Origin of the sequence: Amycolatopsis sp. (genome assembly GCF_035276945.1) — a bacterium.
GTDB lineage: Bacteria > Actinomycetota > Actinomycetes > Mycobacteriales > Pseudonocardiaceae > Amycolatopsis_E.
On the sequence record NZ_DATELF010000046.1, the window covers coordinates 113,521 to 170,996 of the forward strand.

Annotated in this window: 55 protein-coding genes and 1 pseudogene (1 of these 56 running past the window's edge); 32 read left to right on the plus strand and 24 right to left on the minus strand. The window is 69.2% G+C overall.

Going from position 1 to position 57,476, the window contains the following annotated elements; translation table 11 throughout:
- Positions 1–168: the beginning of an aldo/keto reductase gene (locus tag VJT49_RS07390; RefSeq protein WP_324163958.1), read on the minus strand. 789 nt of this gene lie to the left of the window's left edge; only the first 168 of its 957 coding nucleotides appear in the window; it begins with the start codon at positions 166–168; its stop codon lies off the left edge, out of view.
- A gap of 205 nt (positions 169–373) precedes the next feature.
- Here VJT49_RS07390 and VJT49_RS07395 point away from each other — a divergent pair, with 205 nt between their 5' ends.
- Genes VJT49_RS07395 through VJT49_RS07405 form a run of 3 tightly spaced genes read left to right on the plus strand, consistent with a single transcriptional unit; the run spans position 374 to position 4,002 of the window.
- Entirely contained in the window at positions 374–1,210 is an 837-nt protein-coding gene (locus tag VJT49_RS07395; protein WP_324163959.1) for an undecaprenyl-diphosphate phosphatase, read from the plus strand.
- Between the two features lie 21 nt (positions 1,211–1,231).
- Positions 1,232–1,957, plus strand: a complete 726-nt coding sequence (locus tag VJT49_RS07400; RefSeq protein ID WP_324163960.1) for a histidine phosphatase family protein — start codon at positions 1,232–1,234, stop codon at positions 1,955–1,957.
- On the plus strand, positions 1,954–4,002 hold the full coding sequence (locus VJT49_RS07405; RefSeq protein ID WP_324163961.1) for a M3 family metallopeptidase: 2,049 nt from the start codon (positions 1,954–1,956) through the stop codon (positions 4,000–4,002). The genes VJT49_RS07400 and VJT49_RS07405 overlap by 4 nt, the downstream gene beginning before the upstream one ends.
- A gap of 94 nt (positions 4,003–4,096) precedes the next feature.
- Here the strand turns inward: VJT49_RS07405 and VJT49_RS07410 are convergent, their stop codons facing one another.
- The 8 genes from VJT49_RS07410 to VJT49_RS07445 all read right to left on the minus strand — a co-directional run bounded on the left by VJT49_RS07410 (position 4,097) and on the right by VJT49_RS07445 (position 12,123).
- Positions 4,097–5,086 carry a malate dehydrogenase gene (locus VJT49_RS07410; protein ID WP_324163962.1) on the minus strand — a complete coding sequence of 330 codons (990 nt, stop codon included), beginning with the start codon at positions 5,084–5,086 and terminating at the stop codon, positions 4,097–4,099.
- Positions 5,087–5,129: 43 nt separating this feature from the next.
- Positions 5,130–5,378 carry a hypothetical protein gene (locus VJT49_RS07415; protein WP_324163963.1) on the minus strand — a complete coding sequence of 83 codons (249 nt, stop codon included), beginning with the start codon at positions 5,376–5,378 and terminating at the stop codon, positions 5,130–5,132.
- Positions 5,375–5,587, minus strand: a complete 213-nt coding sequence (locus tag VJT49_RS07420) for a hypothetical protein (protein ID WP_324163964.1) — start codon at positions 5,585–5,587, stop codon at positions 5,375–5,377. The genes VJT49_RS07415 and VJT49_RS07420 overlap by 4 nt, the downstream gene beginning before the upstream one ends.
- Entirely contained in the window at positions 5,584–8,625 is a 3,042-nt protein-coding gene (locus VJT49_RS07425; protein WP_324163965.1) for a GH92 family glycosyl hydrolase, read from the minus strand. The genes VJT49_RS07420 and VJT49_RS07425 overlap by 4 nt, the downstream gene beginning before the upstream one ends.
- Positions 8,626–8,782: 157 nt before the next feature.
- Positions 8,783–10,075, minus strand: a complete 1,293-nt coding sequence (locus VJT49_RS07430) for a M20/M25/M40 family metallo-hydrolase (RefSeq protein WP_324163966.1) — start codon at positions 10,073–10,075, stop codon at positions 8,783–8,785.
- On the minus strand, positions 10,068–10,895 hold the full coding sequence (locus tag VJT49_RS07435) for a M55 family metallopeptidase (protein WP_324163967.1): 828 nt from the start codon (positions 10,893–10,895) through the stop codon (positions 10,068–10,070). The genes VJT49_RS07430 and VJT49_RS07435 overlap by 8 nt, the downstream gene beginning before the upstream one ends.
- Positions 10,896–11,260: 365 nt before the next feature.
- Positions 11,261–11,626: a roadblock/LC7 domain-containing protein gene (locus VJT49_RS07440; RefSeq protein ID WP_324163968.1), complete on the minus strand. Its 366-nt coding sequence runs from the start codon at positions 11,624–11,626 to the stop codon at positions 11,261–11,263.
- Positions 11,627–11,748: 122 nt separating this feature from the next.
- Complete coding sequence (locus VJT49_RS07445; RefSeq protein ID WP_324163969.1) at positions 11,749–12,123, minus strand: hypothetical protein; 375 nt, start codon at positions 12,121–12,123, stop codon at positions 11,749–11,751.
- Positions 12,124–12,696: 573 nt separating this feature from the next.
- On the opposite strand from VJT49_RS07445, the gene VJT49_RS07450 reads away from it, so the two are divergent.
- From VJT49_RS07450 to mptB, 5 genes are all read left to right on the plus strand, one after another.
- A complete protein-coding gene (locus VJT49_RS07450) occupies positions 12,697–14,433 on the plus strand; it encodes a peptide ABC transporter substrate-binding protein (protein ID WP_324164017.1) in 1,737 nt (578 codons plus the stop codon).
- Between the two features lie 217 nt (positions 14,434–14,650).
- Positions 14,651–15,676: an ABC transporter permease gene (locus tag VJT49_RS07455; RefSeq protein ID WP_324163970.1), complete on the plus strand. Its 1,026-nt coding sequence runs from the start codon at positions 14,651–14,653 to the stop codon at positions 15,674–15,676.
- A complete protein-coding gene (locus VJT49_RS07460) occupies positions 15,673–16,563 on the plus strand; it encodes an ABC transporter permease (protein ID WP_324163971.1) in 891 nt (296 codons plus the stop codon). The genes VJT49_RS07455 and VJT49_RS07460 overlap by 4 nt, the downstream gene beginning before the upstream one ends.
- Positions 16,560–18,185, plus strand: coding sequence for an ABC transporter ATP-binding protein (locus tag VJT49_RS07465; RefSeq protein WP_324163972.1), 1,626 nt, complete (start codon positions 16,560–16,562; stop codon positions 18,183–18,185). Before VJT49_RS07460 ends, VJT49_RS07465 begins: the two co-directional genes overlap by 4 nt.
- A 90-nt stretch (positions 18,186–18,275) precedes the next feature.
- Positions 18,276–19,910, plus strand: coding sequence for a polyprenol phosphomannose-dependent alpha 1,6 mannosyltransferase MptB (mptB, locus tag VJT49_RS07470; protein WP_324163973.1), 1,635 nt, complete (start codon positions 18,276–18,278; stop codon positions 19,908–19,910).
- Here mptB and VJT49_RS07475 read toward each other — a convergent pair.
- Complete coding sequence (locus VJT49_RS07475; RefSeq protein ID WP_324163974.1) at positions 19,879–20,295, minus strand: TIGR03668 family PPOX class F420-dependent oxidoreductase; 417 nt, start codon at positions 20,293–20,295, stop codon at positions 19,879–19,881. The two genes, mptB and VJT49_RS07475, sit on opposite strands and share 32 nt — an antisense overlap.
- A 19-nt stretch (positions 20,296–20,314) precedes the next feature.
- Positions 20,315–22,240, minus strand: a complete 1,926-nt coding sequence (locus tag VJT49_RS07480) for a S9 family peptidase (RefSeq protein ID WP_324163975.1) — start codon at positions 22,238–22,240, stop codon at positions 20,315–20,317.
- A gap of 128 nt (positions 22,241–22,368) precedes the next feature.
- On the opposite strand from VJT49_RS07480, the gene VJT49_RS07485 reads away from it, so the two are divergent.
- The 7 genes from VJT49_RS07485 (at position 22,369) to VJT49_RS07515 (ending at position 28,040) form a co-directional block, all read left to right on the plus strand.
- Positions 22,369–22,944: a DUF3090 domain-containing protein gene (locus tag VJT49_RS07485; protein WP_324163976.1), complete on the plus strand. Its 576-nt coding sequence runs from the start codon at positions 22,369–22,371 to the stop codon at positions 22,942–22,944.
- A gap of 6 nt (positions 22,945–22,950) precedes the next feature.
- Positions 22,951–23,745, plus strand: a complete 795-nt coding sequence (locus VJT49_RS07490; RefSeq protein WP_324163977.1) for an SCO1664 family protein — start codon at positions 22,951–22,953, stop codon at positions 23,743–23,745.
- A gap of 217 nt (positions 23,746–23,962) precedes the next feature.
- Entirely contained in the window at positions 23,963–24,493 is a 531-nt protein-coding gene (locus VJT49_RS07495) for a phosphotransferase (RefSeq protein ID WP_324163978.1), read from the plus strand.
- A gap of 201 nt (positions 24,494–24,694) precedes the next feature.
- Positions 24,695–25,252: an MFS transporter gene (locus VJT49_RS07500; protein WP_324163979.1), complete on the plus strand. Its 558-nt coding sequence runs from the start codon at positions 24,695–24,697 to the stop codon at positions 25,250–25,252.
- A 49-nt stretch (positions 25,253–25,301) separates the two neighbouring features.
- Positions 25,302–26,102, plus strand: coding sequence for a DUF3097 domain-containing protein (locus tag VJT49_RS07505; RefSeq protein ID WP_324163980.1), 801 nt, complete (start codon positions 25,302–25,304; stop codon positions 26,100–26,102).
- Positions 26,103–26,170: 68 nt separating this feature from the next.
- Positions 26,171–26,602, plus strand: coding sequence for an NfeD family protein (locus VJT49_RS07510; RefSeq protein ID WP_324163981.1), 432 nt, complete (start codon positions 26,171–26,173; stop codon positions 26,600–26,602).
- A 28-nt stretch (positions 26,603–26,630) separates the two neighbouring features.
- Entirely contained in the window at positions 26,631–28,040 is a 1,410-nt protein-coding gene (locus tag VJT49_RS07515) for an SPFH domain-containing protein (protein ID WP_324163982.1), read from the plus strand.
- A gap of 8 nt (positions 28,041–28,048) precedes the next feature.
- Here VJT49_RS07515 and VJT49_RS07520 read toward each other — a convergent pair whose 3' ends face one another.
- Positions 28,049–29,398: an MFS transporter gene (locus VJT49_RS07520; protein WP_324163983.1), complete on the minus strand. Its 1,350-nt coding sequence runs from the start codon at positions 29,396–29,398 to the stop codon at positions 28,049–28,051.
- 94 nt (positions 29,399–29,492) lie between these two features.
- Between VJT49_RS07520 and VJT49_RS07525 the strand changes: the two genes are divergently transcribed.
- On the plus strand, positions 29,493–30,065 hold the full coding sequence (locus VJT49_RS07525) for a helix-turn-helix domain-containing protein (RefSeq protein WP_324163984.1): 573 nt from the start codon (positions 29,493–29,495) through the stop codon (positions 30,063–30,065).
- On the opposite strand, the gene VJT49_RS07530 is transcribed toward VJT49_RS07525, so the two are convergent.
- The 5 genes from VJT49_RS07530 to VJT49_RS07550 form a co-directional block, all read right to left on the minus strand.
- The gene (locus VJT49_RS07530; protein WP_324163985.1) at positions 30,054–30,809 is read right to left on the minus strand and encodes an SGNH/GDSL hydrolase family protein; all 756 of its coding nucleotides are present in this window, start codon (positions 30,807–30,809) and stop codon (positions 30,054–30,056) included. The genes VJT49_RS07525 and VJT49_RS07530 overlap by 12 nt on opposite strands.
- A 534-nt stretch (positions 30,810–31,343) precedes the next feature.
- Positions 31,344–32,228, minus strand: a complete 885-nt coding sequence (locus VJT49_RS07535; protein WP_324163986.1) for an alpha/beta hydrolase — start codon at positions 32,226–32,228, stop codon at positions 31,344–31,346.
- Positions 32,229–32,958: 730 nt separating this feature from the next.
- Positions 32,959–34,146: a tyrosine-type recombinase/integrase gene (locus VJT49_RS07540; protein WP_324163987.1), complete on the minus strand. Its 1,188-nt coding sequence runs from the start codon at positions 34,144–34,146 to the stop codon at positions 32,959–32,961.
- A gap of 173 nt (positions 34,147–34,319) precedes the next feature.
- Positions 34,320–34,577, minus strand: a complete 258-nt coding sequence (locus VJT49_RS07545; protein WP_324163988.1) for a hypothetical protein — start codon at positions 34,575–34,577, stop codon at positions 34,320–34,322.
- A gap of 182 nt (positions 34,578–34,759) precedes the next feature.
- On the minus strand, positions 34,760–35,134 hold the full coding sequence (locus VJT49_RS07550; protein WP_324163989.1) for a pyridoxamine 5'-phosphate oxidase family protein: 375 nt from the start codon (positions 35,132–35,134) through the stop codon (positions 34,760–34,762).
- Positions 35,135–35,254: 120 nt separating this feature from the next.
- Between VJT49_RS07550 and VJT49_RS07555 the strand changes: the two genes are divergently transcribed.
- The 7 genes from VJT49_RS07555 (at position 35,255) to VJT49_RS07585 (ending at position 41,587) form a co-directional block, all read left to right on the plus strand.
- Complete coding sequence (locus VJT49_RS07555; protein ID WP_324163990.1) at positions 35,255–35,866, plus strand: CBS domain-containing protein; 612 nt, start codon at positions 35,255–35,257, stop codon at positions 35,864–35,866.
- Positions 35,867–36,153: 287 nt separating this feature from the next.
- Positions 36,154–36,744 (plus strand): hypothetical protein, encoded by a 591-nt coding sequence (locus tag VJT49_RS07560; RefSeq protein ID WP_324163991.1) that lies wholly within the window; start codon positions 36,154–36,156, stop codon positions 36,742–36,744.
- Positions 36,745–36,945: 201 nt separating this feature from the next.
- Positions 36,946–37,584, plus strand: coding sequence for a CBS domain-containing protein (locus VJT49_RS07565; RefSeq protein WP_324163992.1), 639 nt, complete (start codon positions 36,946–36,948; stop codon positions 37,582–37,584).
- Positions 37,585–37,761: 177 nt separating this feature from the next.
- A complete protein-coding gene (locus VJT49_RS07570; protein WP_414635864.1) occupies positions 37,762–38,448 on the plus strand; it encodes a HEAT repeat domain-containing protein in 687 nt (228 codons plus the stop codon).
- On the plus strand, positions 38,442–39,455 hold the full coding sequence (locus VJT49_RS07575; RefSeq protein WP_324163994.1) for a HEAT repeat domain-containing protein: 1,014 nt from the start codon (positions 38,442–38,444) through the stop codon (positions 39,453–39,455). Before VJT49_RS07570 ends, VJT49_RS07575 begins: the two co-directional genes overlap by 7 nt.
- 543 nt (positions 39,456–39,998) lie before the next feature.
- Positions 39,999–40,613, plus strand: a complete 615-nt coding sequence (locus VJT49_RS35115; RefSeq protein ID WP_414635860.1) for a hypothetical protein — start codon at positions 39,999–40,001, stop codon at positions 40,611–40,613.
- 542 nt (positions 40,614–41,155) lie between these two features.
- Positions 41,156–41,587 carry a potassium channel family protein gene (locus VJT49_RS07585; protein ID WP_324163995.1) on the plus strand — a complete coding sequence of 144 codons (432 nt, stop codon included), beginning with the start codon at positions 41,156–41,158 and terminating at the stop codon, positions 41,585–41,587.
- Positions 41,588–41,702: 115 nt separating this feature from the next.
- Here VJT49_RS07585 and VJT49_RS07590 read toward each other — a convergent pair whose 3' ends face one another.
- Positions 41,703–42,416, minus strand: a complete 714-nt coding sequence (locus VJT49_RS07590; RefSeq protein WP_324163996.1) for a Clp protease N-terminal domain-containing protein — start codon at positions 42,414–42,416, stop codon at positions 41,703–41,705.
- On the minus strand, positions 42,413–42,634 hold the full coding sequence (locus tag VJT49_RS07595; RefSeq protein ID WP_324163997.1) for a helix-turn-helix domain-containing protein: 222 nt from the start codon (positions 42,632–42,634) through the stop codon (positions 42,413–42,415). The genes VJT49_RS07590 and VJT49_RS07595 overlap by 4 nt, the downstream gene beginning before the upstream one ends.
- Positions 42,635–42,969: 335 nt before the next feature.
- On the opposite strand from VJT49_RS07595, the gene VJT49_RS07600 reads away from it, so the two are divergent.
- On the plus strand, positions 42,970–43,203 hold the full coding sequence (locus VJT49_RS07600) for a hypothetical protein (RefSeq protein WP_324163998.1): 234 nt from the start codon (positions 42,970–42,972) through the stop codon (positions 43,201–43,203).
- Between the two features lie 199 nt (positions 43,204–43,402).
- Here the strand turns inward: VJT49_RS07600 and VJT49_RS07605 are convergent, their stop codons facing one another.
- Positions 43,403–44,449, minus strand: a complete 1,047-nt coding sequence (locus VJT49_RS07605) for a hypothetical protein (RefSeq protein WP_324163999.1) — start codon at positions 44,447–44,449, stop codon at positions 43,403–43,405.
- A gap of 86 nt (positions 44,450–44,535) precedes the next feature.
- Between VJT49_RS07605 and VJT49_RS07610 the strand changes: the two genes are divergently transcribed.
- Positions 44,536–44,733, plus strand: a complete 198-nt coding sequence (locus VJT49_RS07610; protein ID WP_324164000.1) for a hypothetical protein — start codon at positions 44,536–44,538, stop codon at positions 44,731–44,733.
- Positions 44,734–44,788: 55 nt separating this feature from the next.
- Positions 44,789–44,923, plus strand: a complete 135-nt coding sequence (locus VJT49_RS07615) for a hypothetical protein (protein WP_324164001.1) — start codon at positions 44,789–44,791, stop codon at positions 44,921–44,923.
- Here VJT49_RS07615 and VJT49_RS07620 read toward each other — a convergent pair.
- Positions 44,901–45,668 carry a DUF4158 domain-containing protein gene (locus VJT49_RS07620; RefSeq protein WP_324164002.1) on the minus strand — a complete coding sequence of 256 codons (768 nt, stop codon included), beginning with the start codon at positions 45,666–45,668 and terminating at the stop codon, positions 44,901–44,903. The two genes, VJT49_RS07615 and VJT49_RS07620, sit on opposite strands and share 23 nt — an antisense overlap.
- A 529-nt stretch (positions 45,669–46,197) precedes the next feature.
- On the opposite strand from VJT49_RS07620, the gene VJT49_RS07625 reads away from it, so the two are divergent.
- From VJT49_RS07625 to VJT49_RS07655, 5 genes and pseudogenes are all read left to right on the plus strand, one after another.
- Positions 46,198–47,385 (plus strand): hypothetical protein, encoded by a 1,188-nt coding sequence (locus tag VJT49_RS07625; RefSeq protein ID WP_324164003.1) that lies wholly within the window; start codon positions 46,198–46,200, stop codon positions 47,383–47,385.
- A 101-nt stretch (positions 47,386–47,486) separates the two neighbouring features.
- Positions 47,487–50,397, plus strand: a pseudogene (locus VJT49_RS07640) (Tn3 family transposase); the annotation flags it as partial.
- An 87-nt stretch (positions 50,398–50,484) separates the two neighbouring features.
- Complete coding sequence (locus VJT49_RS07645) at positions 50,485–53,490, plus strand: Tn3 family transposase (RefSeq protein WP_324164006.1); 3,006 nt, start codon at positions 50,485–50,487, stop codon at positions 53,488–53,490.
- A gap of 604 nt (positions 53,491–54,094) precedes the next feature.
- Complete coding sequence (locus VJT49_RS07650; protein WP_324164007.1) at positions 54,095–54,850, plus strand: Crp/Fnr family transcriptional regulator; 756 nt, start codon at positions 54,095–54,097, stop codon at positions 54,848–54,850.
- 184 nt (positions 54,851–55,034) lie between these two features.
- A complete protein-coding gene (locus tag VJT49_RS07655) occupies positions 55,035–55,208 on the plus strand; it encodes a hypothetical protein (RefSeq protein ID WP_324164008.1) in 174 nt (57 codons plus the stop codon).
- A gap of 238 nt (positions 55,209–55,446) precedes the next feature.
- Here VJT49_RS07655 and VJT49_RS07660 read toward each other — a convergent pair whose 3' ends face one another.
- Both VJT49_RS07660 and VJT49_RS07665 read right to left on the minus strand, forming a co-directional pair.
- Positions 55,447–55,674: a hypothetical protein gene (locus VJT49_RS07660; protein WP_324164009.1), complete on the minus strand. Its 228-nt coding sequence runs from the start codon at positions 55,672–55,674 to the stop codon at positions 55,447–55,449.
- Between the two features lie 25 nt (positions 55,675–55,699).
- Positions 55,700–56,263, minus strand: coding sequence for a hypothetical protein (locus tag VJT49_RS07665; protein WP_324164010.1), 564 nt, complete (start codon positions 56,261–56,263; stop codon positions 55,700–55,702).
- Between VJT49_RS07665 and VJT49_RS07670 the strand changes: the two genes are divergently transcribed.
- Positions 56,253–56,492, plus strand: a complete 240-nt coding sequence (locus tag VJT49_RS07670) for a hypothetical protein (RefSeq protein ID WP_324164011.1) — start codon at positions 56,253–56,255, stop codon at positions 56,490–56,492. The genes VJT49_RS07665 and VJT49_RS07670 overlap by 11 nt on opposite strands.
- Positions 56,493–56,548: 56 nt before the next feature.
- Here VJT49_RS07670 and VJT49_RS07675 read toward each other — a convergent pair.
- On the minus strand, positions 56,549–57,476 hold a 928-nt coding region (locus VJT49_RS07675; RefSeq protein ID WP_324164012.1), incomplete at its 5' end, for a recombinase family protein.

A 57,476-nucleotide genomic window follows, 5' to 3' on the forward strand; every position in this document is an offset into this window, starting at 1 on the left:
ACCCTCGGCGTAGACGTCGGCCGTGTCCACCAGAGTGCCCCCGGCGTCCACGAACGCGACGAGCTGGCCGGCCGCCTCCTCGGCGTCCGTGGCCTCGCCCCAGGACATCGTGCCGAGAGCCATCCGGGAGACCCGGAGTCCCGACCGGCCCAGGTGTCGCTTCTGCATGGACAGAGAGTAACCGCGCCGCTCCCCGGTTGCGCCGAGGGTGCGGGGCAGTGTCTTCGCGGGTCTTCCGGGGGTCTTCGCGGGTCTGCGGGGCTTTCCGGGGTTGCAACCCCCGGAACCCGTCCGGGTGACCCATGGATACCCTGCGCCCCGTGCAAAACGGAACAACGACCTCAAACCCGACCCTGTCCTGGGCACGGTGATCATGGGCTGGTTCGAAGCGCTCGTGCTGGGCCTCGTGCAGGGCCTGACCGAGTTTCTCCCCATCTCCTCCAGCGCCCACCTGCGCATCACGGCCGCACTGGCCGGCTGGGACGATCCCGGCGCGGCGTTCACCGCGGTGATCCAGATCGGCACCGAACTCGCGGTCATTCTGTACTTCGGCGAGAAGATCGGCCGGATCATCCGGGCCTGGTTCCGCTCGCTGTACTCCAGGAAGTACCGGCACGATCCCGACGCCCGCCTGGGCTGGCTGGTGATCATCGGGTCCATCCCGATCGTGGTGTTCGGGCTGCTCTTCCAGGACGACATCCACCACACCTTCCGCGACCTGCGGATCACCGCGACCGTGCTGATCGTGTTCGGCGTCGTCCTGGCGATCGCCGACCGGGTGGGCGCCCAGACCCGCGACCTGGACCACCTGACCGTGCCGCACGGGCTCGGCTACGGGTTCGCCCAGGCCCTCGCGCTGATCCCGGGCGTTTCCCGCTCGGGCGGCACGGTCAGCGCCGGCCTGTTGCTCGGCTACCGGCGGGCCGAAGCCACGGAGTACGCGTTCCTGCTCGCCGTGCCCGCGGTGTTCGGCTCCGGGCTCTACGAGCTGACCAAGATCGGCGAGGGCACCGGCCCACGGTGGGGCCCGACCATCCTGGCCACGCTCGTCTCGTTCGGGGTCGGTTACGCGGTGATCGCCTGGCTGATGAACTTCATCAAGACCCGCAGCTACCTGCCCTTCGTGGTGTACCGGATCGCACTGGGCGTGCTGCTGTTCGTGCTGATGGCCACCGGGGCGCTCGACCCTGCCGCGGGTCCGCAGTTCTAGGGGAGTCGTAGGGTGGCCGGCGTGGCTACCGTGATTCTTCTCCGGCACGGCCGCTCGACCGCCAACGGCTCGGGCGTGCTGGCCGGCCGCACCCCCAACGTCGGCCTCGACGACACCGGCCGCGAGCAGGCAGGCGCGCTGTGCCAGCGGCTCAAGGACGTGCCGCTGGCCGAGGCGGTCGTTTCGCCGCTGCTGCGCTGCAAGCAGACCGTGGCGCCGCTGGTCGCCGACCGCGGGCTCGTCCGTGCCATCGACCCCCGGCTGTCCGAAGTGGACTATGGCGAGTGGACGGGGCGGGAGCTGAAGACCCTGGTCAAGGAGCCGTTGTGGCGGGTCGTTCAGGCGCATCCGTCCGCGGCGGTGTTCCCGGGCGGCGAGGGCCTCGCGGGCATGCAGGCACGCGCGGTCGCCGCCGTCCGCGAACACGACGCGCGGATCACCGCCGCGCACGGCGAAGAAGCCGTGTGGCTGCTGTGCAGCCACGGGGACGTGCTCAAGGCGCTGCTGGCCGACGCGCTCGGCCAGCACCTGGACTCCTTCCAGCGGATCGTCGTCGACCCGGCGTCGATCTCCGTGGTCCGTTACACCGAAACCCGCCCGTTCGTGCTGCGGATGAACGATCATGGGCCGGACTTCGCCGGAATAGTGCCCCCGAAGCCGAAGCGAGGTAGGAAGAAAGCATCCTCCGACGCCGAGGTCGGCGGCACGACAGGACAGAGTTCGACAGCAAGGGGCAATCTTCGATGACGCCGGATAATCCGTTCGCCACGGTCAGTGATCTGCCCTCTGGGTTGCCGCCGTTCGACCGCATCGCCGACGAGCACTTCGCGCCGGCCTTCGCCGCCGGGCTCGCCGCGCAAACCGTCGAGATCGAGGCGATCGCCGACAACCCCGAACCGGCGTGTTTCGACAACACCATCGTGGCGATGGAGCGGTCCGGACGGCTGTTGCACCGGGTGTCGATGGTGTTCTTCAACCTGACCTCGTCGGACACCAACCCCGCGCTGCAGGAACTGCAGGCCGACATCGCGCCGCGGCTGTCCGCGCACCACGACGCGATCCACCTCAACCCGAAGCTGTTCGGGCGGGTGCGGGAGCTTTACCAGCGGCGCGAGTCGCTGGGCCTGGACGACGAGTCCGCCTGGCTGCTCGAACGCGTCCACACCGACTTCCAGCGCGCCGGTGCCGGGTTGCCGGAGGCCGACCAGCGACGGCTGCGGGTGCTGAACGAGGAGCTGTCGAAGCTCAGCACCCGCTTCCAGGAGAACCTGTTGCGGGACACCAATGATCTCGCGGTGCTCGTGGACGACGTGACGGAGCTGGCCGGGCTGTCCGCCGACACCGTCGCGGCCGCGGCCGAAGCCGCGAACGCGCGTGGCGAGCAGGGCAGGTACCTGCTGAACCTCAGCCTGCCGACATCGCAGCCCCTGCTGGCGTCACTGGAGAACCGGGCACTGCGCGAGCGGCTGTTCGCCGCGTCCGTCTCCCGTGGCAGCCGGGGCAACGAGAACGACAACACCGGGATCCTGACCAGGATCGCGGCGTTGCGGGCCGAGCGGGCGGCGCTGCTGGGCCATCCGCACCATGCCGCGTATGTGATCTCGGACCAGACGGCGCGCACCTCCGAAGCCGCCATCGGGCTACTGGAACGGCTCGCGCCGGCCGCGGTCGCCAACGCACGGCGCGAAGCCGAGGAACTCCAGCGCTACCTCGAACAGGGTCTTCCCGGTGCCACACTCGAGCCCTGGGACTGGGCGTTCTACGCAGAGCGGGTGCGCAAGGCCAGGTTCGACATCGACGAGGCGACCCTGCGGCCGTACTTCGAGCTCGACCGGGTTCTCACCGACGGCGTGTTCTACGCGGCGACCAGGCTGTACGGGCTGAGCTTCACCGAGCGGCACGACCTGCCGAGGTACCACCCCGACGTGCGGGTGTGGGAGGTCTTCGACGCCGACGGCAGCCCGCTCGGGCTGTTCCTGGGCGACTACTACACGCGGGACTCCAAGCGCGGCGGTGCCTGGATGAACACGTTCGTGGATCAGTCGGGGCTGCTGGGTGAACGGCCGGTGGTGGTCAACAACCTCAACCTCGCCAAGCCACCGCGGGGAGAGGCGACCCTGCTCACCTTCGACGAGGTGACCACGGCCTTCCACGAGTTCGGGCACGCGCTGCACGCCCTGCTCTCGGACGTGCGGTACCCGACGTTCTCCGGCACCAGCGTGCCCAGGGACTTCGTCGAATACCCATCCCAGGTCAACGAGATGTGGATGCTGTGGCCGGAGGTGCTGGCGAACTACGCCCGGCACCACCGGACCGGTGAGCCGCTGCCGCAACGGCTGGTCGACCGGCTGGAAGAGTCCGCCCAGTACGGGCAGGGCTTCGCCACCACCGAGTACCTCGCGGCGGCCTTGCTGGACCAGGCGTGGCACGGGCTCACCACCGACGACCAGGTCGAGCACGTCGATCGGTTCGAGGCCGCCGTGCTGGAGAAGGCCGGGGTGGCGCTGGCGACCGTGCCGCCGCGCTACCGCAGCACCTACTTCGCGCACGTGTTCAGCGGCGGCTACTCCGCGGGCTACTACTCCTACATCTGGAGCGAGGTGCTCGACGCGGACACCGTCGAATGGTTCAAGGAAAACGGCGGTCTCACCAGGGAAAACGGCGACCACTTCCGCCGCACCCTGCTCGGCCGGGGTGGCAGCCTCGACTCGCTGGCCGCCTTCCGCGGCTTCCGCGGCCGCGACCCCGAAATCCAGCCGCTGCTCGACCGTCGCGGCCTCACCGGCGCCTGACCCCCGCCCGCGAGTTCTCCCTTCCCGGCGGTCCGAGCGGAGCCCGGGCGGCGCGAAGGGAGAACTCGCACGGCCTGAGTGCGGGACTCGATGATCAGATCAGGCCGAGCTTCTGGACCGCGGCGCGCTCGTCGGCCAGTTCGGTGACCGAGGCGTCGATCCGGGTCCGGGAGAACTCGTTGAGCTCCAGCCCCTGCACGATCTCGTAGCGGCCGTCCCTGGTGGTGACCGGGAACGACGAGATCAGGCCGTCGGGCACACCGTAGGAGCCGTCGGAGGGCACCGCCATCGAGGTCCAGTCGCCCTCCGCGGTGCCGTTGACCCAGGTGTAGACGTGGTCGATCGCGGCGGACGCGGCCGACGCGGCCGAGGACGCGCCCCGTGCCTCGATGATCGCGGCACCGCGCTTGGCCACGGTGGGAATGAACTCCTCGGCCAGCCACTTCTCGTCGCCGACGGCCTCGGCGGCGCTGCGGCCGCCCACCTCGGCGTGGAAGAGGTCCGGGTACTGGGTGGCCGAGTGGTTGCCCCAGATGGTCATCTTCCTGATCTCGGCCACCGGCACGCCGAGCTTCTTCGACAGCTGGGCGATGGCGCGGTTGTGGTCGAGGCGGGTCATCGCGGTGAAGCGCTCGGCGGGCACGTCCGGCGCGCTCGCCTGGGCGATCAGGGCGTTGGTGTTGGCGGGGTTGCCCACGACGAGGACCTTGATGTCGTCGGCGGCGCCGGCGTTGATCGCCTCGCCCTGCGGCTTGAAGATGCCGCCGTTGGCCTCGAGCAGGTCACCACGCTCCATGCCCTTGGTCCGCGGCCGCGCGCCGACCAGCAGCGCGACGTTCGCGCCCTCGAACGCCTGCTTCGGGTCGTCGAAGATGTCGGTGCCCGCGAGCAGCGGGAACGCCCCGTCCTCCAGCTCCATCGCGGTGCCCTCGGCCGCCTTGACCGCCTGCGGGATCTCCAGCAGCCGCAGCTTCACCGGGGTGTCCGGGCCGAGCAGCTGACCGGACGCGATGCGGAACAGCAGCGCGTAGCCGATCTGGCCGGCGGCGCCGGTGACGGTGACGTTGACGGGGGCTTGGGTCATCACGTACTCCTGCGGACGAATCTTTTCGCTTGTGTTCGTGACTCTATCCCTCCCGGGAGGTGCTGACCGGGTGCGTCCGATCACTCGGTGCGCCGGGTGCCGCCGGGGGTTTCCGGGCCGGACCCGCTTCGGCGGTCTTCACCTCGAAGGCCCTGCCCAGCGCGAGAATCCCATCGTCGAGCCGGTCGAGGCTGGTGAGCACCGACCGGGTCTCGGAGTCGTCGGACTCGCGGGTGATCGGGCCCTCGGTCACCGGGTCCAGCTCGTGGCGGGTCGAGCCCGACCGGATCACGCCGGCGAGGATGTCGATGTTGCCGGTGAGCCGGTCGTCGCCGCGATCCCGGTCACCATGATCGTCGGCAACGGCCGGCGCAGCGCGACCAGCACCACGCTCGCCAGCGCGATCCCCAGCACCGCCCACGCGCCGAGCCGCAACCGGAGGAGCCCGGGGTCCGCGGCCACCAGCCGCTCCCGCGCCACGTGCACCGCGTCGAGATTCATCGAGCCAGCAGTTCCCACTGCGCGAGGGACAGCCTCAGGCCACTGGCCCGCGTGATGCGAAGCCGGTAATGCGGGTAGGCGGCCGGTTCGTGGAGCGCGAACGGCCGGGTCTGGCGGGGCCAGCGGAAGTTCTGTGTGTCCCGCTCGTCGAGGACGGTCCAGGTGCGGGCGTCGGCTGAGCCTTCAAGAGTCCACGCCGTGGGTGTGCCGCGGGTTCCGGAGGTGAGGGTGTACAGCTCGACCGGGCGCGGCGGGCCGTCCACTGTGTACTCGATGGTGGGAGTGCCCGCGCGGAACACGACCTGGGTGCGGCTGGTGTCGTCGAACAGCCCGGTGACGTCGGTGCCGTCGTTCGACCGGGCGTGTCCGGTCAGGTCGGTCAGCGGCCGGGGCAGGTCTTCGCCTTCGGTCAGCGAGGGCGGCGGTGTTCCCCAGTCCGACGGGCTCCCGGACAGGTCGAAGTCGAGGACAGCGCCTTCCGCCAGCTCGTCGTGCCTGATCCAGGCCCGGGAATGCGGCTCCCCGTTGACCCGGAGTCCCCGCACGTAGGGGGCTCTGCGGTTGGCGTTGATCACCACTTCGTTTCCGTTCTCCAGTCCGATCGTGGCCCTGGAGAACAGTGGCGCACCGAGGACATAGACCGGGCTGCCGACCGCGAGCGGGTAGAGGCCGAGCGCGGCGAAGACGTACCAGGCCGACATTTCGCCGTTGTCCTCGTCGCCGGGATAGCCCTGCCCGATCTCGCTGCCCGAGTAGCAGCGGGTGAGCACCTCGCGGACGACGGCCTGCGCCGTCGCCGGCGCGGCCGCGTGCAGGTACATGAACGGGATGTGGTGCGAGGGCTGGTTGGAATGCGCGTACTGGCCCATCCGCAGGTCCCGTGCCTCGGTCATCTCATGGATGATCCCGCCGTAGGAGCCGGGCTTCCGGCCGGTTTCCGGCGTGGCGAAGAAAGTGTCCAGTTTGGACTCGAGAGCGGCCCGCCCGCCCAGCAGGTTCGCCAGGCCATTCCCGTCGTGGGGTACCGAAAAGGCCATGTTCCAGCCGTTGGTTTCGGTGTAGTCGAAGCCCCAGACGGTCGGGTCGTACCGCTCGGGGGCCCAGCGCCGGCGCCCGTCGCGATGCCGGCCCTGGAAGAACCCGGTTCGCCCGTCGAAGTGGTTCACATACTGCAGCGCGCGCTGGCGGAAGTAACGGGCTTCGTCGTGCCGTTCCAGCACCTCGGCGAGGTTGGCGATGGCGAAGTCGTTCAGGCACGCCTCCAATGCCCACGAGAGTCCCTCGGGGGTGCTGACGGGCGTGTAGCCGAGGAAGATCGACTCGTGCGAACCCTTGCGGCCGACACCGCGGTTCGGGGGCGCTACCGTGGCGTTCTTGATGGCGGCGTCGTAGGCGGCGTGGATGTCGAAGTTCCGGACGCCCTTGAGGTAGGCGTCGGCGAAGGCGGCATCGGAGCTGGTGCCGGTCATGAGGTCGGCGTAGCCGGGGGAGGACCAGCGGGCGATCCAGCCGCCCTCCCGGTACTGCTGCACGAAACCTTCGATCAGTTCGCCGCACCGTTTCGGGGTTAGCAGCGCGTACAAGGGCCAGGCCGTGCGGTAGGTGTCCCAGAACCCGTTGTTCACCGACATCGGGCCGGGCAAGACCTTCGCGCCGGTCGTCAGCCGGGTGCTGGGCCGCCGTCGGCGCCGGATCACGGGACTGGCGTGCCGGCGACCGTACGGCGTGTCCTCGTGACCGGAGTTGGGATAAAGGAACAGGCGGTACAGGCCCGAGTAGAACGTGGTGCGCTCGTCGTCGGTCGCGCCGTCCAGCTCGATCCGGCCGAGCAGTTCCTGCCACTGGTCCCGGGCGCGCCGGCGGACCTGCTCGAACGTGGTGCCCCTGGGGATCTCGCGGTTGAGGTTCCGCCAGGCTTCCTGGAGGCTGATCAAGGAGGTGCCCATGACGAGGTGGACGGTTTCCACGCCGAACTCGGCATGGCCCGGGCCACCGCCGGAGGGGCAGCGGTCGAAGGAGCCGCAGACGAACATCCGGCGGGCGCCTTTCGACAGCCTGCTCCGCACCGAGGTATACGCCGTGAACGACCGGCGGCGCGGATGAAGGCGCAGGCCACTTGCGGGCCCGAAGCGCACCCAGCCGCGCCTGTCCGGAAAGGTGAAGCGGAACATCGCCGCGTGATCGGACGGCGCCAGATCGGCGACGATGCCGTTGTCGAACCGGACACCGTAGTGGTACGGACGATCGATCTCGTTCTCGTGCCCGAAGGCCAGCGCGGCACGGTCGGCCTTACCGACCCCCGGCAGCAGGTGGAAGGTGTGCCGGTCGCCCATCCACGGGCTGGCCTGGTGGCTCAGCGCGAACGCCGCGAGTGCCGGCCGGTTCCGGTCGTCGTTACGCCGGTGGTACTCGTAGAGCCAGGAGGTCGAGGACGCGTCGGTCACCGGGGTCCAGAAATTGAACCCGTTGGGCACGGCCGTCGCGGGAAAGGTGTTGCCGCGCGAGAACTCCGCGCTCGAGTGGGTGCCGCGGGTGGTACGGACCCAGTCCACGGCGTCCCGGCGTTCGGTGAATCGTTCGGCGACGCGGACGTCGTCGAACCAGCCGGTGACCTCGGCGGGGCCAGGTGGGTCGACGGCCAGTACGATCGCCCGGATCCGGCGGCCCGCCGCGTCCCCCAGCGGGCGCCGCACCAGGTTCCATTGGTCCGGATAGAGCGTCCTGCCGCCTGTCCAGGCGGGGAGTCCGCCACCGTCGTCGAACTCGACATCGATGGCGGCGTGGGTGCTTCCGTAGTCCTCGTCCCGCTCGGGAAAGACCACATAGGACAGTTCGGTCCGCTCGGTGACCGGAATGTCCACTTCGAACAGCCGAGTGCGGCGGGGCCTGGCCGCCGCGTACCGCAGCGCTCTGACCCCGGTGAACCCGACGCCGGTCTTCGCGGTGGGTGAGTGTGCCGGGCCGCCGCCGACCTCCGCGCCTGCGGCCGGCTGGGGATCACCCTCCTCGAAGGAGGTGAAGAACCGGCTGGCGATCACGGCACCACGGTAGCCTGATCGCCGCGCCGGAGCAGCCCTCGAACGCCGAACCCGGACTCGCCCGTCGCGAAAGCCCGACTCGCCCGACACGAAAGCCCGACTCGCGGCACCTGAAAGCCCGACTCGCGTGTCGCGAAAGCCCGACGTGCGCGGGGCCTCAGCAGTTCCCGAGGAAGTTCCGCAGGACGCGGGTGCCGAATCGCAAACCTTCGACGGGAACGCGCTCGTCCACGCCGTGGGCCATCGCGCGATACGGAAAGCCCTCGGGCAGCCAGAGCGGCGCGAAACCGTAACACTGGATCCCGAGCTTGCTGAACGCCTTCGCGTCGGTGCCGCCGCCCATGCAGTACGGCACCACCACGGCCTGCGGATCCTCCGCGCGCAGGGCGTCGGCCATGGCGGTGAACCAGGGCGAGTCGACCTCGGCCTGCACGGGTGGCTGCCGGGCGACGAACTCACGTTCGACCCCCGGGCCGAGCAGCGCGTCGATCTGCGCGAGCAGTTCGTCCTCGGTGCCGGGCAGCACCCGCGTGTCGAGCTGGGCCTGCGCGGCGCTCGGGATCACGTTCACCTTGTAGCCCGCGTCGAGCATGGTCGGCGTGGTGCTGTTGCGCACCGTGTTCTCCGCCAGCGCCGCGGCAGGCCCGAGCCGGGCCAGCGCGCCCTCCACGTCGGACAGGTTGACGTCGACGCCGAGCGCTTCACCGGTCCGCACGAGGAAAGCCTCCACGGCCGGCGTCAGCCGCACCGGCCAGCGGTGGGCGGCGATCCGGTGCACCGCGCCGATCAGCCGGACGACCGCGTTCTCGTCGTTGCGGCGCGAACCGTGCCCGGCACGGCCCCGGGCGGTGAGCCGCAGGTGCGAAGTGCCTCGTTCCGCGGCTCCCACCGGGTAAAGCCGGACTGTGCGGCCGTCGGCGGCGGGAACGTGATACGTGTAGGCGCCCGACTCGCTGATGGCCGCCGCGCAGCCGTCGAACTCTTCGGGATACTCGTCCACCAGCCAGTGCGCGCCGTGCTCGCCGCGGTCCTCCTCGTCGGCCACGAAGGCCAGCACGATGTCGCGGCGGGGGCGGAAATCGCCCGTGACGACGGACAGCACCATCGCCACGAAGTCCTTCATGTCCACGGCGCCACGGCCCCACAGGTACCCGTCGCGGACCTCGCCGGAAAACGGCGGCACCGACCAGTCGGCGGCGTCCGCGGGCACGACGTCCAGGTGACCCTGCACCAGCAGGGCAGGCAGGGACGGGTCGCGGCCGGGTATGCGGGCGAGCACGTTGGCCCGTCGTGGCGCCGGTTCGAGGACCTTCGGCTCGATCCCGGCCTCGGCCAGGACACCGGCGACGAACTCCGCCGCCTCCCGCTCGCCCTCGGCGTCGCCGTGGCCCCGGTTCGTGGTGTCGAACCGGATCAGCTCCGCGCACAACTCGACTGCGTCGCTACCCATACTTCCCCTGTACCGCGCCCGCGGCGATCGCGGTGACCACCTTGAACGCCTTCATCGCTTCGGTCATGTCCGGCGCGTCGAAGCCGACCCGGCGTACGCCGATCTGCTCGACCGTGGGCACCACGGCCGCCGCCTGGGCGAGGTGGCTCGCGTCGAACTCGACCTCGATCCGGTGCCCGCCACGACGTGGATGCCCGCGCCGTGCGCGCGACATGCCCCGTTCCGCCGCCTCGGTCAGTGCGACCGCGGTACGTTGCGGCGGAAGGCAGACGGCCGCGTACCGGCTGACGCATTCCTTCACCGCGACCAGCTCGGCTCCCGGTGCGTAGTCTGTCGCATCTTCGCAGGTCTTGTCGTCGCCTGTGACCATCAGCACGGGCACGCCGTACTCGGCGGCCAGCGCGGCGTTGAGCCTGCCTTCGCTGGCCGGCACGCCGTCCAGCCAAACCCCGGTGATCTGGTTCTCCAAGTAGGTGTGGGCAAGGACACCATCGGCGCCGGCGCCCGCGTGGTAGCCGACGAACACCACCCCGTCCACGCCGGAGTCGATGCCCTGCATCATCGACAGCGGCTTGTGCCGCCCGGTGAGCATCCTCGCCCGTGGGTCGAGGTCCTCGAGCAGCAGGTTGCGCTGCGACGAGTGCGCCTCGTTGACCAGCACGTCGGTGGCCCCGCCCGCGTACAGGCCGGCGACGGTCGCGTTCACGTCGCCGGTGAACAGCCGGCGGAACCGCTGCCACTGCTCGGTCCCCGGCACCACGTCGTCGGTCCAGGTCACGCCGGTGGCGCCCTCCATGTCCGCCGAAACGAGGATGCGCATGGCCCGCAACCTTACGACAGGGGCCGGGCAGCCGGGAAAATGGTGACCCCACGAACCCGTGGAATCCGCATTTCATGGCCGGAAAATCTGTCGCCCGAATTGGGTATTCCTGGCGCGCGGACGTGGTTGCTGTGCAGGTCAGTGCACCCGGAGCCGGTAAGTGCGCCATGAAGATCGAGCCGGGCTCGGCGAGGGGATCGGCCGGCGCGGAAACTCGGGCTTGGGACACGCTTCTGCCTCCTGTTCGCCTGCGGGTGCCTGCGAAAAAGGCTGTCGGCGCGGCCTAAAACGTCGATAGAGCAGCGGTACGGCCCGGAGCCGCGGCCGGGCCGCGTGCTCCTGGCCCCGTCCTGCTCGCGACGGCGTCACTCGTCCGTTTTCGTGTCCTCGAGCACCTCCCGCAGCTGGGAAAGCGCTTGCTTGGCGGCGATGTTGAACAGGCCCATGTTGGTGTCCTTTTCGCCCAGGACGACGAGGAGGACACCGGTCTCGACCGGGAACACGGCCACGTGGCCCGAGCAGCCCTCGAACAGCGCGGTGCGCGCTTCGCCGACGTCGGCGTGGGCGGTGAACTGAATCGCCAGCCCGATCGCGGTCGCGGCCATGGCCGCGACGTTCGCGTCCTCGATGCCCTCGGTGTCGCTGCTGAGCACGAGCCCGTCCCGGGTGGCGACCAGAAGCCCGTTGACGGGACCGAGCTGGTCGCGGATCTTCCGGAGCGTCCGGTTCATGATCTGGGCCTCGTACGGTGGCTCCACCACTGGCGGAGCCGGCCGAGCGTGCCGGCTGGCCGAGGGGTCTCCACGTTTGGGGAGGGCGGTGGCGTTCTCGGCGGCTCTAACGTGCATCCTCTTCACACCATCAGGTTCGTTTCGATGCGCTTGAGGTAGTGCCGCGCCAGGGCGAGGTTCGCGCGTTCCCGGTCCAGGACCAGGTAGAGGAACAGCGTCGGGTTGCCCTTCGCCGGTTCCAGCAGGCGGATCAGGTGGTACTGGCGGTGCAGCGTGATCAGGATGTCCTCGATGCCGTCGTTGAGCCCGAGCGCCGAGATCACTCGCAGCTTGGACCGGACGACTTCGGTGTTGCCCGCCGCGGCGACCTCGAGGTTCAACCGCTCGGCGTTGCCGCCGACCGAGCCCAGCGACATTCCGCTGTCGTAGTCGACGAGTGCGGCGCCCAGCGCTCCGCCAATGGACATGGCTTCTTTGAGTGCGGTGTCGATATTCATTTCGATTCTCCTTCGGGCGCGCTTTTCCTGGCGGGGCCGCCAAGCGGCGGCGGGGTGAAAGGATTGCAGGTGGTCACCCTATGTTGCCCGGGTCGGGGAGTACATACCCGTTCCTCGGTTTTGCCGCGAACCGGCATTTGTCGAAATCACACGAACACCGGTTCGACATGGTCGGAAAATCAGCTTCCCCAGCGCCGCGGTTTCGACTCGAACAAGCAAACGCCATCAATGTATAACGACCTATACGGCGTGGCGTTCAACCGGCCAACCTCCGGAACAGCGGTTTTGTTTGCGGCGGAAGCTACCAGGGACCGCGCGTAGTTGACAACACGTATGGTTGATCGTGACTACTTGTTGTTATCGAAGTATTACGTAAGGTAATACCCGGCCACGAAAAGGCAACGATCAGGTACTTACTGTGCTGGGTGGATATTGCGCGGTTACGCGAAGATGTGGTTACTTTCCGCCTTACGCGAACCAGAGAGGCGGACAACTGTGGGGCTCAGGATCCTGACGCGGTGGCGCACCGCCACCGCCATCCCGGTGGCGGCGGCACTCGTCACCGGGCCGTTCATGCCGGTGGCCCAGGCACAGGACGTCGGCAAGGTGCTGAGGGTCGCGCTGGTCCAGGAGATCGACCATCTCAACCCGTTCCTGGCCTCGTTCGCCTCCAGCGTCATGGTCGGCAGGATGACGTGGGAGTACCTCACGCCGCCCTCGGCCGAAGACAACACCCCCAGCCGCGCGCTCGCCACCGACTGGAAGACCTCCGACGACAAGCTGACCTGGACCTTCACCATCCGCCAGGGCATCAGGTGGTCCGACGGGCAGCCGGTGACCGCCAAGGACGTCGCCTACACCTACAACCGCATCATGACGGACAAGGCCGCCCAGGAGGCCAACGGAACCTACGTCGAAAACTTCGAGACGGTCACCGCGCCCGACGACGCGACCTTGGTCATCAAGACCAGGAAGCCGCAGGCGAGCATGACCGCGATCGACATCCCGGTCGTGCCGGAGCACATCTGGAGCAAGATCGCCAAGGTCGACGACCCGTCGACCGACTCGCCGGCCGTGGCGGGCGTGGGGGACGGGCCGTTCGTCATCAGCGAGTACCGGCCCAACCAGCTCATCCGGCTCAAGGCCAACCCGGACTACTGGCGTGGCAGGCCGAAGATCGACGAACTCCAGTTCATCAGCTACACCAACGCCGACGCCGCGGTGAACGCGCTCCGCAACGGTGAGGTCGACGTGGTCAACCGGCTCACCGCGACCCAGTTCGACAGCCTGCGGGGCCAGTCCGGCATCACCACCAACAAGGCCATCGGCCGCCGCTACCGCGAACTGCTCATCAACCCCGGCGCGCGGAACGCCGACCGCCGGCCGATCGGGGACGGCAACGCCGCGCTCGAGGACGTCAACCTCCGGCGGGCGATCGCCAGGGCGCTGGACCCGCGGACCCTGATCGACAAGGTGCTCGGCGGGTACGGCCAGCTCGGCGGCGGCATCGTCCCGGCGTCGTTCCCCGTCTACCACTGGGAACCCACCGCGAGCCAGCGCTACGGCTACGACGTCGCGGCCGCCAACGCCCAGCTCGATCAGGCCGGCTACCCGAGGGGCGCGGACGGCGTCCGCACCGACAAGAACGGCAAGCCGCTGAACCTCCGCCTGCTCGGCAAGTCCAGTGAGGACTTCTCCCAGCGCGCCGCGGACTACGTGGTGAGCTGGCTCGGCGCGGTCGGCATCAAGGTGACCAAGCAACTGGTCTCCGACAACGAGCTCGACGAGCGCACCAGCAACGGCACCTACGACCTGGCCTTCTCGGGCTGGGGAACCAGCCCCGACCCCGACTACGTCCTGGCCAAGCAAACCTGCGCCGCGCTGCCCGCGGTCGGCGGAAGTAGCAGCAGCGCGTCGATGTTCTGCGATCCCGAGTTCGACCGCCTCTACCAGCAGGAAAGCACCGAACTGGACCCGGCCAGGCGGGCGGAGCTGGTGAAGCAGGCCCAGGCGCGGTACTACGACCAGGTGCCCAGCGTCGTGCTGGACTACGACAACCCGCTGGAGGCCTACCGCTCTGACCGGTTCGCCGAGTTCCCCAAGCAGCCCGCGGGCACCGGCACGATCATGGAGCAGAGCGGCTACTGGAGCATGTACGGCGCTACGCCGGTTTCCCAGGCGAGCGGTGGCTCGGGTGGCGGCCTGTCGGCCGGTGCGTGGATCGCGATCGGCGCGGGCGCCCTGGTCGTGGTCGTGATCGCCGGCACCGCGTTCGGGCGGCGCAGGAAGTCGGCGGAGGACACGGAGTAGGTGTGCGTAGCTCTGGGTCGATGGGCGGCGGTCAAGGCGACCACAAGGCGCGCGGTTTGCCGGTCCCATGGGGGCAAGCCCCCGCACCCCCGCTGGGGGCAGGCCACCAGACCCGCTCGGCGGGGCGGCGGGGCGCTTGTGCCGATGACGCGGCTTGGGCTCGTGAGGAGCGCCCTGCCGACACGGTCGAGGTCGCGCGCACGGAAAGGGAAACGGAGTGAGCGAGGCGCTGGCCGAGTTCGGCGCTGACCTGACCGACCCCGACGAGCGGCGGGGTGGGACCGGCACGGCCCGGTTCCTGCTCGGCAAGCTGGGCGGGGCGGTCGGCAGCCTGTTCTTCGTGGTGGTGCTCGGGTTCCTGCTGTTCCGCATGATCCCCGGCGATCCGGTCGCCACCATGACCAGGGAGAAGCCGTTCGACCCGGGGCAGATGGCCCAGTTGCGGGAGCGGTTCGGCGTGGACAAGCCGCTGTTCCGGCAGTTCCTGGATTACCTGGGCGGGATCGTCCGCGGCGACCTCGGCAGCTCCTACGCCTACAACCGCCCGGTGGCCGATCTGATCGCCGAACGGTTTTGGCCGACAGTGTTCCTGGTCGGCACGGCCACCGTGCTGGCGATCGTGCTCGGGCTGTGGCTCGGCGTCCGCGCCGCATGGCGGCGGGACAGCGCGTTCGATCGCATGCACACGGGAATCTCGCTCACGCTGTGGTCGGTCCCGCAGTTCTGGCTGGGGCTGTTGCTGCTGATCGCCACGCAGGGCCTGTTCCCCAGCGGCGGGATGCGGTCCCCGGACACCCCGCCCGGGTTCTTCCCGGAGGTCCTGGACGTGGCGCACCATCTGGTGCTGCCGTGCGTGACCCTGCTCGCGGTGCTCTACGCGCAGTACATGCTGGTGATGCGCTCGTCGCTGCTGGGTGAGATGAACGCCGAGTACCTCACCACGGCACGGGCCAAGGGGCTGCGGGACGACCTGGTGCGCCGCCGCCATGCCGTGCCGAACGCGCTGCTGCCCACGGTCACGCTGATCTTCCTGCAGTTCGGCCTGGTCGTGTCGGGCACGGTCACCGTCGAGGCGGTGTTCTCCTGGCCCGGCCTGGGCTACCTCACCTACCAGGCACTACGCGTGCCGGATCTTCCGTTGCTCCAGGGGGTTTTCGTGGTGCTGGCCGGTTCGGTCATCGTGATGAACCTGATCGCCGAAGTGCTCTACCGGGTGCTCGATCCCCGGGTGCGTGCGCGGTGACCGCGGGGATCGTCTGGCAGCGGCGGCGGGCAGCCGCGGTGGGCGTGTGGCGCGAGTTCGCGGCCAAGAAGGGCGGGCTCGCCGGGCTGGGCGTGCTGGCGGTGATCGTGGTGCTGGCGCTGCTCGCGCCGCTGATCACCGACCAGGCGGGCCTGGACGTCGTCCACGCGCCCGGCAAGCCGCTTCGGCCGCCCAGCGGTGAGTTCCCGCTCGGCACGGACATCGACGGCCGCTCGGTGCTGTTGCTGACCCTGTGGGGTGCGCGGATCTCGCTGCTGGTCGGGTTCTCGGCGACCGTGCTGTCGGTCTGCATCGGCACGATCGCGGGGATCGCGGCCGCGCATTTCGGCGGCTGGGTGTCGGGCGTCCTGCTGCGGTTCACCGACTTCTTCCTGGTGCTGCCGTCGCTGGTGCTGGCCATCGCGCTGTCGAGCGTGCTGCCGCAGGGTGTGGCCACGATCATCCTCGCGATCGGTGTGACGTCCTGGCCGACGACCGCGCGGCTGGTGCGGGCGCAGACACTCACCATCGAAAGCTGCCCCTACATCGAGCGGTCGAAGGCGCTCGGTGGCGGGCACCTGCACATCGTCGGCAAGCATGTGCTGCCAGGGGTGCTGCCGCTGGTGCTGGCGAACACCACGCTGGTGGTCGGGAACTCGATCATCGCCGAGTCCACGCTTTCGTTCCTGGGACTCGGCGATCCGGCCGTGGTGTCCTGGGGCTCGATGCTGCAGCGGGCGCTGACCTCGGGAGCGGTCACCGGGGGAGCGTGGTGGTACCTGCTGCCGCCCGGGCTGGCGATCGTCGTCGTCGTGCTGTGCTTCACCCTGGTCGGCCGGGCGCTGGAAACGGTCGTGAACCCACGGCTCAAGGGGGAGCGGGGATGAGCTTGCTGGAGCTGAAGGATCTCGGTGTCACCTACCGCGTGGGCGACGAAGAGGTGCCGGCCGTCAGGGGAGTGGACCTGCGACTGGAGCCGGGGGAGACGCTCGGGATCGCGGGCGAGTCGGGCTCGGGCAAGTCGACGGTGGCGATGAGCGTGCTCCGGCTGCTGCCCAAGTCCGCGCGGGTGTCGGGCGAAATCCTCCTCGACGGCGAGGACGTCATGACCATGCGTTGGGGGCGGTTGCGCGCGGTGCGCTGGGCGGAAGCTTCGGTGGTGTTCCAGGGCGCCATGCACGTGCTCAACCCGGTCCACCGGATCGGTGCGCAGATCGCCGAGCCGATCCGGCTGCACGCGGCCGAGCCGCCCGGCGAGACCGAGGTCAAGGCACGGGTGACGGAGCTGCTGGAGCAGGTGGACCTGCCCGTCTCGCGGGCCGGCGCCTACCCGCACGAGTTGTCCGGTGGGCAGAAGCAGCGGGTGATGATCGCCATGGCGCTGGCGTGCCGTCCGCGGCTGATCATCGCCGACGAACCGACCACCGCGCTCGACGTGATCGTGCAGGCGCAGGTCCTGGACCTGATGAGCCGGCTGGTCGCGGAGCGGCACCTCGGGCTGATCATGATCAGCCACGATCTGTCCGTGCTGGCCGCGACCTGCGCGCGGATCGCGGTGATGTACCAGGGCGAGGTGGTCGAGCGCGGGCCGGGCGGCGAGATCATGGGCTCGCCGCGGCACAGCCATACGCGCGCGCTGGCCGCGGCGTTCCCGACGGTCGGCGATCCCGCGTCCCGGTTCGCGCCGGCGACGAGCGAGCCGCTACCCCCGGAACCCGAGCGGGCATCCGGCGCCGAGGTACTGCTCGCCGCCGAGGACCTGCGGGTGACCTTCCGTGACCGGAAAGGCGTGCGGATCGATGCTGTCGCCGGGGTGAACCTCGAGGTGCGGCGCGGCGAGATCGTCGCGCTGGTAGGTCAGTCGGGGTCGGGCAAGACCACGCTGGCCAGGACGCTGCTCGCGCTGCAGAAGCCGACCTCGGGCTCGGTGCGCTACGCCGGGGCGCCGGTACCGACGTCCGGGGCCGGGTTGACGGCGTACCGGCGGCAGGTCCAGCTCGTGCTGCAGGACCCGGCGAGCGCGCTGAATCCGCGTCACACCGTGTATGAGGCCGTCGCGGAGGGGCCTCGGATCCACCGGCTGCCGGGTGACGAGCGCGAGATCGTCAAGGCCGCGCTGGAAGCGGCCGAACTCCGGCCCGCGGAGCGGTTCCTGTCCCGGCTGCCGCACGAGCTGTCCGGTGGCCAGCGCCAGCGCGTGGTGATCGCCGGGGCGCTCGCGCTGCGGCCCGGCGTGCTCGTCGCCGACGAACCGGTGGCGTCGCTGGACGCGTCCGTGCGGGGCGAGATTCTCGGGTTGCTGCTGCGGTTGCGGCGTGAACTGGGGTTGGCGGGCCTGGTGATCACCCACGATCTGGGGCTGGCGTGGAACATCGCGGACCGGGTGGCGGTGATGTATCGCGGAAGGCTGGTCGAAGTCGGTACGGTCGAGGAAGTCCTGCTCGACCCCGAGCACGAGTACACCAAATCCTTGTTGGCGGCGCTGCCGGCCGGGGTCGGGGCGAAATGACGTGGGTCTCGCGCGAATACAGGCACGGTGCCCGCAGTGTCAAGCCGCCGCGAGTCCGGCTCGGCGCACTGTGTAATCTCCTTCATCGAAATGGCGACCACTACTGATCCTGCGTCTTCTGGGGGCCCAGCCCCCAGGACCCGGCTGGGGGCAAGCCCCCAGACCCCCTTGCCGGAAACTCCGGCGGCCGGGGTGCCTGCCCCGGCGGAAGCGCGTGAGGCGGAAGCGAACCCGTTCCCGGTCCGCACCACGCTGATGGGGACCTTCGGCAGCGTCCTGCTGCTGCTCGGCGCGTTCGGCGCCGGGGGAATCCTCATCCGTGACCCGGTCATCGGCACCGGGCCGCTGTCCTGGATCCGCTACGGGCACGGCCAGATCCTCGCCAACGGCGTGCTCTACGCCGGCTTCGGTCTGGTCGTGTGGGCGTGGGTGCGGCTCGGCCGGTACATGCTGGCCGGGCGGATCGGCAGCAGGGCGATCGTGATCGCGTCGGCGTGCTGGATGGCGCCGTTGCTGATCTCGCCGCCGCTGTTCACCCGTGACGTGTTCTCCTACCTCGGCCAGGGCGCGCAGTTGCTGCACGGGCTCAACCCGTACGCGCACGGGCCCGCCGAACTGGAGATCCTGCCGAACATCGTGCAGAACGTGCACCCGGTGTGGCAGACCACGCCGGCCCCGTACGGTCCGTTGTTCCTGCTCATCGCCAAGGGCATCGTCGCGGTGACCGGGGACAACGTGATCGTCGGCGTGATCGTGACCCGGCTGGTGCTGCTGCTCGGGCTCGGCGCGATGGTCTGGGCGCTGCCGCGGCTGGTGCGTCACCTCGGTGGCAGGCTGCCGATCACGCTGTGGCTGGCGGTGGCCAGCCCGATGACGGTGATCCACCTGTTCGGCGGCCCGCACAACGACCTGATGATGCTCGGCTTCCTCACCATGGGCGTGCTCGCCGTGCTGGAGCGCAAGCATGCGGTGTCGATCGTGCTGGTGACGGTGGCGATGCTGATCAAGCCGACGGCGGCGGTGGCGCTGCCGTTCCTGGTCTGGGTGTGGACCAACCACCTGGAGGGTGAGAACCGCACGCGGAACTTCCTCAAGGTGGGCGCGGCCTCGGTCGGGATCTTCCTGCCGGTGTTCGTCGTGGGCACCTGGGTTTCGCTCGGCTCGTTCAACCTGGGCTGGGTCACCGGGCTGCAGGCGCCGACTCTGGTCACCAACTGGCTGAACCCGTCGACCGGGGTCGGCCAGGTCGCCTACACCCTGGTGCACCTGGTGATCAACGTGCCGGAGTCGCCGTTCATCACGGTCGCGCGACTGCTGTCGATGCTGACCCTGGCTGCGTTCTTCGCGCAGCAGTGGTGGAAGTCGCGCTACGGCGGCAACGAGGCGATATTCCGGATGGCGGTGACCCTGCTGGCCACCGCGATTCTCGCGCCGCCCACCCTGCCGTGGTATCTGACGTGGGGTTTCGTGCTCGCTTCGGCGTTCCCGTGGCGGCGCAGGCATCTGGCCGTGGTGGTCGGGGTCGCGGTGTTCCTGGTGATGGCGTACTACCCGACGGGGGAACAGGCGCTGTACGACTGGTGGTTCGTCGTGCTCACCCTGGCACTGGGCGTGTACGCGGCGGCGGCGCTGCTGCGGCCCGACCCGCTCGGCCTGATCGCCGCGTGGCGCAAGCAGACCGTGTCGGACTTCGTCAGCTCGCCGTCCAGCCCCGCCAGGCAGTGATCGTCGCGCGGACCACCGGCCCCTCGGGTGGGTGGTCCGCGTACTGCTCGTACTTCGCGCGCAGCCACTCGACGGGCTCGGCCCGTTCGGCGGCTTCGGTGAGGACGGTGGCGAAGCCGTCGGCGCGGACCCACCACAGGTGCGTCCAGTCCTCGTCGTAGTGATCGGCCAGGAAGGCGACCGCCGGGTTCGCCGCGATGTTCCGTAGCCGCCGCAGATCGGTGGTGGCCTTGGGTTTGTGGTCCACGGCGAAGACGATCACGTCGCCATCCATGGCGAAGGTCACCGGCACCAGATGGGGCACGCCCTGCGCGTTCGCCGTCGCCAGCCGAGCGATCCGGGCGGCGGCGAACCGCTCCCTGGCCGTTTCGGGGGAAAGCCGCATGCCTGCCACTATTGCCGCCTCACCGGCAGAGCTCCAGGTGTGGCACTCCGGGCGTGGCGAAACCGAAGACCTGGCCGTAGAACGACAGCTCGGCCTCCAGCGCGGTAATCATCGTCTCCGCCTTGCGGAAGCCGTGCTGCTCGCCTGCGAAGGTCAGGTACGCGTGGGGGATTCCCTTGCCACGTAACGCGGCCACGAACCGGTCGGCCTGTTCGGGCGGGCAGATCTGGTCGTCGAGGCCCTGCAGGAACAGCACCGGCCCGGCCAGCCGGTCGGCGTGCGCGAGCGGTGACCGGTCGAGGTAACGCCGCCTGGTTTCCGGCAGCGGTCCGATCAGGCCCTCGAGGTAGCGGGATTCGAAGTCGTGGGTTTCGCCACCGCCGGTCGTCCAGTTCGACAGGTCGAGGATGGGGAACTTGACGGTGGCCGCCCGGTAGATCCGTTCGGTGGTGATGGCCGCCGCCGAGGTGAACCCGCCCGCACTGCCGCCGCGGATGGCCAGCCGCGCGGGGTCGGCGATGCCTTCGGTCACGAGCGCCTCCGCCACCGCCGCGCAGTCGCGGACGTCGACCACGCCCCACTGCTCGCGCAGCCGTTCCCGGTACCGCCTGCCGTAGCCGGTGGAGCCGCCGTAGTCGACCGCGACGACGCCGATGCCGCGGCTGGTGAAGTACGCGAAATCCAGGTCAAGCACCGGGAAGTTCCGCCCGGTCGGGCCACCGTGGACGTGTACGAGATAGGGCGGCAGTTCGCCTTCGGGCGCCACCTGATCCGGATTGGCGGGCGGGTACAGGTAGGCCGGAATCGTTTCGCCGTCGGGTCCGGCAAAGGTCCGCGTCCGCGGCACGGGCAAATACCCGGCCGGAACAGCCGGCGCCGTGCTTTCGCCGAGTTCCGTCACGGTGCCGGTGCCCAGGTCGACCTGTACGACCGTGAGATCCCGCTCCGGGCCGGCGGCGATACCGGCGACCCCGGTGCCGGACGGCGCGAAGGTGGTCGCCCAGGCGGTCAGCGTGGTCGGCACGTCGGTCACCGTCTGTGCCTTCTCGTCCAGCACGGCGAGCCGGCCGGAGTTCAGCACCGCGTGCCTGCCGTCGCCGAGCGGGGCGAACCAGCGCGCGCCGATCTTCCACAGCGGTCCGCCGAGTTCAGCCTCGACCGGGGCGAGGTTCTCCGCTCGCCCGTCCAGGGTGATCCGGTGCAGGTTCCACCAGCCCTCGGGGTCGAGCAGGGCGAGCAGCGAGCCGGGGCTTTCCCAGTCGAGCTGGCACACCGAGATGCCGCGCCCGCCGGCGAGCACCCGGTGCGGGCCGAACGTGCCGTCGGCCGAGATCTCCGCGACGCACAGTTCCGTTTCGTCCCAGGGCATGGCCGGATGGTCCCAGCCGAGCCACGCCGCGTGCCGGCCGTCGGGGGACGACTGCGGCCCGGTCAGGAAGTGGTGGCTGGCGGCCAGCGACCGCACGCCGCCGGTCAGCGCGACGAGATCGCGGCGGATGTCCGTGCGCCGCGGACCGGTGCCGGCCTCGCGAACCGCCCACACCTCGTCCCCGGGGCCCGGCCGGAGATCGGCGTACCGGACGCCTTGCGGGGTCGGTGGCTCGGGCGTGATGGGCGAAATCTCCCCGCTGTCCAGGTCGCGCACATACACCCGCTGGTCGCTCCAGTTGGTGAAGAACAGCGACCGGCCCCGCACGAGCCACGGACGGCCGCCGTACTCGTGCACGCGGTTCCGTGCGTTCCAGGGCGCGGGCAGCATGTCCTCGAGCGTCCCGTCGGCCTTCCGGCGCACCAGCGCGACCCGGCCGTCTTCCGAGGGCCTGCCCTCCGCCCACCACACTTCTCCGCCGGCCACGTCCAGCCATTGTGGGCTGCTGCCGGCCGCCGCGACATCGGCGGCGGTGATTGGCGAAGTCCAGGTCCCGAAAGGTGACGTGCCGACCATCTCGTCACCTTAGCTGCGCTTTCGCCGGCCTGCGATCGCATCACCGATACGCCGGCAGGCGCTCAACTACACTCAAAGCAGGGCGGCGGGTGCCGATCATGGAACGGTGGCTTAGGGTCGGGGGTGCCATGGCTCGAGTAATCCACGTCTTCCGCCAGCCTGACCGGTTCGTCGCAGGGACCGTCGGGGAACCCGGAGACCGCACCTTCTACCTGCAGGCGTCCGAGGACGTCCGGATCATCAGCGTGACCGTCGAGAAGCAACAGGTCGCGGTGCTCGCCGAGCGCCTGGGGTCGCTGCTGGAGGAGGTCGCCAACCGCTTCGGGGCCGATGTGCCGGAGTCGGTCCCGGAAGAGTTGGTCGACGTCGATCCCCTCACCGTGCCGGTGGAGGAGGAGTTCAGGGTCGGCACGATGGGCCTGGGCTGGGACGCCGAGAGCAAGGCGGTGGTGATCGAACTGCTCGCCATGACCGAGGGTGAGGTCGACGAAACCGTCGTGCTCGACGACACCGAGGAAGGCCCCGACGCGGTACGTGTGTTCCTCACACCCGCCGCCGCCCGCGCCTTCGCCGAGCGTGCCGACCGTGTGGTCAACGCGGGCCGCAAACCGTGCCCGTTGTGCGGCGAACCGCTCGATCCGGCCGGCCACATCTGTCCCCGTCAGAACGGCTACCGCCGCGAGACCGAGCTCAACGAGAGTTAGGCGCTCTTGACCAGCCCGACGGATCCCGCGGCCAGGCAACTGCTCGCCCAAGGCAGGCTCGAAGTCGAAGGTCGCCTGGTCGACGCCTCGAACGTCACGCTCTACTGTGCCCTCGAGCTGGACGGGCTGAGCGGGCACGCGGTGTACAAGCCGGTGTCCGGTGAGCGCCCGCTGTGGGATTTCCCGCACGGAACGCTCGCGGGGCGCGAGGTCGCGACCTACTTGCTGTCCGAGGCTTCCGGGCTGGGCAGCGTGCCGCCGACCGCGCTGCGTGAGGGGCCGCTCGGGGTGGGCATGGTGCAGCTGTGGGTCGACACGACGGACGACGAGCTGGTCGACGTCCGGCCGCCCGCGGAGGTTCCGGATGGCTGGCGCGTGGTGCTGCACGCGCACGACCGGCTCGGCGAGCCCGCTGTCCTCACGCACGCCGACCATCCCGGCGTGCGCGATCTGGCGATCCTGGACATCATCGCCAACAACACCGACCGCAAGGGCGGCCATGTGCTCGCCGGGACGGACGGCCGGGTTTACGGCGTGGACCACGGAATCTGCCTGCATTCCGAGCCCAAGCTGCGCACCGTGCTGTGGGGCTGGATCGGTGAGCCGCTGCCCTCCGACGCCGTCGAGAAGCTGCGCGCGCTGCCGGAAAAGATCTACGGCTCGCTCGGCGAGGAGCTGTCCGCGCACCTCAACGGCGTGGAGATCGGAGCCGTCGTGGAACGCGCCGAGAAACTGCTGTCCACCGGGGTGTTCCCGGAACCGGGCGACGACTGGCGTGCCATCCCGTGGCCGCTGTTCTGACCCTTGACACGGCCGCGCGCGCACGTCTGGTCGACCGCTTCGGCCCCGAGGTCAACGGCTGGTGCGACGAACTTCCCGCCCTGGTCGGCCGGCTGGCCCGGGCTTGGAACCTGCGCGTCGAGGTCATCCTCTCCGGCGGCAACACCGGGCGGACGCCGCGGTGCCGTGACCGCATGGGCCGTCTGGTCGTGCTCAAGCTGACGCCGAGGCGGCCGCGTTGCGGGCCTGGGCGGGCTGCGCACGGGTGGTCGATCTCCTCGACGCCGATCTGGACGCGGGCGCGATCCTGCTGGCCGGGATCGTCCCCGGAACCCCGTTACGTGGCCGGGAACTCCCGCTGGCGGAGGTCGGGGAGTTGCTGGTCGAGCTGGCTTCCGTGCCCGCACCGGTCGGCGTGTTCCCGACTCTTGCGGAACGGGTGAACCTGATCTTCGACCTCGCACGCCGCTCGCGCCACATTCCGCGGGATCGACTCGCCTCGTCTCGGAAAGCGGCGCTCGCTCTTGCCGCGGACGGGCCACGGATGTTGCTGCACGGCGATCTGCATCCCGGCAACGTCCTCGACGGCGCTGCCGGAATCGTGGCGATCGACCCGCGCCCGTGTGTCGGCGACCCGGCCTTCGACGCCGTCGACTGGGCGATCCGCTCGGACCCGGCGATCTTCCCCGCACTGCCCGCGGGCCGCGTACGCGCCTGGTGCGAAGCCCTTGCCGTGCTCTTCGAGTTTTCATCCACGCCCCGGAGTTGATCACTTGCCCCGCGCACCGTGGCGCTCGGGATCACCGGTCTCACCGCCGCGGCCGCCCTCATCGCCGTTCTCTTGCCTGCCTTGCCTGTCCGAAACGAGGAAGCAGCGGACCAGAGTGAACGCGGTTTTCCTGATGTGACCGTTGCGTTCGGGCGAGACGCTGCCCGCCGTCCTGTCCGCGATCAAGGCCCATGCCCGGTCGTGCTCCACCTGCGGCAGGTGCTCGGCTACTCGGCTCGGCAGACCTGGCTGGCGATGGCGCCGGTCGCGCTGGCCGTCGCCGTGGTCTCCCTCGGCGTTTCGGCCAGGGCGACCAGCCGATTCGGTGAGCGCGCGGTACTGCTGGCCGGACTCGGGCTGACCACCGCCGGTCTGGCGCTGCTGGCCGTGGTGCCGGTGGACGGCGGGTATGCCCGGCACGTGCTGGTCCCGACGCTGTCGATGGGCATTGGTTTCGGCCTGGCGATGCCGGCACTGATGGCACTGGGCGTGCGTGACGTGCGGGCCGGGGACGCTGGGCTGGCTTCCGGCCTGTTCAACACGACGCAGCAGGTCGCGGGCGCTCTCGGGTTGTCGGTGCTGGCGGTGCTCGCCGCGAGCCGCACCGAAGGCCTGCTGGCCAAGGGCGTGGCCGCCGCCCCGGCCCTGACCTCGGGGTATCACGTCGCGTTCTGGACCGGGGCCGCCCTGGTCGCCGCGTCCGCGCTCGTGGCGGCGGTCGCCCTGCGCGGGCGGGCACCGGTCGCGGTGGCCGCGTAGCGGCGTGGCGGCGCGACCGGGGACGCAGGTGGCGCTACCGTCCCCGGTCGTGCGTTCCCATTCCTATGACGACGTGGTCGGCAGTCCCCGCAAGCGCAAGATCCCCGAGGTGCCCGCGGACGCCGGACTGGTGGTGGAGGAGCCGGGCAGCGGGTTCTGCGGAGCCGTCGTGCGGCTCGAGTACGGCAACGTCGTCCTGGAGGACCGCCACGGCAAGCACCGCGTTTTCCCGCTCAGCCCCGCCGGATTCCTGCTCGAGGGCAAACCGGTCACCCTCGTGCCGCCCAGGACCACACCGAAACCGGCCCGCACGATCTCGGCGTCCGGCTCGGTGAAGGTGCAGGGGCTCAAGGCGCGGACCGCGCGAGCCTCCCGCATCTGGGTGGAAGGCAAGCACGACGCCGAACTGGTCGAACGGGTCTGGGGTCATGACCTGCGGGTCGAAGGCGTGGTCGTCGAACCGCTGGACGGCGTGGACGTGCTCGCCGAGCGGATCGCGGAGTTCGGCACCGGACCGCACCGCAGGCTCGGCGTGCTGGTCGACCACCTCGTCGCCGGCAGCAAGGAGTCGCGGTTGATCGAGCGGATCGACGACCAGAACGTGCTGGTCACCGGGCACCCCTACGTGGACATCTGGCAGGCGGTCAAGCCTGCCGCGGTCGGTATCCGGGCCTGGCCCTCGGTTCCCCGCGGGGTCGCCTGGAAGGAAGGGATCTGCGCGGCGCTGGGTTGGGGCGAACCGTACGAGGGCTGGCAACGGGTGCTGGCCGGGGTCGGCAGCTTCCGGGATCTGGAGACCCCGCTGATCGGCGCGGTCGAACGGCTCATCGACTTCGTGACCATCCACTGAGGTCACACCAAAGATCATGGCCGGTGATTCGGTGGCCCAACATGGTCACCTTCTGCAACGATGGAGTCATGACAGCGGCGTTGATCTGGCTGATCGCGGCAGTCGTGTTGATGGCCGCCGAGGTACTGTCCGGTGATTTCGTCCTGATCATGCTCGGGCTCGGGGCGCTCGCGGGCGCGGGGTCAGCGGCGGTCACCGGCAACCCGGTGATCGACGTGCTCGTCTTCGCGGTGGCTTCGGCCGGGTTGATCTTCCTCGCCCGGCCCGCGCTGAAACGCCGGTTCCTGCACGGTCCGCACGTCAAGACGGGTGTCGACGCGCTGGTCGGGGCGCACGCGGTCGTGCTGTCCACGGTGGACGGTCACGACGGCCGGGTGAAGATCGGCGGGGACGTCTGGTCGGCGAGAAGCCTCGTGGACGGTCAGCGAATCGAGCCCGGCACCAAGGTCACCGTGGTAGAGATAGCAGGCGCGACAGCCGTCGTGTCGCCCGAGCCCTAATGGAACAACCGGCCCAACAGGAGAGATCTTGACGACCGCAGCGATCATAGTTGTCGCGGTAATCGCGCTCTTCGTGATCATCACGATCGCGAAGGCGATCATGGTGGTCCCGCAGGCCCAGTCTGCCGTGATCGAACGGCTCGGGCGGTTCCGCACCGTGGCCTCGCCGGGCCTGAACTTCCTGGTGCCCTTCCTGGACAAGGTCCGGGCGCGCATCGACCTGCGTGAGCAGGTGGTCTCGTTCCCGCCCCAGCCGGTGATCACCGAGGACAACCTGACGGTGTCCATCGACACCGTCGTCTACTTCCAGGTCACCGACTCCCGCGCGGCGGTCTACGAGATCTCCAACTACATCGTCGGTGTCGAGCAGTTGACCACCACCACGCTGCGCAACGTGGTCGGCGGGATGACCCTGGAGCAGGCGCTGACCTCGCGCGACCAGATCAACAACCAGCTGCGCGGGGTGCTCGACGAGGCGACCGGCCGGTGGGGCATCCGGGTGGCGCGGGTCGAGCTCAAGGCGATCGACCCGCCGCCCTCCATCCAGGACTCGATGGAGAAGCAGATGCGCGCCGACCGGGAGAAGCGCGCGATGATCCTCAACGCCGAGGGCCAGCGGGAAGCCTCGATCAAGACCGCGGAAGGCCAGAAGCAGTCGCAGATCCTGGCCGCGGAAGGCCAGAAACAGGCGACCATCATGCAGGCCGAAGCGGACCGGCAGTCGCGCATCCTGCGGGCCCAGGGTGAGCGTGCCGCGCGGTACCTGCAGGCGCAGGGCCAGGCGAAGGCGATCGAGAAGGTCTTCGCCGCGGTCAAGGCCGGCCGGCCCACCCCTGAGGTACTGGCCTACCAGTACCTGCAGACCCTGCCCCAGATGGCGCAGGGCGACGCCAACAAGGTCTGGCTGCTGCCCAGCGACTTCGGCAAGGCGCTGGAGAACTTCGCCCGCGCGTTCGGCAAAGCCGGCGAGGACGGCGTGTTCCGGTACGAGCCGCCGAAGGAGGAGGCCATCGAGCCCCCGGCGCTCGAGGACGACGAGGTGGCCAGCTGGTTCGACACCTCGACCGATCCGCGCATCGCCGAGGCGGTCCGCGCGGCGGAAGCCGTTGCCCGGCAGGAGGTGCCGAGCCCGATGAGCCCGGCCATCCCGGCGGTCCCGCCCGCCGCCGACGTGCTGCGCGGAACTCCCGTCACCCCGCAGCCAGAGGAAGCGCAGCAGCCGCCCGCTCCTGAGGACCCCGATCCGGAGCCGGTCACCGAGCGGCAGGCTCCGCCGCAGCCGTTCACGCCCACCCGGCCGCCGGCGGGCCAGCAGCAGAACCTGCCGCATCGCCAGCCTGGCCACCACTACGGGAACAACCCGCCCGCCGGCGGCCCGCACCAGGGCCAGCAGCCACCCCAGCCCCCACAGGGACCGCCGCAGCCCCCGAAACGCTAGGAGGAGAGTCAGGCTTTTCTGGCGTACACGGCGTTGTCGGTGATGTCGGCGCGCGACCGGTCGCTGATCAGTACGCAGCACACGACGGTGACCACCGAGGCGAACACGATATAGGCCGAGATCGAGTACGGCGTGCCGGTCACGTGCAGCAGCCAGGTGGCCAGCAGCGGCGCGGGTCCGCCGGCGAACACCGACGCCAGCTGGTATCCCAGGCCCGCGCCGCCGTACCGCAGGTGCGTCGGGAAGCTTTCGCCGATCAGCGCCGCCTGCGGGCCGTACTGCATCGCGTGCGGAATCATCGACACCACGATCGCGACGAAGATCAGCACGTAGCCGCCGTTCTTCAGGATGGCGAAGTACGGGAACGCCAGCACGCCGGTCAGCACCGCGCCGATGAGGTAGACCCGCTTGCGCCCGAACTGGTCCGACAGGTGCGAGAACAACGGGATCGTCACCAGTTCCAGCACGGCCGCGATCAGCACGGCGTTGAGCACGAACGTCTTCGAGTAGTGGTGCTCGGCCACCACATACACCAGGACGTAGCTCGTGTAGAGGTAGAACGGCATCTGCTCGCTGAACCGCAGACCCGCGGACAGCAGGATCTCCCGCCAGTGGTGCCGGATCGCGTCCAGGACCGGGCTGCGCGATGTTCGCCGCTGCGCCACCACCGCGGCGAACATCGGCGTCTCCAGGATCCGCAGCCGGATCATCAGGCCGACACCGACGAGGATCAGGCTGGCCAGGAACGGCACCCGCCAGCCCCAGGAGGTGAACGCGTCGTTGGACAGCACCGCCGACAGCAGCGTCATCCCGCCGGTGCCGAGCACGAGGCCGACCGGCACACCGATCTGCGCGAAACTCCCGAGCAGGCCGCGTTTGCGCTGGTCACCCCATTCCATGGCGAGCAGCACCGAACCGCTCCACTCGCCGCCGATCGCGATGCCCTGGATCAGCCGCAGCAGGACCAGGAGCAGGGGCGCGGCCACGCCGATCGTGTTCGCCCCGGGCAGCACGCCGACGAGCCCGGAAGCGATGCCCATCAGCAGCAACGTAATGATCAGGGTGGTTTTCCGGCCGATCCGGTCACCCCAGTACCCGAAGATCGCCGCACCGACCGGGCGTGCCGCGAACCCGACAGCGTAGGTGGCGAAAGACTGCATCGCGCCCGCATAACTGCTCGACGCCGGGAAGAACAGATGCGGGAAGATCAACGCGGCCGCGGTGTTGTAGAGGAAAAAGTCGTACCACTCGATGGTGGTGCCGATCGCGCTGGCCAAGGCGGCTCTGCGCACCTGGGTCGATTGCCCGGTCTGCCGGACCCGGAGAGCCCCTGTCGCTTCGTCGCCGCCAAGAACCATCTTGCCGCACCTCCCGTGACCGAACTCACTGAACTGGACCTTTCCCCAACGGCACCGAGATGTCCATAGCGAGCATGGCCCTACCATCGGGCACGTGGCGGAAGCGAAACCTCTGCGGGCCGACGCGCGGCGTAACCGGGCGCGGGTGCTCGAGGCCGCCGAAGCGGTGTTCGCGGCCAAGGGCACCGGCGCGTCGACCGAGGAGGTGGCCAAGGCGGCCGGCGTCGGGATCGGCACGGTGTTCCGGCATTTCTCCACCAAGGAGGCGCTGCGGCAGGCGGTCCTGGTGGAGCGGATGCGCGAATTCGCCGAGGAGGCGGCGCGCTGGGCGGACGCGGAAGATCCCGGAAGCGCGTTCTTCGCCTTCCTTGACCACTGGGTGGAGATGGGGACGGCGAAATACGCGTACAGCGAGGCGCTCGCCGAGGCCGGTGCCGAGGTATCGTGGCTCGGCGCGGAGGTCGGCGCCCAGGTCCGTCAGGCACTCGGTGCCCTGCTGGGCCGCGCGCAGGACGCGGGCGCGGTGCGCGGGGACGTCGAGGTTCCGGAGCTGATCGCGGTGCTGGTCGGCGCCTCCTACGCCGTCAAGCACCTGGACGCCGACACCGCGTTGCGGCGGCGGACCGTCGATCTCATGTTCGCCGGGCTGCGGCCGTCACACGGGTAGCAGCTCCGGTCGTTTCGCGCGGACCGTGTCGCCGGAGGACTCCCCGCGCAGCCGTCGCTTGACCCAGGGCAGCGCGTGTTCCCGGCCCCACCGCAGGTTTTCCGCCCGCTGCAGGCGCGGGTCCAGCACGGGTCGCGGTCCGAGCTCGACGGGGGACAGGTCGTGCGGTTCGCCCAGGACGTCCAGCATGGCGATGGCGACCTCGCTGTGGCCCAGCGAGTTGAGGTGCAGCCGGTCGTCGGACCACAGGCGGCGGTCCCGCAACTGCCGCATCGCCCACATGTCCACGACCAGCGCGCCGTGCCGCGCCGCGATCACGCGGATGTGCTCGTTGTAGATCGCGGTCCGGCCGCGCAGCTTGCGGAACAGCGGGTCTTCGACCCCGTCCGCGCCGGTGAACAGCACCACGGTGGCACCGGTCTCGGCCAGCCGTGCCACCGCCTTGTCGTATTCGTCCGCGAGGGCGTCGATGCTCACCCTCGGACGCAGCAGATCGTTGCCGCCCGCGTAGAGGGTGACCAGGTCGGGTTCGAGCGCGAGGGCCGGTTCCAGCTGTTCGGCGAGGACCTGGCCGAGCAGCCGGCCCCGGATCGCGAGGTTGGCGTACCGGAGTTCCGGTTGACGGGCCGCGAGTTGCTCGGCGACCCGGTCGGCCCAGCCCCGCACGCCGTTCGGGCGGGCGGGGTCGTCGTCTCCGACGCCCTCGGTGAACGAGTCGCCGAGGGCCACTAAGCGCTTGCTCATACCTGGAAGGTTAGATCCTCCGTACCCCGCGCCCCGCCGCACCCACCGCGGTCGCGTCCGCGGTCGCCGAGTCCGTCAGTTACGCGAAAGACGGTATCGTGCTCGTCCACTCCGGTCACATCGTCTTCGACATTGTCGAAGTTTTCGCATCGCCGAAGAGGGGCGTGCATTTTCGGGAGTCCAGTTCGGACAACGTGCGCAAGAATTCCGGCAGCCACGAAACCGGGCCGGAAAACCGCGATACGGCAAAACCGCGCATTTCGGCTCGGCGACGAACAACCGGGACAACTACGGGGAGAACACGGTCGCCAACGCGGGTAAGGGACTTGACGAACATCGCCGCTCAGGAGAAGTGCCACGGCTGTGACCAGGGCTGGGCAGGTCCGGCGCACAGCTGGATCGGTGTGCCCTGCTCGTCGTTGTCCAGGCCGGTTCCGTTGTCCTGCCGCGGAAGACCTCCATCCTGGTTTCGCCGATCATACTGTTGCCCGGCGCCTGCTCCCCGTCACGTCGTGTCGAATATCTGTATTCTCCTCAGGACACCTTCCCCTTCGACGGCCGCAAAACCGACTGGATCCAACGATTGACGATCTGGTCCGTGTCCGGCGCGTTCCGGTGCAGGTTCAGGTCGTGCCCGGCGTCCGGCACGATGGCCACGGTCAACCGGGCCGCGGCCGAGTAGTACCGGCCTTCGAAGTTCCGGACCTGCTGTGGATCCGAGCAGGCCGCGCCGCCGGGATCGCCGCAGTCGAGCGCGTCGTACTGACCGACGACCGACAGCACCGGCACGTCGATGTTCCTGGTCACCGTCTCCTCCGGAGGTGCGGCCACCAGTTGCCGCGTGCCCGCGGATTCGGCCTGCGACCCGACGTCCTTGTGCTGCTCGTCGAAGCGGAGCACTTCGGGATCCGTCGTGGGCAGGTGGTAGAAGATCTTCCGAATTCCGGGTTTCGTCGTCACATATCCCGGATCGAGGCCGAGCGCGGCGAACCGCGGGTCGTCCGAAGCGCTGTGGACTTCACCGCCGAACTCGGTCAGCGTGTCGGAGTTGAAGGCGTGCAGGGACGCCGTCTGGGCGAACGCGTCCACGTCGCGATAACGCGAAACCTCCACCCAGCCCGTCTTCGAGCCCAGCGAATGGCCGACGTAGATCACCTGACTGAACTGTCGCTTCGAAACACGTCCGGCCCGTAGGGCTTCAATGACCTGGTGCAGGGTCGCCGCACTGGCGTCGATCGTGACCTGCGATCCGGGCGGGTGGGAACTCGCCCCGGTGCCGATGGGGTCCACGGCGAAGGTGGCATATCCGGCGGCCGTCGCGTGCGCGACATAGGAGTATCGGTCGCCGAATCCCGGCACGTCCCAGTAGAGGTGGTTGTAGGTGAAGCCGGACACGAGCAGTTGGACGGCCCGCGGCACCCGATTCGACGGATAACACAGTCGCCCGAAAATGTGGTATGTCTTCGGTCCGTTTCCGGTGAGGGAGACGGGAACCTCCTTCTCGACACAGGTCCGGCCAAAACCGCCGGTTCCGTGCCCCGGGGCGGCCGAAGCGACGGGTCCCGTCGCGCAGGCCACCGTGATCACCAGGACGATTACCGACCGGCGAACGACACGGCTCGGCCTTGTTCTTCTGGCACCCCGTACCAAACTCATCAAGTCGACCTCCATGACTGGCCGGACCGAACCGTTTCGTGGAGTTCCTCGCCGAACTCGGTGGAATCCCTTGCACACCAGCACCTGAACCGAACCCGCGCGTGGCCGGGAACTCAAAAAGCGATCGAATCAGGTCGGGCACTTTCAAAGATAGGCCGGTGTGACCGATGTCATCGGTCGATCGTTGACCGGACGATCATCGTCATGGTGATCCGCTCCGCGGTTCGCTCGGTTCGGCCCGGCCGGGCCGCTACCGCGCGGAACATTGCCACCGTTCACGTCGGCACGGATCGAGGCGGCCATCGCGTCCAACGTGGTACAGCCGGGCAACTCACAGCTCCGCCGCACCAGCTCGTCCAACGCCACGTTGATCAGATCGGCGGCTGCTCGGGAAACGCCGCGAGGACCATTCGCGGTTGGGTTCCGGAGAGACGACTTCGGAACCCAGCTCACCGTCGACCGTGGCACCACCAAGATCTGCTTGCCTCGGCGCTCAGCTCATCGACGAGGTGAGCCAGCCGCGATGCAGCGCCACGGACAGCTCGTGGGCGCCGGAGTTGCGGATGTTGTCCTCGTCGTGGAGGTAGCCCTCGGTGGTGGACAGCGCGGCGTGCCCGAGGTCCCGCTGGACCTGCCGGGGCGGCACGCCGCGCTCGATGGCGTGGGTGGCGTAGGAGTGCCGGGCCGAGTGGGGGTGGATGCTGTCGCGTAGCGGGGCGAGGTGGGTGGCGATGAACGCCGCGTGCGACGTCGCCAGCAGGTCCCGCAGCCAGCGGGCGCGGGGAGGTTCGGTGGTGAGGTCGGGGGCGAAGGTGGCGCACAGCCGCCGGAGCAAGGCCGTGACGTGGGAGACGTGGACGCGGTGGCCGGTGCTGGTGACGAACAGCGGTTCGGCGGGCGCGAGCCCGACCTGGCCGCGGACCGCGGGGACGGCCGGGGGACGTCGCCGCTCGAAGTAGGCCTCAACGGCGTCGGCGACCGGGGCGGTCAGGGCGACCTCCCGGTCCTTGGCACCCTTGCCGTGCACCCGCAGGATCCCGATGTCGCCGGGTCCGAGGCGGCGGTAGTCGGTGAGGTTGGTGCCGACGAGTTCCTCGGCGCGTATCCCGGTGCCGATCAGGATCTCCACCATGGCCTGGTCGCGGCGGCCGTCACGAGATCGGTCGGCCAGCAGGTGCGCGGCGAGCAGCAGGGAACGGCACGCCTCGAACGACCAGCGCGCGGTGGTCGACGGGGTGCCGGTCGCGCGGTTGAGGTGCTGGGTCTTGCGGTCGACGAGAGCGGCCGGATTGTGCTCGGCCAGCCCTTCGCGGATCAGGTACTTGCGATAGAAGGCGGAGACCGCCGAGAGCATCCGGCCCCGGGTGCTGTCGCCGTAACCGGCTCGGGTTAGCTCGTCCAGCCAGCGCTCGACATGCTCGACACGGACCTCGGCGAACGAGCGGAACTCGTTGCGCAGGCACCAGGGCAGCCACGCCAACCCGGTCGGCTGGGCCCGGCGCCGCCCACGCCGGCGACCGGGATCCGGCGCGACGTAGCCGGGAACCCAGTCCAGCGGGATGCCGAGATCGGTCGCGTAGGCGAGCCTGGTGTTGACCGAGGCATAGATGCGCAGGAACTCCGCGAGCCGTTCCCGGGCGTCCTTGCCTCCCTCCGACGGCGGCACCAACGCCAGTGTCACCGCGTGCCCCTTCCACCTGTGGAGGCTCGCGGCCGGTCCGCGCGCCAGGCGAGACTATATCGATAATCCTCCGGTGGTGGGGTTCACCGCGCCGCCTCCGCGACCACCCGGAACGGATCGGGCGCGCCAACGTCGTGAGCGCCGACCGGGCAGCTACCGTCGGCGCGGCCAGGTCATGATGTTCCCGATTCTCGCCCAGCCAGGTGGTTGCGTGCCTGGGCGTAGGTGTCGCCATCGATCTCGCCGCACGCGAAGCGGCGATCCAGAATCTCCTGTGGCGTTTCCTGACCCGGCGCGGCGTGCTCATGACCGCCGGGACGGCGCACCAGGGTGACCACTGCCCAGGCCACCGCGCCCAGCAGCGCGATCCACACCACCGGCATCAGCGTCATCCAGACCCAGCCGACCCCATATCCGTACCCGTACATCATTTCGATCACCTTGTGCCTTCGCTCGTGTCCTCCACGGTCCGCGTCCCCACCGCTTCGGGCTAGAGACGTAGGTCCCCGGCCGCGGAGCCCTCCGACACGACGGACAAGAGGAATTCGGCGGTGCCGAGGGCGCTCGCTATCGCGGTCGCGGTTTCACCAACTGGCGGTCTTTCGTCAGCCGGTCAGTACGAGTCCGCGGCCGGTGATGATCTCGACGTAAATCCGGAGGTGGCAACTGCGGTCACCGGGCGCCCAAGGGTGGTGTCGATGTCGGTGACGTGTTCGACCTTTCCGACCGCCACGACGCTCCATCCCGTGTGGCTGTCAGGCTCGATGTGGTCGATTTCGAAGGCCACCACCTGGTTGTCCAGGGTGCTGAGCGTGCCGGCCGGACTGGTGCGGACGATGATGTCGTCCTCGTGCACGAAATAGTTCACCGGCCGGATCGCGGGCAGCGCGCCCTCGGTGAAGACCAGCCGACCGACGTCGAGCTCAGCAGTGCCAAGCAGTAGTGCCAAGCAGTTCCGGCGCGGCAATGGCCGCAGTTCGTTCGTCACACCAGTGTCGTTGCCCTGGTCATCCCGTGCGAGGGCCGGAAGCCCTCATTGTGATGACCATCTCCTGCTGCCGGGCGGGCAGCGCGTTCCTAGCGTTGTGGTGACAAGGAGGGCGAAACCATGCGTGTTTTGGACATCATGAGCAAGCCGGTGGTCACCGTGACCCAGGAGACCCCGGCGAAGCAGGCCGCGGGGTTGCTGGCGGCGCACGGCTTCACCGCGTTGCCGGTGGTGGATGACGACGAGCGGCTGGTGGGGATCGTGACCGAGGCCGATCTGATGGCCGACCGGATCCCGCGCGACGCACGCTTCAGCCGTCTCGACGCCTGCGAGCGGCACCCGGGTGCCACGGTGGCGGAGGTGATGACCACCCCGGCGACCGCGATGGGCCCCGGCACGGAACTGGCAGTGCTGGCGCGTGCGCTGCTGGAAGCCCGGATCCGCGCGATGCCCATTGTGGACGGTGCCCGGGTGGTCGGCATCGTCACTCGCGGCGACATCGTCCGCACCTTCGCGCGTGGTGACGCCGACATCGCCGCCGACGTCCGACACCATCTGGCGATCTACGGCGGAGCGGACCGCTGGCACGTCCAGGTACGAGACGGCATCGTCGACATCGCCGACGAGTTCGACGACGGCACCGACCGCCATGTCGCGACCTTGCTGGCCCAGTCCGTACCGGGCGTGGTCCGCGCACACGCGATGGCGGCTCACCAGAGCGGGAACTCCTGACGGTCCGGGATGGCGTGAGGCGGCCGAGGGCGTGTGCTGGGCGACCGCGCTGCCGCGATCGTGGACCGGCCAGCACCGGCTGCGGCGCTACGGCTTCCACGGTTTCTCCCGCTCCTGCGCCCCTCGAACGCACGAGGCCATGGAGTCCGGAGGCGACTGTGTTGGCCGGGAAAGGCAGGGACGTCGGGCTCGGTTCGAGGTGACCAACGGCCCTTAGCCTCGGCGGATGCGGCGGCGAGGCTGGATCTGGCTGAAATTCACGGGACCTGGGAGAGGTCGTGGTTGCCGTGTCAACGTTTTCCTCGCGGTGGTGGCGGCTGCCGCACCTGGGCCGCAATCCGCTGGTGCGATCGTGGGACCGGATCGAGACCGTGACGCTGGCCGTGGCGGTGCTGATCGCGTTGCTGGCGATACCGTTCGCCGGTCTGCTGGGGTCGAGCCTGTATGCGGGGCAGCGTGCGGAGGTGGCCATAGAGGCCGCGACCCGTCATCAGACGACCGCTAGGTTACTGGCCGACGCGGCGCCGGACACCGCGGACGCACGTGGCATATCCGCGGGCGGCACCGTGCCCGTGGACGCGGTCTGGTTATTGCCCGATGGGTCGGCGAGAGCCGGGACGGTTCCCGTGGCCAAGGGCGCGACGGCGGGCACGAAGGTGCCGATCTGGCTGGACGAGAGCGGCAATCGCGTGAGTGCGCCGATCACGACCGAGGTCGCGGCGATGAACGGGATCACGGTGGCCGTGCTGGCGTGGCTGGGGGCCGTAACCGTCGGCGCGGTCGGTTTCGGTTTCGTGAGGTGGGGACTGGACCGGCGGCGGTATGCCCAGTGGGACGACGAATGGCGGCGGCTGGGCACCAAGCGGAGCCACTACTGAGGAGCGAGTCGTTGTCCCCGGGGTGGCGGAGCGGGAACAGGTCGTCGAGCAGTGTCTACTGTGGAGCTCGAAGTGATCTTATGCCCGGTCTCCACGCCTCCCTTCTGTCGCAACGAAAGTCCTTTCCGGCGATGGCCGAAGGCCCTGCATGTCCGGTGGCGACAGCCGTAGGTTCGAACCAGAGCGAATGCGGAGGTTGACATGGATGTGCTGAGCGTGGGCGCGTTGATGACCGCGAACCCGATCGCGGTGGCTCCGGATACGGAGTTCAGGGAGATCGCGGCGTTGCTGACCCGGGAGCGGATCAGCGCCGTTCCGGTGGTGGACCGCCGGGGAGCGCTGGTGGGTGTGGTGTCGGAGGCCGACCTGCTGCACAAGGAGGCTCTCAGCGACCATACCGCGCATTCCCGTGAGGTCAGGCGGTATCGGCGCAAGGCGGCGGCGTTGCGGGCCGCGGAGCTGATGACCTCGCCGGTGCGCACGGTCGACATCGACACGCCGATGCCGGCCGCGGCGCGAGCCTTGGCGGACGGTGCCGTGCGGCGGCTGTTCGTGCTGGATCAGGGGAAGCTCGTCGGGGTGCTGTCCCGCCGGGACGTGCTGGATGTGTTCCTGCGGCCCGACGCCGACGTCCGGGAGGAGATCGACAACGAGGTCTTCCAGCGCGTGCTGGGCGCGACCCCGGGCACGTACAGCATCACTGTGGACAACGGCGTCGTGACCCTGCTCGGGCTACTCGAACGCAAGAGCACGGTCACCTCGGCCGGACGGTTGACCGAGCTGGTCGCGGGGGTGCTCGGGGTGCGCAACCGGCTGGACTTCGTGTGGATCGACGAGTGAGGTGAACGCGATGGTGCGCGTCTCGCCGTCGGCGCCGCACGCGACCCGCTGAGCCGCCCGCCGCCAACGTCTGGGGAAAGGGTGTCCTACCGGGCGTTCCGGGCCGAGCTTCTGCTCGCCCTGGGCATCACGCACTTGACCTTGACACCGTGACAAGGTCTTCACTGGGTGCAGGAGGTGGTCTTCGTCAACTCGACACGCAGGAATTCACCGGACACGCGCCTGCTCGACGCGTTGGGCGCCGGAAACTCGTCGACGCGGCTCCAGACCGCTCTGGCGGTTGGCACGCACTCCGACCCCGGCCTTGTCGATGCGCTCGTGGCACGGTGCGCGATCGAGCCGGACTTCTTCGTGCGCGACATGCTCACCTGGGCGTTGACCCGCCTCCCGTCGGAGATCACGGTGCCCAGACTCCGCGCGGAGCTCCGTTCCGAGCGCGCTCAGGCCCGAAGCCAGGCGTTGCATACGCTGTCCAAGATCGGGGACAGGAATGCGTGGCCCGCGATCACGCGGTCGTTGCTGCACGACGCCGACGACGAGGTCGCGCGAAGCGCGTGGCGTGCTGCCGTCGTCCTCGTGCCCGCCGGGGAACAGAAAGGGCTGGCAGCGGAGCTGGCCGCACAGCTCGGTCGCGGCGACCGGAACGTGCAACTGAGTCTCAGCCGAGCACTCGTCGCACTCGGAGACGTGATCGAGCCGGCCCTGCAGACGGGACTGGCGAGTGACGACCCGACGGTGCGTGCGCATGCCCGCGCCACGGAGCGGCTCCTACGCGACCCGGATGCCGGTTTCGACCCAGCCGTCGACGAGGCGAAACGGATCGTCGCGCTCGGCCCGGAACGGATCGAGGGAACAGCGTGCTGATCGGCGAGGTGGCACGCCGATCGGGGGTGAGTACCCGGATGCTCAGGCACTACGACTCCCTCGGGCTGGTGCGACCAACAGGCCGCACCGTGGGTGGCTACCGGGAGTACTCCACCGCCGATATTCGCCGGATCTTTCACGTGGAAAGTCTGCGGTCCCTGGGATTGTCGCTGCGACAGATCGGGCGCGCTCTGGAGGATCCCACCTTCGCGCCGTCCGCGCTGGTCGGTGACCTCATCCAACGAACCGAAGACCGACTGAAGCGGGAGCAGGAACTACTCGAGCGACTCCGTACGGTCGATGCCTCGGCGCCCTCCGGCTGGCAGGGCGTCCTGCGCATCGTCGAGCTCCTGCACGGGCTCAACTCGCCCAGTCCTGCGCGCCGACAGCAGACCGTCCTGACCCCGGCCGAGGACGTGCCGGTTCCCACCGAGCTGCTGGCTGGGGCGGTCCTCGCCGAATCCGATCCGAACGTCGCCGGCGCCCTGAGGTGGGCCCTCGCCCGGGCCGGCGGTGACGGTGTGGCGAGTGTGGCGCCCGGCGTGTATTCGGAGAACGTCGACATCCGGCGGCGCGCGGTCCTGGCGATCGCCGAGATGTCCGGTGACGAGGCGACCGCGGTGCTCACGAACGCACTCGGGGACTCGGACACGGCGGTGCGCAGGCATGCTGCTCTGGCCTTGGGTACGCGTGGCGCGACCGCGGCCGTGCCGACACTCGTCGGCATGGTGGTCGAGGGCACGAACGACGTCGAGGCGGCCGAGGTCCTGGGAACATTGTCGCTGGACCCCGGGTGCGCGGACCGGATCATGAGTGCACTGGTCGACGAGCTCGCCGCGGACACCGCGGACTCCGCGGTGCGGATACGCCTGACCCAGGCACTCGCCGAGATGCCCGCGACCATCGCGCGGGGCGTCCTGCGGCAATTGGCCCACGACGATGATCGGGCAGTCGCCCTCATCGCCTCGGCCCTGGTGGGCATGCTCGAAGAGCGGTCCAACGGCTGAACCCGAGGCGCGGCCCGGAACGCTAACCACCAGATCGCAATTTTCACCCAGCTTGATCGGGCCGATGGACGTGCGCACCAGGCGCGGCACCGGGTGGCCGGTGGTGTCGCGCTCGGCCCGGCGGGCGGCCAGCGCGGACAGCAGCGGGGCGATCAATCCGGCCACCACCAGCCCGAGCAGCAGGATCACCCCGGCCTCTGGCAGCAGTAGACCGAGCGCGACCACCGTGCCGAGCCCGACCAAGCCGGCCGAGACGACCGGCACGAGCACCCGGACCAGCACGTCCTGCTGGTTGTCCACATCGGACACCATGCGGTTGAGCAAACCCCCGGCGGATCCGGGCGGTGCGCGCGGGTCCCAGTCGCACGAGGGTGGACCAGACCCGTACGCGCATGTCGGCGAGCGCGCGGAGGGCGACGTCGTGGGAGAGCAGGCGTTCGGCATAGCGGAGCACGCCCTTGGCGATGCCGAAGGTGCGCACGGCGACGATCGCCGCGGTCAGCGTCAGGATCGGTGGGTGCAACGCGGCGGTGGGGATCAGCCATGCCGAGGCGGCGCGACGGCGCTGCCGAGGGCTCCCGCCCCGGCCAGGCAGGCCAGTGCCAACCGCGGCCGGTGCCCGCCCACGGCGCCGCGAAGCCACCCCCGCCCGACCGCCGGCGCTTCCTCGACGGGCTCATCCCGAAGTGGCGGCACGTTCGGCGGCATGACGCGGTCCTCCACCAGCGACTCGGCGGCGGTGGGGACCGGCTGTCGACGGTGACCGCGTCGAGCCGGATCGGGACGCGGGACGGGTCGGGGGCGGGCGAACGCCCCGGCCCGGTGGGCGGCTTCTCGTCGAGGAGTTCGAAGATCTCGTTGGCCGCGGCCACGCCTTCGGCACTGTCGTGGAACCGGGCGCCCACGGCCCGCAGCGGCAGGTACACCTCGGGCGCGAGGATCAGCACGACCAGCGCGGTGTGCAGGTCCAAGCCGCCGCCCACCAGGCGCAACCCGATCGACACCGCGACCAGCGCGACCGACAGCGTGGCCAGCAACTCCAGCGCGAGCGCGGACACGAACGCCACCCGCAGCGTGCCCATGGTCTGCGCGCGGGACTTTTCGGTGATCTCGCGCAGGCGAGGGTCCTTGGTCCTTTCGGGCCGGGGACTCAGGTAACCGGCCTGACCGGAAAGGAGTTTGGTCTGGTCCAGTGAAAACTGTCGTCACCAGGTACGGGACCGGGCTGGGCTGGGCAAGCCGTCGCGGAAGACCGTGGCGGGGTGCTGAATCTGGTCATGCGGTGCTTGCGGCGGGAAAAGAGCCGAAAGTCCCGGTTACCGTGGCGCTCCGGCCCTCCTCGCACGACCGGTGAACGGGGTGGACTGAGGTCATGAGCACCCCGCAGCAGGGTATGACCGCTCGCCATCGCGGACGTCGGCGCGCGCCCTGGGGCAACGGGCTGGTGTTGTCCCAGGCGGTTCGACGCTCGGGCCGCTGCCGGGCGGAGGCGCGGTGATCCTTCCTGCGCACGCCCGCGACGGCGACCAGTTGGTCGTTGCGGGCAATTCCGTGCGCAAACGGTGCTTCTCGAATCCGCCGCCGGTCCAAGCAGGACTCAACGGCCAATGGGTCGCCGGGGTGATCGGTGGTTTCCTCATCGCGACGGAAAGGCGGCGGAGGTGACCGGCTCGTTCACCAAGCGGCCCGACTATCCATTCGTGGGTTCGATCGTCCGCCTCGGTGCGCTCGTCACGTCCGTCGCCCTCGCCGTCGTCCTCTCCGGTGGCTCCCTGGTGTGGCTCCTCGAACGGCACCGCCCTGGCTCGACCTTCGGGTCCTGGACCGACGCCATGTGGTGGGCACTGACCACGGTGACCACGGTCGGCGACGGCGACCACACGCCCATCACCCCACCCGGACGGCTCGTCGGTGCCCTGGTGATGATCGCCGGGGTCGCCATCATCGGTGCGGTCGCGGCCGTTGTGGCCCTCTCCATCGCCCGCACGATCGCGGCCGCCGAGGAACGGGCCATCGAGGCCGAGGCGAAAACCCTTGAACAACGTTTGGAATCGCGGCTCAACACGGTCGAAGCTCAGCTGGCCCGCATCGAGCAGCACCTGCGCGAGTCCCGAAGTCCCCGCTCCCGGTGACCGTCCGCACCGACATCCACGTGGCCGTCCCTCGCCGACCCGGCCACCACGTCCACGCAGGCGCAGCACTGACCTCGAAACGACAAGTTCCCCAGGGACCGCACACGGAACTGGATCAGCTCGCTCGTCGGTAGCGATCAAGGATCGCGGCGCGCAACGCCGGTCCTGATGCGCCGAGCGCCAGCAGAATCGGGGCCACCAGACCACCGTTCATCGTGATCACGCCGAGAGCGACATGTTCGACACCGATGTGCTGGTCGTGCATCGCCTGCGCCTCGCGGACGCTGTTCTCCAGGCACTTCTTGGCACGCGTGGTAAGCGGCAGGTGCCCGCGAGGAACGGCACCCATGGCCTGGTAGCGGCCGGTCGCCGTCGAGTCGGGAACCGGCGCGGCGGGGAGGGGGCGGCGGCGCCGGCGCCAGCGGCGGAGCAGGCCCGGTGGGATGGCGCGGCGGGGGTTCAGCCGCGACAGGCGCGGCCTGCGGTGCATGGCGTTGGCGGCCTGAGTGAGGGCTTCGGTTCCGAAGGATGCCTCGATCCGGGCGCGCACGGCGTCGAGATCGATCCCGATCGCCGACAGCGCTTCCCGGTCGAGATCGCTGAACAGGCCGGCCCCGCCACCAAGACCGACACGGCGGACGATTTCCTCCTCCACGTGGTCCGGTGTCATCCCCTGCTCGCGCAGGACAGCGCTCGCGGGCCGGCTGGTGGAGACCACGGCGAGCAGGAGATGTTCGCAGCCGACATAGCGGTGCCCGAGACGGCGGGCGTGCTCCTGGGCGTGGACTACAACGGTGCGGGCGTCCGGGGTGAAGCGCTCGAACATCATCGCCCCCCGACTCGCCGGCCGTACTTGCGATGCACGGTCTGCTTCGTGACACCGAGCCGCTCGGCGATGTCCTGCCAGGACCACCCCAGCTTCCGCGCGCTTTCGACCTGGAGGATCTCCAGCCGTTCGGTGAGTGCCCGCAGCGCGGCCACCGCACGTAGTCCCACGTCAGGGTCGTTGCTGGTGGCACCCTCAGCGATTTCCAGTGTTCGTTCCATATCGTCAGCATATGCTGACGGATACTTCCTCGTCAACATATGCTGACGCGGACTCCGGCCGTCCCCGTTAAGCCTGCAACATCGGCTACATCCCCGTCACTGTCTGGACGCCGCCGACGAGCAGGCTGAGCCCGGTGATCAACTGGCGGCGGCACCGCTTCGAGATGAGCTTGTCCGTCCACAGCGGACGACAAAAACAACGGCAAGGAGATCACCTACTCCCTGCCACTCTCAACATATAGCGCAGCGAGGGTCTTGCGGCGAGACCCGGGTCGTGCCGCAGAATCCCAGGCCGAAGCCAGAACCTGCGGAAATCAGGAATTCACGAAGTACGTGTGCTCGTGGGTGTGCGCCACCGGTACCTGCGCTGCTCGAAGTTCTTCACCACCAGCGAGTACGCGCCCCGCCTCCGTTCCCGCCTCGCCCGCGAGCGCCAGCTCATTCAGGACGCCACCGAACGCAACTGGCCCCGCGAGATCGAGCGCCACGAGGCCATCACCCGCCGGATCCAGGAGCTTCTCGCCGAGCTCGGCGAGCCCTGCGACGGCCCCGAGGAGCCGTGCGAATGACCAGGTCAAGATCAAATTTTCCAGATAACAACCCCTACGGGCGATTCCAACTCGACATGAGCACACGCTTGGACTTGGACGCTGTGGCCGCGTAACCGGCCGGACCTCGAAGCCCGCGCTCTGCCTCCCAGGGGTGAACCGCCTGGCACCAGCCGTCGTTCAGGCGCGGGGTCGGTCGGCCAAGGTGGTACGGGCCGGGTTACTGGTACGGCCGGTAACCCGGCGGCAGCAGGTACTGGCCGTAGTACCGCGGCTGGACCTGCTGCTGTGGTGGTGGCGCGGCGGGCAGTTGGCCCGGCTTGGGAAGCAGGAAGGCGACCGAGGGGCCGACCTGGGCTCCTGGTCGTCCCCAGGAGACGGGCAGTTCGACGGTGACGGCGAGCCGGGCCTTCGACGGGCCGGTCAGCCGCAGCTCCAGCAGGACGTTCGCGTCCGGTTTCACCTCGTAGGCGTCGGTGATCCGGGCGCCGTTCAGCATGTCCATCAGTCGATTACCAGGCCGGGACTCCCCGGTCAGCGGGCGTAGCCGGATGGTCACCGCGACGGTGGTCTGGTTGTAGAACTGCACGTTCGCAGCCCCGTGTCCGACCGCTGTGACCAGCAGGGACGCGCTCCACAGGTCTGCCCAAGCGCCGAGTGGGGCGTGGGCGGTGAGCGCCGCGCCCAGCCGGGGTGCCTTGGCCGGGTCGATCGGGATCACCGAGGTCGCGGTCACCACGCCGAAGGTCCGGCACAGACTCAGCACCTGCCGATAGCGGTTGACCACTGCCCGGTCGCCGAGCAGCACATTGTGTTCGGCGACGGTGAGGGCGCCGTCGAGAGTGGCCCGCACGCCCTCCGGGGACTGCAGCACATACCAGCACCCGGTGATGGCCAGTTCCGCTGTGATCACCAGATCGGAGCTGCCCAGGTCCGTGGCCACGGCGCTGGCCCGCTGGAACTCCGTCTTCGCGTTCTCGACGGCCTGCTGGTATCGCTCCGGAATCTGGTGCAACGGAAGATCCTGCAGGATCCGGCGGCCGGCACCCATATGATGCCGGTAGGTCTGACGGGCGACCTGCGTGCTGACTTGGCGCACCTCGTTCCTGAGATCGTTCAGCGCTCGCCTGGTGTTCTGCTCGAACTCGTTGCTGTCCAGGTGGGTGACAATCACGTCGACGAACTGCGCGGCGACACTCAGCCAGGGCATCCCAGTGGCCACCGGAGCGATGATCGCCACCAGTTTGGTCGCCAGCTTGATGTCCATCGCGCCTCCCGCCGGTCCGACGCCATCCCTGAAGTGGATCGCGTCGGACCGGCCGGACATTGCTTCCCGGCCCCGAACTCACCCGAATGGTCCTGAACTTCGGGCGCACCCGCACCCGCGTGCGCCCGAAGTTCGAGGCCGCCCTGGAGATATGCCAGCAGGTCAAGGCGCATGCCCCGCACTGCCGGGTCATCCTCACCATGTACGAGGTGAAGCTGCTGGGCCGCGACTCCGCCGAGCTGACCGCGCCCAGCATCGCCCTGGAGATGCTGGGCGGGCGCTGACCGGGATCTACGACCTGTCCGGCACAGGCCGTCGCTGTTCGGGTTCTTCGCCGCGATGGCCGAGACCGAACGCGAGAACATCCGCAAGGCCACCCTGGAGTCCGTTTCGGAGAGCGGCGCTTTGTATGCTGCGAGCGAACTCGGTGCCGTCCGCGCCGCCATCTGGATCAGCCAGTTCCACACCCAGTAGCAGGCCGGTGTGTCGGACCTCGGCCACCCAGCGGCTGCGGCGACCGATCTCGCCCAGCCTCTCCGCCAGTTGCGTTGCGCGCTGGCGAACGTTCAGCAATACGTTGTCCCGCCGCATGACCTCGATCGCGGCGACGCCCCCCGCCGAACGCGAGCTGATTACCTCGAAACGTGCCGATATGCGCGCCGGGCGACCAGGTGTCGAGCACCCTGTCGTACAACAGGATCGCCACGGGGAGGCCGATTCCGGACAGTGCTTTCGACGCGACGACGACGTCCGGCTCGATGCGCTCCAGCACCGACCGGTAGTTGGCCACCAGCCGCTCCAACGCGACGTTGATCAGATCGGCCGGGTTCTTGCGCCGGGCCGCCTCCTCGATCGCCTCGGCCGCGACCTTCCGCGCCGCCTTCGGGTCGTACACCACCTCACTGCGTGCCCGGATCAACGTCCGGTGTCGCTCCGCGGTCCGCGTCAAGGAGTACACCGGCTCCACCTCGGCCGGTAACCGCAGATCCCGGCGGATGTGGTCGACCACCATCGCCGGCACCTTCTCCAAGTCCGGGAAGTGGCCCAGCCGGTTGAACGCCTTGAGCAGCACCATTCCCGCCAACAGGTGATTGTCCGACCCGGCGATGCCCTGCACCCACGTGATCTCCTCGGGCTGCGGTGTGTAGAACACGTGCAGTTCCCGTGCGGAGATGAACCTCTTGACGCGCGGATACGCGGTCCGCTCGATCGAATCCACCGGTGCCGCCCACCCGAACCATCAAGATCACCCGTATGGATGGCGCGGGCCGTACCAGCAAGACGATCACCGGCCGGACGGTGCCCGTGAGCTGCAAAAAAACTCAGCGCAAGATTAACTCGTGGCGGCTTTGGGCTTACCTTGGCTGCACCCCCGAAGGCCGCGCGCACGCTCGCGAGTAGGTCGCCTGACCCCGCGCCGCCTTCCCCACCGAGTCCCGACGGAATCAACCAAAACCCCGTTCACCCGAACGTCCTCAACTCGGCCTAACAGCGCGTCTGACTCGCAGGAGAGGGCCCTGGCGCTCGACCGGATAGACCCTTATCCACCACAACGGTGTTACGCCTGAGCTTGGACACGAAGGCGAACTCAGGCGCGCAAGGGCTGGCTTCCGTTCGCCGTCGAGACTATATGAATAATCCTCCTTATTCATATGTTTCCCGATCGCCCAAGGTCTTCTACAGGTTCTTGTTATGTAACTTAAAAAGCAGGTTTTTGTTTTGAAACCCGAACATGGTATGTTGCAGGTGTGGCTGATGGGGCAAGTGAGACGGCTGAGGTAGTCCAGAACCGGATCGAGCCAGGGGAGAGGCTGGTTCCGCCTCCGCGGTACGCCAGCCGTGATCAGCGGCGGGAGGCCACGTTGCGGGCGTTCACCGCCGGCCAGGATGCGTTCTGCGCCTTCTGCGGTCGCCAGTTGCCGCCGATTCCCGCCCGGGGCGGGCGGCCCACTCCCTACTGCCCGCCCGACGCCGAGCGGTATGGCCAGTGGGGGGCCAAGGTCATCACCTGCGCGATGCTGGACGAATGCCGCGAGATCTGGGTCGGCGTCTACGGCGCGGACCAGCCGATGACCCAGGCCGACATGCACACGCTCGACGGGCGTGCGGCGACCCTGCTGGCCGCGCTGGACCCGGTCCGGGACGAGGTGGCCGCCTTACGCGCCCGGGTCACCGACGAGACCGCGGCCGCGCTGGCCGCCAGGGCCGACGCCGAACGGGCTCAGGCGGACGCCGAGACTCAGGCACGGGAGGCCATGACCGAACGCACGCGGGCGCTGGACGACGCCGAACGGGCGCGGGGGCAGGCCGAGGCGGATCGAGCCGAGCTTCGCGCCGCTCAGGAGCTGGCGGATCGGGCTGTCAAGGACAAGGACCAGGCCCTTGCGCGGCAGTCGGCGGCGGAGCAGGAGAAGGACAAGGCCGTCGCAGACCGCGAACGCGCCCTGAACCAACTCACCGCAGCGCAGGAACGGATCGCTGAGATCCAGGACAGCCTCGCCTCCGAACGCGCGACCGCGCTGGAGCGGTTCGACCGCTTCCGCCGGGAGGAGGAGCAAGCACGGCAGGACCTTCGCACCCTGCTCACCGAGGAATTCGACAAACGCCTGCGGACCCGCGCGCACGAGTTCGACGAGCAGGCCCGCTCGTTGCGCGCCGCCGCCGACCAGCGGGTCGCCGAACTGAGCGGCCAGCTTACCGAGGCCACCCAGCGCTACGCGGACGCGCTCGGCCCGCTCCATGAGCAACTCAACCGGCTTCGTGCCCACCTGGCGGAGCACGCCGCGACCGCCTCCGCCCTGCGCCGGCAACTGGACGACCTGCACACCGCCCTGAACGAAGCCCTCGACCAGACCACCGATGACCAGCCGCTACGCCAGCACGTGGCGGCCGTCCTGACCCTGTATTCCTCAGAGTCACGGCCAGCCACAAAGTAGCGACGTTCCAGCAGGCAGGTCCGGGGTTGAGTAGCAGCGGTACAGCCGTTGGCGCTAAGCCAAGATCCGCAGGTCAGAGCTGATCGGCTAGGTTCCGACTCGTGCCCGTGGAGTTCTTGACTGATGAGCAGGCCGAGTCCTACGGGACGTTCACCCAGGAGCCGACCCGTCCGGAGCTGGAGCGGTTCTTCTTCCTCGACGACGAGGACCGGCGGCTGATCGGCAAGCGTCGCGGTGATCATTCGCGTTTGGGGTTCGCTCTCCAGGTCTGCACCGTCCGCTACGTCGGCCTGTTCCTGCAAGATCCGCTCGCGGTGCCGTGGTCGGTGGTGGAGTACCTGGCCGAGCAGCTCGACATCGGCGACCCGTCGTGCGTGAAGCGCTACACCGAGCGGGAGAAGACCGCCTACGAGCACGCCTGGGAGATCCAGGAGGCGTTCGCCTACCACCCGTATGAGGACCGCGAGTGGGGCCGCAGATTTCGCACGTTCCTGTACGGCCGGGCGTGGACGCACGCGGAGGGCCCGGTGGCGTTGTTCAACCACGCGGTCGCGTGGCTGCGCCGGCACCGGGTGCTGTTGCCGGGGGTGAGTGTGCTGGCCCGGCAGGTCTCGGCCGCGCGCACCGCGGCGGAGAACCGGCTGCACTCCTCGGTGGCCCGGGCCGCGCACCGGGCGGACCGCGCGTTGCCGCCGGCGCTGGTCGCGCTGCTGCCGGTCCCGGAAGGGGCGCGGCGTTCGGAGCTGGAGCGGTTGCGCCGGCCGCCGACCCGCTCGACGGGGACCGCGATGGCCAAGGCGCTGGACCGGGTGAACGAGATCTCCGGATTCAGGCTGGCGGGTGAATCTGTCGCGGGTGCCGGTCAACCGGCTGGCCACCTTGGCCCGCTACGGGATGGCCAGCAAAGCCGCCGTCCTGGAACGGGCGCCGGAGCCGCGGCGCACCGCGTTGCTGACCGCGGTGATGCGCAACCTGGAAGCGGCCGCGATCGACGACGCGCTGGACCTGTTCGCGCTGCTGATGGCCACCCGGTTGCTGTCGCCGGCCAAGCGCGCGACCGACAAGGAACGGCTGGCGAACCTGCCGCAGCTGGAGCGCGCCTCCCGGACGCTCAAGCAGGTATCCGGGGCGCTGGTGCGGCTGCTGGAGGAAGCCGACCGGGACCAGGTCGCGCTGGACCCGTCGCTGGCGTGGCACGTGCTGGAGGGGATCACGCCCCGCGACAAGATCACAGCGGCGATGGCGACGGTCGAGCAGCTGGTGCCCGTCGACGACGGATCGGCCGAGATCGCGCTGCGCAAGGCGCTGACCGCCCGCTACAACACCGTCCGGCCGTTTCTGGCGCTGCTGGGCGAGTCCGAGGCGCTGGCGGCCGCGCAGGGCGGGCGGAAGATCCTGGCCGCGGTGCGCACGCTGCCGCGGCTGGCGCGACGCAAGGGCGTCTCGAAGTCACCGCCGGTCAAGGACATCGACGCCGATCTGGTGCCGCGGTCGTGGAAGCCGGTGGTGTTCGCCAACCCGGCGCTGCCGGCCGGGGCGGTGGACCGGGACGCCTACGTGGTGTGCGTGCTCGAGCAGCTGCACCGGGCGCTGCTGCGCCGCGACGTCTACGCCACCCCGTCCAACCGGTGGGCCGACCCGCGAGCCAGGCTGTTGGACGGGCCCCAGTGGGAGGCGGTGGCACCGGACGTGCTGGCCGGGCTGAGCCTGGACATGCCGGTCGAGGAGCACCTGGCCGAGCTGACACGCGGCTTGGACGCGGCGTGGCGGCAGATGGCCGACCGGATGGCCGAGGCCGGGCCGGAGGCGAAGGTCGAGGTTGTCGTCCCGCCCGAGGGTGGCCGGGCGCGGTTGAGCGTGGACAAGCTCGGCGCGGTCGGCGAGCCGGAGTCGCTGACCTGGTTGAAGAAGACGACCGCGGCGATGCTGCCGCAGATCGACCTGCCGGACCTGCTGTTCGAGGTGCACTCCTGGACCGGGTTCCTCGACGCGTTCACCCACGTCTCCGAGGGCGCCTCCCGGATGGCCGGGCTGCCGGTGTCGCTGGTGGCGCTGCTGGTCGCCGAGGCGTGCAACATCGGCCTGACCCCGGTGATCAACCCGGCCCATGTGGAGCTGACCCGCACCCGGCTCTCGCACGTGGACCAGAACTACCTGCGCGGGGACACCATCGCGGCGGCCAACGCGCTGCTGATCGAGGCGCAGTCGCAGATCCCGCTGGCCCGCTGCTGGGGCGGCGGGCACCTGGCCTCGGTGGACGGGGTGCGGTTCGTCGTCCCCGCGCGCACGATCAACGCCGCCCCCTCACCGAAGTACTACGGCTACAAGCGCGGCCTGACCTGGCTCAACGCGGTCAACGACCAGGTCTCGGGGATCGGGGCGATGGTGGTGCCGGGCACCCCGCGCGACAGCCTGTTCATCCTGGACACCCTGCTCAACCTCGACGGCGGGGTGAAGCCGGAGATGGTCGCGACCGACCACGCCTCGTATATGGTGTTCGGGCTGTTCAAGATGCTCGGCTACCGGTTTTCCCCGCGGCTGCGGGACCTCGCGGACCAGCGGTTCTGGCGGGCGGAGATGCCCGGGGAGAAGGACCGGACGCCGGCCGACTACGGGCCGCTGAACGCGATCGCCCGCAACAAGGTCAACCTGGACACGGTGATCACCCACTGGCCGGACATGCTCCGCGTCGCCGGATCGCTGATCACCAACCAGGTCCGCGCCTACGACCTGCTGCGCGTGTTCGGCCGGGAGGGCCGGATGTCGCCGCTGGGGCAGGCGTTCGCCGAGTACGGGCGCATCGACAAGACCATGCACCTGCTCGCCTTGTGCGACCCCGTGGACGACACCTACCGGCGGCGAATGAACCGGCAGCTCACGGTGCAGGAATCCCGGCACCGGCTGGCACGGGAGATCTGCCACGGCAAACGCGGCCAGATCATGCAGGCATACCGCGACGGCCAGGAAGACCAGCTGGCCGCGCTCGGCCTGGTGCTCAACGCGGTGGTGCTCGGGGTGCCGGTAAGGGAGCTGTCACCAGCCGCAAACGAGGGCAGAGTCCCTGGTCAGGGCCGGGGTGTGTGGGAGTAGCGTCCGCGCGTGCCGCGGGAGATCGATGAAGACGAGCTGATCGAGCACTGGACGCTGATCGGCGACGAGTTGGGGCAGGTCGCCGGCAAGCGCGGTCCGACGCGTTTGGGCTTCGCGCTGCTGCTCAAGTTCTATACCCGGCATGGCCGGTTTCCCCGTGGCCGGGGCGAGCTACCGGACGCGGCGGTGGATTACGTGGCGCGCCAGGTCGGCGTCGCGGCGCCGGAGCTGGCGTTCTACGAGTGGGATGGGCGCACGGTGGAGTACCACCGTGCTCAGGTCCGCAAGTTCCTCGGGTTCCGCGAGTGCACGGTGGACGACGCGGAGAAACTGGCCGTGTGGCTTGCCGAGGAGGTCTGTCAGCGGGAACGGCGGGTCGAGCGGGTTCGCGAGGAACTGCTGACGCACTGCCGGGACGAGGGGATCGAGCAGCCCGCCGCGGGCCGGATCGGCCGGATCATCGGCTCCGGGCTGCGCCAGGCGGAGAAGACTCTCGTCGCGCGGATCGCTGGCCGGATTCCCGCCGATGCGGCTGCTCGGATGAGCGCGCTGGTAGCGGAGGCCCACGACGACGAGGAGACAGCCGGTGAGGACGGGCGGGCGCTGTTCGCGCAGATCAGGACCGATCCCGGCAACATCAGCCTGAACACAACGCGGGAGGAGATCGCCAAACTGACCGCGATCCGGGCGATCGGCCTGCCCGCGAACGTGTTCGCCGACATCGCGCCGAAGGTGCTGGCCGGCTGGCGGGACCGGGCCGCGGTGGAGGCTCCCAGTCATCTTCGGGACGACCATTCCGAGGAAACCAAGCTGACCCTGCTGGCGGCGCTGCTGCACTGTCGGGGCCGGGAGATCACCGACACGCTGGTGGACCTGCTGATCGCCACGGTGCACAAGATCAATGCTCGTGCCGAGCGGCGGGTGGTGGATGAGTTCGTCGCCGACCTCAAACGGGTGTCGGGCAAGGAGAACATCCTGTTCCGGATCACCGAGGCCGCTGTTGGCGACCCGGACGGCGTGGTGCGGGACGTGGTGTTTCCGGCCGCCGGTGGGGTGGGCACGCTGATGGATCTGCTGGCTGAGTACAAGACGAAGGGCAATGCGTTTCGCCAGCACAAGCAGCGGGTGTTCAAAGCCTCCTACACCAACCACTACCGGGCTGGGCTGATCGAGCTGATCGACGCGCTGGAGTTCCGCTCGCACAACACGGTGCACCGGCCGGTGCTGGACGCTCTGGAGCTGATCAAGCGGTACCGGGTGGAGACCACCCATGCCACGCAGTACTACGCCCGCGGCGAGCACGTGCCGGTCGACGGGGTGATTCCCGCCGACCTGGCGGAGCTGCTGCACCGGGCCGACAAGCGCGGACGGCAGCGGGTGCAGCGCACCGTCTACGAGTGCGGCGTGTTCCAGACGCTGCGGGAACGGCTGCGGTGCAAGGAAATCTGGGTGGTCGGCGCGGAGAAGTGGCGCAATCCGGACGAGGATCTGCCGGCGGACTTCGAGGCCAAACGGACGGAGAACTATGCCGCGTTGCGCAAGCCGACCAGTGCCGACGCCTTCGTTGACGAGGTTCGCGAGGAGCTGCGGGCCGAGTTGGCCGCGCTGCACGACGCGCTGCCCCGGTTGGACTGGCTGGACGTCAAGGCCGGGCGCAAGCAGGGCGCGATCGTGCTCACCCCGTACGACGCCGCTCCGGAGCCGCGGAACCTGCGGAGGCTGAAGCAGGCGGTGCGTGCCCGGTGGGGCGTGGTGCCGTTGCTGGACATGCTGACCGAGACCGCGCTGCGCACCGGCTGCCTCGCCGCGTTCACCCCGGTCGGCACCCGCGGCGACCTCGACCCGGAGGTGCTCGCCGAACGGCTGCTCCTGCTCATCTATGCATACGGCACCAACACCGGAGTGCGGGCGGTCGCGGCCGGCGACCACGCCCACAGCGAGGACGACCTGCGCTACACCCGCCGCCGGTACATGACCGTCCCGGCCTGCCGGGAGCTGGCCCGCGCCATCGCCAACGCCACCTTCGCAGCCCGCCAGTCCTGGCTGTGGGGCGAGGGCACCACCGCCGTGGCGTCGGATTCGACCCACTTCACCGCGTACGACCAGAACATCTTCACCGAGTGGCACTCCCGCTACCGGCGTGGGAAGCGAGGTGTGCTGATCTACTGGACGGTCGAGGCGAAGGGCTCGATGGCGGTGCATTCGCAGCTGCTGTCCTGCTCGGCGTCGGAGGTGCACGCGATGGTCGAGGGTGCGATGCGGCACGGCACCGACATGACCATCGAGGCCAATCATGTGGACTCGCACGGGGCCTCGTTCATCGGGTTCGGTATCACCCGGTTGCTCGGGTTCGATCTGATCGCCCGGTTCAAGCAGATCAACCAGATGAAGCTGTACCTGCCGGACAAGGGCACAGGTGAGGCGTACCCGCTGCTGGAGCCGGCGCTGACCCGGCCGGTGCGCTGGGATCTGATCGGCCAGCAGTACGACCCGATGATCAAGTATGCGACGGCGATCCGGCTGGGCACCGCCTCGACCGAGGCGATCCTGCGCCGGTTCACCCGTGACGTCACCCACCCTGCCTACGCGGCGATGCTGGAGCTGGGCCGCGCGCAACGCACCATCTTTCTCGCCCGTTGGCTACGCGACCGGGACCTCCAGCGGGAGACCACCGCCGCGCTCAACGTGGTGGAGAACTACAACGGCGTCAACGACTACATCCACTTCGGCAAGTCCGGCGAGCTGGCGTCCAACCGCCGCGAGGAGCAGGAGCTGTCCATGCTCTGCCTCCAGATCCTTCAGTCGAGCCTCGGCTTCGTGAACACCTTGATGCTCCAAGACATTCTCGCCGAAGCGGAGTGGGCCGACGTCCTGGGCGACGCCGACCGTCGCGGACTGACACCGCTATTCACCTCGAACATGAACCCGTACGGGGAAATCCAGCTCGACACCAGTCGCCGCCTGGCCCTCGGCGACATCACCGACCAGCAGCCGGCGGAACCCGCCGCCGAGTAGCGAGGATGCAGACAAGGGCCTAGTTCGGGCTCACCGCCCTCTCTTGTCGGTAAGGGGCTCACCTTTCCCGCAGTGGGCGCTGTGATCGATCGCGGGGTTTCCGGCCGACTTCGACGGCGCGGTGCGCGCTGGGCGAGACTGAACGGCCAGCTCTCCAATTCCTCGACGCGTTCGTGCATCAAGAAAAATGGCCCTCCGCGGCAACGGAGGGCCGTGTTCCAGGTGCTCATCCGGATCAAGGATCGAGAACCAGGTCCTGGTGAGAGCGTGGAAGTTGAACGCCCCGGATGCGGTGTCGGCTGACACCCTCGGTCGTCTGACATATTCTGACAGAATGGCTGGTTCCCGACCTGACGATCACCATGTCGACGGGTCCCAGCCCGCGCTCGCCTCGCTGGCGGCCGATCTGCGAGCGCTTCACCTGGCTGCCGGGCAGCCAAGCACACGGGCGATCGCGATGGACGCGCTGGTCAGCCACGACACCGTTCATCGTGTGCTCCGCTGTGGCCTGACGGGGAAAGTGCCGCGGTGGGAGTCGCTGGCCGAGATTGTCCGGGTGCTCGGTGGAGATCTGAACCGGGTCCGGGACTTGTGGACTCGCGCGGTGGTCGAGGCGGAGCAGCAGCAGGGGATGGAGGAGTCGCGTGACACACCCGCCCCGGCAGACGCCGGCACTGCTCGCCCGGCAAACATGGCCTCGCCGATGCCCCGAGCCGCCTTGGATCCACTGCTGAAGGCCGGGACGCGGCGCCGGTTCCGAGCAGGTGAAACACTCATCCGCCAAGGCGACCCGCCCATGTTCGTTGCGGTCATCCTGTCGGGGTATGTGAAGAAAATCCGTATTTCTCCGACTGGGTCCAGCGCACTGCACGATGTCCTGGGGTCCGGCCGGATATGTGGCCACGAGGTTGTTCTCAGTGGTGATGCCGGATCAGCCTTCGGCGTGCAGGCGACCACCGAGGTCACCTGCACGGCACTGTCGGCCGCACGGTTCCGTGAGCTCATGAACGAATCTCCGCCAGTGGCAACCGCGGTGGCGGCGGACCTGGCGCGACAACTCGAGCACCACGTTCGGCGAATGCCCAACATCGACGACGCGCCGACGTCCCGGGTGGTGAGTGCCCTGCTGGCACTCGCACTCTCCGCCGGAACCCCGGGCCCAGGCCCTTCAGTAGAGATCGACATTTCACTGGGGCAGAACGAGATCGCTTCTCTGGCGTTCATCTCCCGGGAAGCTTTCGCACGCGTGCTGCGGGACCTGCGAGCTCGCGGCCTGGTGCGAACCGCCCGCCGGCGGTTGATCATCCCTGACCTGGCGGCCCTGGCAGCGTTGGTGTCTCCGGCCGCCGTTTCTTCATGATGGGTAATGGGCCTACCAATCGCGACCAAGACCGGTCACTATGTAGTCCACTGGGCGCAGCAAGGCGTTCGTGGTCCCGCGGCGGCAACCGTCGGGGAACGTCCCAGGGCGACCAGACCAATGCTCATCCGGATCAAGGATTGAAGGGGACCGGGCTATGTGGGCCTGGCTGTTAGCCCTGTTCATGGGCGCCGTCATAGTGATCATCTTGTGCGCGGCCTACGTCGCGCTGTTCGTCGCCAACGAGAGGCAGCGACGCGACGGATACCGCGTTCTCGCGCTCGTGTTCGGGGCCGTGACAGGCGGCACCGGGCTGGCTGCCCTGCTGCTCAAACTGCACCAAGCAGGAATGCTCTGAACCCGGTCTGGTCCACCCCCGAGTCGAGGTCCTCGAGAATGTCCGTCGATAGCGGCGGCTGGCCGGGGTCCCCGACTCGCCGAAAAACGGGCGGATATGGGGCTGACCAGCGGTAATTCGGAGTGGCGGGCAAGACCTTGCGATCGAACCGCTGGCCAACTGGCTGATCGGGAGCGGCAGTAAGCGTCAGACCCACCTGCAAGCTCAGGTCAGCGCCGTCGTCGCCACCGACACCGGTTCATAGGTCCTCGTCGATCGGCCCCTCGTGCGTGGCGCGTTGCTCGTCGTAGATCGCGAGTTGCTTCAACGTCTCGGCGATGCGCTCGGCTTCGGCGATGCTCGCACAGCCACAAGCGTCCCTGCCCCTGTAAGAGGATCCGCGTCGCCCGTCGAGCCGCCCGCCTGTGCCCGAGCCGCCGTGCCGCGCGACACGCACGTCACGGGCAGATGTCCCGATGATCTGCACTCGTACGCGGGTCTACCACCATGCCTCAGACGCGCAGCCGCTGCCGAGTCCTGACCGTGCGACCGTCGCCAAGCTCGACCTTGGCCGCGATCGGCAGCCACCTACGGTCGAGTCTTTCCTTCTCAGGCGCCACAAACCAACTGGCCAACTCCCCGTCCACTACCCACATCTCCGAGTGACTGCCCGCCTCGAAACGGTGCGGGAACGGCGGGCCGTGCGAGCCGTGACCTATATCCAGCTCGCTCAGCTCACGCGGCATCAGCAGCAGCAACAACGGACCGAAGAGGGTCTGGGGAGGGTTGTCCTGCATGATCACCAGGCTCCACCGTTCCACCGTTACCGGCATGCGCCCCTTCGGGTGCACACGAACGGCGATGACGGGCCGCCCGGAACGACCTTCGTTCGCGTACGTCTGCAGCCAGTCGGCGGCATTCAGGTCCGGACCGGCTGGCGTTGTCACCAGGTTCGAACCTGTCTGGTCCGTCTCACCGACGCGCAACTCGACGTTCACCCTGCCGCCGGTCATGGCGTAGCTCGCGGCCTGCCAGCCGAGCGACAGTGCGGACAGGATCAGGGCTATGACCGACACGGCGGCTTCCATGGCGGATGACCGTAGCCGTCAGCTGCCCCGCCGGTCGACCGAACTCGCCGGGTTGCTCGGCCCGGACAGGTCGGTCGTGGTGCCCGGCGAGATAGCCGGTGAGGTGCTGCGGCTGCTCGTCTTCGCGTTGACCGAGCGTGCCCGCTCGCCCGCCTCGGGCAGGCTCAATAAGGGGTCGGCCAAGGTAAGCGTAATTCCGGCAACGAGTCGATCTTGAAGTGAGTTACCGCAGGTGGGGTGTCCGGATGCGGAGGTCTCTTTCCAGGTCGGGATTCACGATCGGGCCCGCTGGTGCTCGCGGCAGATTAGACCGTGGTCCGGGTCCTGTTGCCAGCCGTGTTCGTCCAGCCATCGCTGTACCGGTTCGGGCGGGTTGTGTTCGTCGGGCATTGCGTCGGCGAGGTCGCCGGCCACTATCGGGCCGTCCCCGCACAGTGGGCACACGATGGTCTGAAATCGTTGGTGTGGCTGGCATTCGACGCAGTGCCGCAGCTCAACTACCGCGCCTGAGTGCTTGGAGTCGGGGTAGAGCCAGGTGATCGCGAGGTCCTGGCGTTGCTGCCAGCGAGCGCGCGGGTCGACCGGCTCGTTGCCGCAGCTTGGGCACCGGGAACCGCGCATTGCGGCGCGCTGACGCTGCAGCCGTTCCATCACCTCCGGCGTGGGTTGGCTGCCGGGATCGTTGAGTTGGGCCCGGATCGGACGGCGGGCAACGTCGGTGTCGGGTTCGGGTGGCGCCGAGGTCTGTGCGGTGGACCGTGCGGCGGTCTTGGCGGCGCGGGGGCGGGTGCCGACGCTGGTTTTGTCGAGGTGGCCGTAGAGGGTGCCGCGTTTGACGCCGAGGATGTCGGCGATCTGCTGCACGGTGTGCTCGCCCTCGTCATAGAGCCGCTGGGCGGTGGCGGCCTGGTCCGCGGTGAGCTTGGGCCGGCGGCCGCCGTTGCGGCCACGGGCTCGTGCCGCCGCGAGCCCATCGCGTGTGTTGGCCACGATCAGCTCGCGTTGCAGTTCCGCCAGTACCGAGAGCATGCCGAACATGGCGCGGCCTTCGGCGGTGGCGGTGTCGATGCCCTGCTCGAGCACTTTCAGCCCGACGCCACGCTCGCGCAGCTCCGCGCCGAGCAGCACCAGGTGCACCACCGAGCGCCCGAGCCTGTCCAGCCGGGTCACCACCAGCGTGTCGCCCCTGCGGACCAGCTTG

Excerpts from the sequence above, each read along its gene's own strand:
- VJT49_RS07395 (WP_324163959.1), top strand. The coding sequence starts at position 374 with ATGGGCTGGTTCGAAGCGCTCGTGCTGGGCCTCGTGCAGGGCCTGACC.
- VJT49_RS07405 (WP_324163961.1), top strand. The coding sequence starts at position 1,954 with ATGACGCCGGATAATCCGTTCGCCACGGTCAGTGATCTGCCCTCTGGG.
- VJT49_RS07410 (WP_324163962.1), bottom strand. The coding sequence starts at position 5,086 with ATGACCCAAGCCCCCGTCAACGTCACCGTCACCGGCGCCGCCGGCCAG.
- VJT49_RS07420 (WP_324163964.1), bottom strand. The coding sequence starts at position 5,587 with ATGAATCTCGACGCGGTGCACGTGGCGCGGGAGCGGCTGGTGGCCGCG.
- VJT49_RS07430 (WP_324163966.1), bottom strand. The coding sequence starts at position 10,075 with ATGGGTAGCGACGCAGTCGAGTTGTGCGCGGAGCTGATCCGGTTCGAC.
- VJT49_RS07435 (WP_324163967.1), bottom strand. The coding sequence starts at position 10,895 with ATGCGCATCCTCGTTTCGGCGGACATGGAGGGCGCCACCGGCGTGACC.
- VJT49_RS07440 (WP_324163968.1), bottom strand. The coding sequence starts at position 11,626 with ATGAACCGGACGCTCCGGAAGATCCGCGACCAGCTCGGTCCCGTCAAC.
- VJT49_RS07445 (WP_324163969.1), bottom strand. The coding sequence starts at position 12,123 with ATGAATATCGACACCGCACTCAAAGAAGCCATGTCCATTGGCGGAGCG.
- VJT49_RS07450 (WP_324164017.1), top strand. The coding sequence starts at position 12,697 with ATGCCGGTGGCCCAGGCACAGGACGTCGGCAAGGTGCTGAGGGTCGCG.
- VJT49_RS07465 (WP_324163972.1), top strand. The coding sequence starts at position 16,560 with ATGAGCTTGCTGGAGCTGAAGGATCTCGGTGTCACCTACCGCGTGGGC.
- mptB (WP_324163973.1), top strand. The coding sequence starts at position 18,276 with ATGGCGACCACTACTGATCCTGCGTCTTCTGGGGGCCCAGCCCCCAGG.
- VJT49_RS07475 (WP_324163974.1), bottom strand. The coding sequence starts at position 20,295 with ATGCGGCTTTCCCCCGAAACGGCCAGGGAGCGGTTCGCCGCCGCCCGG.
- VJT49_RS07480 (WP_324163975.1), bottom strand. The coding sequence starts at position 22,240 with ATGGTCGGCACGTCACCTTTCGGGACCTGGACTTCGCCAATCACCGCC.
- VJT49_RS07485 (WP_324163976.1), top strand. The coding sequence starts at position 22,369 with ATGGCTCGAGTAATCCACGTCTTCCGCCAGCCTGACCGGTTCGTCGCA.
- VJT49_RS07510 (WP_324163981.1), top strand. The coding sequence starts at position 26,171 with ATGACAGCGGCGTTGATCTGGCTGATCGCGGCAGTCGTGTTGATGGCC.
- VJT49_RS07520 (WP_324163983.1), bottom strand. The coding sequence starts at position 29,398 with ATGGTTCTTGGCGGCGACGAAGCGACAGGGGCTCTCCGGGTCCGGCAG.
- VJT49_RS07530 (WP_324163985.1), bottom strand. The coding sequence starts at position 30,809 with ATGAGCAAGCGCTTAGTGGCCCTCGGCGACTCGTTCACCGAGGGCGTC.
- VJT49_RS07545 (WP_324163988.1), bottom strand. The coding sequence starts at position 34,577 with ATGATGTACGGGTACGGATATGGGGTCGGCTGGGTCTGGATGACGCTG.
- VJT49_RS07555 (WP_324163990.1), top strand. The coding sequence starts at position 35,255 with ATGCGTGTTTTGGACATCATGAGCAAGCCGGTGGTCACCGTGACCCAG.
- VJT49_RS07565 (WP_324163992.1), top strand. The coding sequence starts at position 36,946 with ATGGATGTGCTGAGCGTGGGCGCGTTGATGACCGCGAACCCGATCGCG.
- VJT49_RS35115 (WP_414635860.1), top strand. The coding sequence starts at position 39,999 with ATGCCGAGGCGGCGCGACGGCGCTGCCGAGGGCTCCCGCCCCGGCCAG.
- VJT49_RS07590 (WP_324163996.1), bottom strand. The coding sequence starts at position 42,416 with ATGATGTTCGAGCGCTTCACCCCGGACGCCCGCACCGTTGTAGTCCAC.
- VJT49_RS07595 (WP_324163997.1), bottom strand. The coding sequence starts at position 42,634 with ATGGAACGAACACTGGAAATCGCTGAGGGTGCCACCAGCAACGACCCT.
- VJT49_RS07605 (WP_324163999.1), bottom strand. The coding sequence starts at position 44,449 with ATGGACATCAAGCTGGCGACCAAACTGGTGGCGATCATCGCTCCGGTG.
- VJT49_RS07610 (WP_324164000.1), top strand. The coding sequence starts at position 44,536 with ATGGTCCTGAACTTCGGGCGCACCCGCACCCGCGTGCGCCCGAAGTTC.
- VJT49_RS07615 (WP_324164001.1), top strand. The coding sequence starts at position 44,789 with ATGGCCGAGACCGAACGCGAGAACATCCGCAAGGCCACCCTGGAGTCC.
- VJT49_RS07655 (WP_324164008.1), top strand. The coding sequence starts at position 55,035 with ATGGGCGCCGTCATAGTGATCATCTTGTGCGCGGCCTACGTCGCGCTG.
- VJT49_RS07670 (WP_324164011.1), top strand. The coding sequence starts at position 56,253 with ATGACCGACACGGCGGCTTCCATGGCGGATGACCGTAGCCGTCAGCTG.